At 72.9% G+C, this 55448-nt stretch carries 50 protein-coding genes and 2 pseudogenes (1 of these 52 only partly in view); 19 read left to right on the forward strand and 33 right to left on the reverse strand.

Features of this window, described 5'->3' with window-relative positions; all coding sequences use genetic code 11:
* Positions 1-266, reverse strand: the 5' end (the start) of a protein-coding gene (locus H299_RS0105435; RefSeq protein ID WP_027747578.1) for an FGGY family carbohydrate kinase. 1234 nt of this gene lie to the left of the window's left edge; only the first 266 of its 1500 coding nucleotides appear in the window; it begins with the start codon at positions 264-266; its stop codon lies beyond the left edge, outside the window.
* A 112-nt stretch (positions 267-378) separates the two neighbouring features.
* Here H299_RS0105435 and xylA point away from each other — a divergent pair, with 112 nt between their 5' ends.
* On the forward strand, positions 379-1551 hold the full coding sequence (gene xylA / locus H299_RS0105440) for a xylose isomerase (protein ID WP_027747579.1): 1173 nt from the start codon (positions 379-381) through the stop codon (positions 1549-1551).
* A gap of 259 nt (positions 1552-1810) precedes the next feature.
* Here the strand turns inward: xylA and H299_RS0105445 are convergent, their stop codons facing one another.
* The 5 genes from H299_RS0105445 to H299_RS0105465 all read right to left on the reverse strand — a co-directional run bounded on the left by H299_RS0105445 (position 1811) and on the right by H299_RS0105465 (position 6092).
* Complete coding sequence (locus H299_RS0105445; protein ID WP_078512472.1) at positions 1811-2629, reverse strand: amino acid ABC transporter ATP-binding protein; 819 nt, start codon at positions 2627-2629, stop codon at positions 1811-1813.
* Positions 2630-2637: 8 nt separating this feature from the next.
* Positions 2638-3429 carry an amino acid ABC transporter permease gene (locus H299_RS0105450; RefSeq protein ID WP_037757756.1) on the reverse strand — a complete coding sequence of 264 codons (792 nt, stop codon included), beginning with the start codon at positions 3427-3429 and terminating at the stop codon, positions 2638-2640.
* Complete coding sequence (locus H299_RS0105455; RefSeq protein ID WP_027747582.1) at positions 3426-4241, reverse strand: transporter substrate-binding domain-containing protein; 816 nt, start codon at positions 4239-4241, stop codon at positions 3426-3428. The genes H299_RS0105450 and H299_RS0105455 overlap by 4 nt, the downstream gene beginning before the upstream one ends.
* A gap of 151 nt (positions 4242-4392) precedes the next feature.
* Positions 4393-5364, reverse strand: coding sequence for a hydroxyacid dehydrogenase (locus H299_RS0105460; RefSeq protein WP_027747583.1), 972 nt, complete (start codon positions 5362-5364; stop codon positions 4393-4395).
* A gap of 239 nt (positions 5365-5603) precedes the next feature.
* A complete protein-coding gene (locus H299_RS0105465; RefSeq protein WP_078512474.1) occupies positions 5604-6092 on the reverse strand; it encodes an ATP-binding protein in 489 nt (162 codons plus the stop codon).
* Positions 6093-6229: 137 nt separating this feature from the next.
* Between H299_RS0105465 and H299_RS0105470 the strand changes: the two genes are divergently transcribed.
* From H299_RS0105470 to H299_RS0105480, 3 genes are all read left to right on the forward strand, one after another.
* On the forward strand, positions 6230-7099 hold the full coding sequence (locus H299_RS0105470) for a Scr1 family TA system antitoxin-like transcriptional regulator (RefSeq protein WP_027747585.1): 870 nt from the start codon (positions 6230-6232) through the stop codon (positions 7097-7099).
* 3 nt (positions 7100-7102) lie between these two features.
* On the forward strand, positions 7103-7339 hold the full coding sequence (locus tag H299_RS0105475) for a DUF397 domain-containing protein (RefSeq protein ID WP_027747586.1): 237 nt from the start codon (positions 7103-7105) through the stop codon (positions 7337-7339).
* A gap of 135 nt (positions 7340-7474) precedes the next feature.
* Positions 7475-8302: an SAM-dependent methyltransferase gene (locus tag H299_RS0105480; RefSeq protein WP_027747587.1), complete on the forward strand. Its 828-nt coding sequence runs from the start codon at positions 7475-7477 to the stop codon at positions 8300-8302.
* Here the strand turns inward: H299_RS0105480 and H299_RS32360 are convergent.
* Positions 8289-9825: pseudogene (locus H299_RS32360) on the reverse strand (beta-galactosidase small subunit-related protein); the annotation flags it as partial. The gene H299_RS0105480 and the pseudogene H299_RS32360 overlap by 14 nt on opposite strands.
* 11 nt (positions 9826-9836) lie before the next feature.
* Between H299_RS32360 and H299_RS0105495 the strand changes: the two are divergent.
* The 3 genes and pseudogenes from H299_RS0105495 to H299_RS0105505 form a co-directional block, all read left to right on the forward strand.
* Positions 9837-10100 (forward strand): annotated as a pseudogene (locus H299_RS0105495) (IS110 family transposase); the annotation flags it as partial.
* A gap of 90 nt (positions 10101-10190) precedes the next feature.
* On the forward strand, positions 10191-11096 hold the full coding sequence (locus H299_RS0105500; protein WP_486587158.1) for a hypothetical protein: 906 nt from the start codon (positions 10191-10193) through the stop codon (positions 11094-11096).
* A 195-nt stretch (positions 11097-11291) separates the two neighbouring features.
* A complete protein-coding gene (locus tag H299_RS0105505) occupies positions 11292-12098 on the forward strand; it encodes an SGNH/GDSL hydrolase family protein (protein WP_027747592.1) in 807 nt (268 codons plus the stop codon).
* An 86-nt stretch (positions 12099-12184) separates the two neighbouring features.
* On the opposite strand, the gene H299_RS0105510 is transcribed toward H299_RS0105505, so the two are convergent.
* Positions 12185-13480: an SWF or SNF family helicase gene (locus H299_RS0105510; RefSeq protein WP_027747593.1), complete on the reverse strand. Its 1296-nt coding sequence runs from the start codon at positions 13478-13480 to the stop codon at positions 12185-12187.
* A 68-nt stretch (positions 13481-13548) separates the two neighbouring features.
* Positions 13549-16584 carry a DEAD/DEAH box helicase gene (locus H299_RS0105515; protein WP_051262142.1) on the reverse strand — a complete coding sequence of 1012 codons (3036 nt, stop codon included), beginning with the start codon at positions 16582-16584 and terminating at the stop codon, positions 13549-13551.
* A 167-nt stretch (positions 16585-16751) separates the two neighbouring features.
* On the opposite strand from H299_RS0105515, the gene H299_RS0105520 reads away from it, so the two are divergent.
* The gene (locus H299_RS0105520; RefSeq protein ID WP_027747595.1) at positions 16752-16934 is read left to right on the forward strand and encodes a hypothetical protein; all 183 of its coding nucleotides are present in this window, start codon (positions 16752-16754) and stop codon (positions 16932-16934) included.
* Positions 16935-17504: 570 nt separating this feature from the next.
* Here H299_RS0105520 and H299_RS0105525 read toward each other — a convergent pair.
* Positions 17505-18113: a class I SAM-dependent methyltransferase gene (locus H299_RS0105525; RefSeq protein ID WP_027747596.1), complete on the reverse strand. Its 609-nt coding sequence runs from the start codon at positions 18111-18113 to the stop codon at positions 17505-17507.
* Positions 18114-18224: 111 nt separating this feature from the next.
* Between H299_RS0105525 and H299_RS0105530 the strand changes: the two genes are divergently transcribed.
* Both H299_RS0105530 and H299_RS32365 read left to right on the forward strand, forming a co-directional pair.
* The gene (locus tag H299_RS0105530; RefSeq protein ID WP_027747597.1) at positions 18225-18617 is read left to right on the forward strand and encodes a roadblock/LC7 domain-containing protein; all 393 of its coding nucleotides are present in this window, start codon (positions 18225-18227) and stop codon (positions 18615-18617) included.
* 100 nt (positions 18618-18717) lie between these two features.
* A complete protein-coding gene (locus H299_RS32365) occupies positions 18718-19572 on the forward strand; it encodes a DUF6397 family protein (protein WP_158692279.1) in 855 nt (284 codons plus the stop codon).
* On the opposite strand, the gene H299_RS0105540 is transcribed toward H299_RS32365, so the two are convergent.
* On the reverse strand, positions 19544-22045 hold the full coding sequence (locus H299_RS0105540; protein WP_027747598.1) for a DEAD/DEAH box helicase: 2502 nt from the start codon (positions 22043-22045) through the stop codon (positions 19544-19546). The genes H299_RS32365 and H299_RS0105540 overlap by 29 nt on opposite strands.
* Before the next feature lie 157 nt (positions 22046-22202).
* On the opposite strand from H299_RS0105540, the gene H299_RS0105545 reads away from it, so the two are divergent.
* Complete coding sequence (locus tag H299_RS0105545) at positions 22203-22994, forward strand: metal-dependent hydrolase (RefSeq protein WP_027747599.1); 792 nt, start codon at positions 22203-22205, stop codon at positions 22992-22994.
* Between the two features lie 210 nt (positions 22995-23204).
* Here the strand turns inward: H299_RS0105545 and H299_RS0105550 are convergent, their stop codons facing one another.
* Both H299_RS0105550 and H299_RS32370 read right to left on the reverse strand, forming a co-directional pair.
* Positions 23205-24986, reverse strand: coding sequence for an ABC transporter ATP-binding protein (locus H299_RS0105550; protein WP_027747600.1), 1782 nt, complete (start codon positions 24984-24986; stop codon positions 23205-23207).
* Positions 24983-26869 (reverse strand): ABC transporter ATP-binding protein, encoded by a 1887-nt coding sequence (locus H299_RS32370; RefSeq protein WP_037757965.1) that lies wholly within the window; start codon positions 26867-26869, stop codon positions 24983-24985. Before H299_RS32370 ends, H299_RS0105550 begins: the two co-directional genes overlap by 4 nt.
* Positions 26870-26986: 117 nt before the next feature.
* Between H299_RS32370 and H299_RS0105560 the strand changes: the two genes are divergently transcribed.
* On the forward strand, positions 26987-27775 hold the full coding sequence (locus H299_RS0105560) for a L,D-transpeptidase family protein (RefSeq protein WP_078512476.1): 789 nt from the start codon (positions 26987-26989) through the stop codon (positions 27773-27775).
* A 56-nt stretch (positions 27776-27831) separates the two neighbouring features.
* Here H299_RS0105560 and H299_RS32375 read toward each other — a convergent pair whose 3' ends face one another.
* The gene (locus tag H299_RS32375) at positions 27832-28371 is read right to left on the reverse strand and encodes a MarR family transcriptional regulator (protein ID WP_078512477.1); all 540 of its coding nucleotides are present in this window, start codon (positions 28369-28371) and stop codon (positions 27832-27834) included.
* A 273-nt stretch (positions 28372-28644) separates the two neighbouring features.
* Here H299_RS32375 and H299_RS32380 point away from each other — a divergent pair, with 273 nt between their 5' ends.
* Positions 28645-30405 (forward strand): ABC transporter ATP-binding protein, encoded by a 1761-nt coding sequence (locus tag H299_RS32380; protein WP_051262174.1) that lies wholly within the window; start codon positions 28645-28647, stop codon positions 30403-30405.
* Positions 30405-30824, forward strand: a complete 420-nt coding sequence (locus H299_RS0105575; RefSeq protein WP_027747602.1) for an ASCH domain-containing protein — start codon at positions 30405-30407, stop codon at positions 30822-30824. Before H299_RS32380 ends, H299_RS0105575 begins: the two co-directional genes overlap by 1 nt.
* Before the next feature lie 81 nt (positions 30825-30905).
* Here H299_RS0105575 and H299_RS0105580 read toward each other — a convergent pair whose 3' ends face one another.
* From H299_RS0105580 to H299_RS39505, 6 genes are all read right to left on the reverse strand, one after another.
* A complete protein-coding gene (locus tag H299_RS0105580) occupies positions 30906-31289 on the reverse strand; it encodes a VOC family protein (protein WP_027747603.1) in 384 nt (127 codons plus the stop codon).
* 122 nt (positions 31290-31411) lie between these two features.
* On the reverse strand, positions 31412-32518 hold the full coding sequence (locus H299_RS0105585) for a DUF2332 domain-containing protein (RefSeq protein WP_027747604.1): 1107 nt from the start codon (positions 32516-32518) through the stop codon (positions 31412-31414).
* A 157-nt stretch (positions 32519-32675) separates the two neighbouring features.
* Positions 32676-34025, reverse strand: a complete 1350-nt coding sequence (locus tag H299_RS0105590; protein ID WP_027747605.1) for an ammonium transporter — start codon at positions 34023-34025, stop codon at positions 32676-32678.
* A 44-nt stretch (positions 34026-34069) separates the two neighbouring features.
* A complete protein-coding gene (locus tag H299_RS0105595; RefSeq protein ID WP_027747606.1) occupies positions 34070-35035 on the reverse strand; it encodes an urease accessory protein UreD in 966 nt (321 codons plus the stop codon).
* 1 nt (position 35036) lies between these two features.
* On the reverse strand, positions 35037-35657 hold the full coding sequence (gene ureG / locus H299_RS0105600; RefSeq protein ID WP_027747607.1) for an urease accessory protein UreG: 621 nt from the start codon (positions 35655-35657) through the stop codon (positions 35037-35039).
* Between the two features lie 119 nt (positions 35658-35776).
* A complete protein-coding gene (locus tag H299_RS39505; RefSeq protein WP_158692281.1) occupies positions 35777-35923 on the reverse strand; it encodes a hypothetical protein in 147 nt (48 codons plus the stop codon).
* A gap of 63 nt (positions 35924-35986) precedes the next feature.
* Here H299_RS39505 and H299_RS0105615 point away from each other — a divergent pair, with 63 nt between their 5' ends.
* The gene (locus H299_RS0105615; RefSeq protein ID WP_027747608.1) at positions 35987-36361 is read left to right on the forward strand and encodes a FluC/FEX family fluoride channel; all 375 of its coding nucleotides are present in this window, start codon (positions 35987-35989) and stop codon (positions 36359-36361) included.
* 22 nt (positions 36362-36383) lie between these two features.
* Here H299_RS0105615 and H299_RS0105620 read toward each other — a convergent pair whose 3' ends face one another.
* From H299_RS0105620 to H299_RS0105630, 3 genes are all read right to left on the reverse strand, one after another.
* Positions 36384-36671, reverse strand: coding sequence for a YiaA/YiaB family inner membrane protein (locus tag H299_RS0105620; RefSeq protein WP_037757970.1), 288 nt, complete (start codon positions 36669-36671; stop codon positions 36384-36386).
* A gap of 93 nt (positions 36672-36764) precedes the next feature.
* Positions 36765-38051, reverse strand: a complete 1287-nt coding sequence (locus tag H299_RS0105625; RefSeq protein WP_027747610.1) for a DUF1343 domain-containing protein — start codon at positions 38049-38051, stop codon at positions 36765-36767.
* Between the two features lie 97 nt (positions 38052-38148).
* On the reverse strand, positions 38149-39234 hold the full coding sequence (locus H299_RS0105630; RefSeq protein WP_027747611.1) for a DUF5937 family protein: 1086 nt from the start codon (positions 39232-39234) through the stop codon (positions 38149-38151).
* Between the two features lie 99 nt (positions 39235-39333).
* Between H299_RS0105630 and H299_RS32385 the strand changes: the two genes are divergently transcribed.
* Positions 39334-40578: an MFS transporter gene (locus tag H299_RS32385; RefSeq protein ID WP_037757758.1), complete on the forward strand. Its 1245-nt coding sequence runs from the start codon at positions 39334-39336 to the stop codon at positions 40576-40578.
* Between the two features lie 55 nt (positions 40579-40633).
* On the opposite strand, the gene H299_RS32390 is transcribed toward H299_RS32385, so the two are convergent.
* The gene (locus tag H299_RS32390) at positions 40634-41785 is read right to left on the reverse strand and encodes a flavin-containing monooxygenase (protein ID WP_051262144.1); all 1152 of its coding nucleotides are present in this window, start codon (positions 41783-41785) and stop codon (positions 40634-40636) included.
* A 90-nt stretch (positions 41786-41875) separates the two neighbouring features.
* Between H299_RS32390 and H299_RS0105645 the strand changes: the two genes are divergently transcribed.
* A complete protein-coding gene (locus tag H299_RS0105645; RefSeq protein WP_027747612.1) occupies positions 41876-42298 on the forward strand; it encodes a YjbQ family protein in 423 nt (140 codons plus the stop codon).
* Positions 42299-42492: 194 nt separating this feature from the next.
* Here H299_RS0105645 and H299_RS0105650 read toward each other — a convergent pair whose 3' ends face one another.
* The 4 genes from H299_RS0105650 to H299_RS32395 all read right to left on the reverse strand — a co-directional run bounded on the left by H299_RS0105650 (position 42493) and on the right by H299_RS32395 (position 45477).
* On the reverse strand, positions 42493-43191 hold the full coding sequence (locus tag H299_RS0105650; RefSeq protein ID WP_027747613.1) for a type 1 glutamine amidotransferase domain-containing protein: 699 nt from the start codon (positions 43189-43191) through the stop codon (positions 42493-42495).
* A 107-nt stretch (positions 43192-43298) separates the two neighbouring features.
* Positions 43299-43886 carry a TetR/AcrR family transcriptional regulator gene (locus H299_RS0105655; RefSeq protein ID WP_027747614.1) on the reverse strand — a complete coding sequence of 196 codons (588 nt, stop codon included), beginning with the start codon at positions 43884-43886 and terminating at the stop codon, positions 43299-43301.
* Positions 43887-43955: 69 nt separating this feature from the next.
* Complete coding sequence (locus H299_RS0105660) at positions 43956-44792, reverse strand: alpha/beta hydrolase (protein WP_027747615.1); 837 nt, start codon at positions 44790-44792, stop codon at positions 43956-43958.
* A 136-nt stretch (positions 44793-44928) separates the two neighbouring features.
* Positions 44929-45477 (reverse strand): TetR/AcrR family transcriptional regulator, encoded by a 549-nt coding sequence (locus H299_RS32395; RefSeq protein WP_037757761.1) that lies wholly within the window; start codon positions 45475-45477, stop codon positions 44929-44931.
* A 106-nt stretch (positions 45478-45583) separates the two neighbouring features.
* Between H299_RS32395 and H299_RS0105670 the strand changes: the two genes are divergently transcribed.
* A complete protein-coding gene (locus H299_RS0105670) occupies positions 45584-46444 on the forward strand; it encodes an enoyl-CoA hydratase/isomerase family protein (protein WP_027747616.1) in 861 nt (286 codons plus the stop codon).
* A 332-nt stretch (positions 46445-46776) separates the two neighbouring features.
* Here H299_RS0105670 and H299_RS0105675 read toward each other — a convergent pair whose 3' ends face one another.
* Positions 46777-47523, reverse strand: coding sequence for a phosphotransferase (locus tag H299_RS0105675; RefSeq protein WP_027747617.1), 747 nt, complete (start codon positions 47521-47523; stop codon positions 46777-46779).
* Positions 47524-47875: 352 nt separating this feature from the next.
* On the opposite strand from H299_RS0105675, the gene H299_RS0105680 reads away from it, so the two are divergent.
* Positions 47876-48478, forward strand: coding sequence for a YciI family protein (locus tag H299_RS0105680; protein WP_027747618.1), 603 nt, complete (start codon positions 47876-47878; stop codon positions 48476-48478).
* Positions 48479-48521: 43 nt separating this feature from the next.
* Here the strand turns inward: H299_RS0105680 and H299_RS38065 are convergent, their stop codons facing one another.
* The 4 genes from H299_RS38065 to modA form a co-directional block, all read right to left on the reverse strand.
* The gene (locus tag H299_RS38065; protein ID WP_486587159.1) at positions 48522-49040 is read right to left on the reverse strand and encodes a DoxX family protein; all 519 of its coding nucleotides are present in this window, start codon (positions 49038-49040) and stop codon (positions 48522-48524) included.
* A gap of 917 nt (positions 49041-49957) precedes the next feature.
* Positions 49958-52516, reverse strand: a complete 2559-nt coding sequence (locus tag H299_RS0105690; protein ID WP_027747619.1) for a polysaccharide lyase family 8 super-sandwich domain-containing protein — start codon at positions 52514-52516, stop codon at positions 49958-49960.
* A gap of 97 nt (positions 52517-52613) precedes the next feature.
* On the reverse strand, positions 52614-54632 hold the full coding sequence (locus tag H299_RS0105695) for an ABC transporter permease (RefSeq protein ID WP_027747620.1): 2019 nt from the start codon (positions 54630-54632) through the stop codon (positions 52614-52616).
* Complete coding sequence (modA, locus tag H299_RS0105700) at positions 54629-55423, reverse strand: molybdate ABC transporter substrate-binding protein (protein WP_027747621.1); 795 nt, start codon at positions 55421-55423, stop codon at positions 54629-54631. Before modA ends, H299_RS0105695 begins: the two co-directional genes overlap by 4 nt.
* Between the last annotated feature and the right edge of the window lie 25 nt (positions 55424-55448).

Here is a 55448-nt window from a genome sequence, read left to right on the forward strand (position 1 = left end):
GCCCCCAGGGTGACCAGTCCGTGCTGCTGCCCGGCCACCGAGACCGCGGCGGCCCGGCGCACCGGTTCACCGCAGCGGCCGAGCGCGGTGAGCAGGGCGGCCCACCACTGCTCCGGGTCGGACTCGCGCCCCGCTCCGGCGCTCACCGTGTGCGCCTCCTGCCCCCGCGCGACGATAAGGCCCGTGGCGCTGTCCACCACCAGGGCCTTGACGGACTGGGTCGAGCTGTCGATCCCTACGACGAGCGGTCCCTCGGGTGCGGCCACTGGTCCTCACGCCCTCTTCCTTCCGGCGGATGCTGCCCGCATACTAATTTGTCAACGGTGATGACGAACGCAGGCGGCGCCACGCGGCAAACCGGACAGGAAGGCGCGGAGGATGAACTATCGGCCGACACCCCAGGACAGGTTCAGTTTCGGTCTGTGGACCGTCGGCTGGGAAGGCCGCGACCCCTTCGGCGAAGCGAGCCGTGCCCCGCTCGACCCCGTCGAGTCCGTCGCCCGCCTCGCGGAGCTGGGCGCCTGGGGCGTGACCTTCCACGACGACGACCTGATCCCCTTCGCCAGCGGCGACGCGGAGCGCGAAGGCCACGTCACCCGCTTCCGCAAGGCCCTGGACGAGGCGGGCCTGGTGGTGCCGATGGCCACCACCAACCTCTTCACGCACCCGGTGTTCAAGGACGGCGGCTTCACGGCGAACGACCGCGACGTACGCCGGTTCGCCCTGCGCAAGACCATGCGCAACCTCGACCTGGCCGCCGCACTCGGCGCCCGCACCTACGTCGCCTGGGGCGGGCGCGAGGGCGCCGAGTCGGGCGCCGCCAAGGACGTGCCCGCCGCGCTGGACCGGATGAAGGAGGCGTTCGACCTGCTCGCCGCCTACGTCACCGAGCAGGGCTACGACCTGCGTTTCGCCCTCGAGCCGAAGCCGAACGAGCCGCGCGGTGACCTCCTGCTGCCCACCGTCGGGCACGCCCTCGCCTTCATCGGCGAGCTGGAGCGCTCGGAGCTGTTCGGCGTCAACCCCGAGGTCGGCCACGAGCAGATGGCCGGGCTCAACGTCGCGCACGGAGTGGCACAGGCCCTGTGGGCGGACAAGCTCTTCCACATCGACCTGAACGGCCAGACCGGCGTCAAGTACGACCAGGACCTGCGCTTCGGCGCCGGAGACCTGCGGGCCGCCTTCTGGCTGGTGGACCTGCTGGAGCGCTCCGGCTACCAGGGGCCGCGCCACTTCGACTTCAAGCCGCCGCGCACCGAGGGCCCGGACGGCGTGTGGGCGTCCGCGGCCGGGTGCATGCGCAACTACCTGATCCTCAAGGAGCGCGCCGCGGCCTTCCGGTCCGACCCGGAGGTGGTGGAGGCGCTGCGCGCCGCCCGGCTGGACGACCTCGCCCGCCCCACGCTGGAGGAGGGGGAGACGCCCGCCGGACTGCTCGCGGACCGCAGCGCGTACGAGGACTTCGACCCGGACGCGGCGGCCGTGCGGGGGATGGCCTTCGAGCGCCTGGACCAGCTGGCGATGGACCACCTGCTGGCCGCACGCGGCTGAGAGCCGTCCCGTCGCAGCGGAGCGCGCCCGCACACCGGCTCGTGGGCGGATGGCCCGGGAGCGGGGCGTCCTGGCGCACCGCGCTCGCGCCCCCTCGGCCCTGCGGGCCGGTGGGGACCTCTCGCTCACTCCGTCCGGCCCCGCGGTACCGGCGGTCCCCGCACACCGCTCGCAGGGGGCTCTCCGGGCGTCCGCCCGGACCCGCGCGCGGCGGTGGGGCGGCGGGAGACCGCTCCCACCGCCCCACCGGCCGTGCTGGTCACTCCGGCAGCTGCGCCGCCGCCGGGTCGAGCACCCGGGCCAGGAAGGAGCGGGTGCGCGGGTGCTGCGGGTCGCCGACCACGCGCTCCGGCACCCCCTGCTCCACGATCGCGCCCTCGTCCATGAACACCACCCGATCGGCGACCTCACGGGCGAAACTCATCTCATGGGTGACGACCAGCATCGTCATCCCCTCCTTGGCCAGCTTCCGCATCACCGCGAGCACGTCGCCGACCAGCTCGGGGTCGAGCGCGGAGGTCGGCTCGTCGAAGAGCATCAGCTCCGGCTCCATGGAGAGCGCCCGTGCGATGGCCACCCGCTGCTGCTGGCCGCCGGAGAGCTTCAGCGGATAGGCGCTCTCCTTGTCGGTCAGACCCACCCGCTCCAGGTTGTGCCGGGCGGTGCGCTCGGCCAGCTCCCGGTCGCGGCCCAGCACCCGCCGCTGCGCGATGGTGAGGTTCTCCAGCACGGTCAGGTGCGGGAAGAGGTTGAACGCCTGGAAGACCATGCCGATCCGGCGCCGCACCTCGTCGATGTCCACGTCCGGGTCGGTCACCTCCGTCCCGGCCACGGTCACCGTGCCCGACGTCGGCTCCTCCAGCAGGTTCACGCAGCGCAGCAGGGTCGACTTGCCCGACCCGGACGGGCCGATCACGCAGACGACCTCGCCGCGCGCCACACTCAGGTCGATGCCCTTGAGGACCTCGAGTTCGCCGAAGGACTTGTGCAGCCGCTCCAGCCGGATCGCGTCGCCGGACGGGCCGGGCTCGCCGGATTCGGACGGTTGGCCGTCCGTCTTCTCCACGGAAGGTGCCATCGCCTCTGTCACCTGGCCTTCGCCGTACGGGCCTCCAGCCGGCGGACCAGATGGCCCAGCGGGAGGGTGATCACCAGGTACAGCAGCCCGGCGATCAGGATGGGGGTCAGTGTGGGGTCCTGGTTCATCGCGTCCCGGCCGAACTTGGCCAGTTCGTACTGGCCCAGCGACAGGCCCAGCAGGTACACCAGCGAGGAGTCCTTGGTCAGCAGGATCAGCTCGTTGGTCAGCGGCGGCAGCACGATGCGGAACGCCTGCGGGATGACGATGGAGATCATCGCGCGCGGCTGGGACATCCCGAGCGAACGGGCCGCCTCCATCTGCCCCCTGGGCACTGCCTGGATACCGGCGCGGATGGTCTCCGCGATGTAGGCGGCGCCGACCAGGCCGAGCGCGAGCATCACCGTGACGTACTGGTTGATGGCCACCTGGAAGGCCAGCGGGACGCCGAAGCCCAGCGCGATGAAGACGAGCAGGGCGGGTACGCCGCGGAAGAACTCGATGTAGGCGATCGCCAGCCAGCGGTACGGCGGCACCTGCGAGAGCCGCATCAGCGCCAGCAGCAGCCCCAGGGTGAGGCCGAACGCGAAGCCGAGCACGGTGTAGATGAGGGTGTTGACCAGCGCGGTGGAGACGATGTCGGGGAACTGGTCCTTGGCGACCTCGACGTCGAAGAAGGCCCGCTGGATCTCGCCCCAGTCCGCGGCCAGCGCGACCACGAGGACCACCAGGGCGAGCACGCCGTACTGCGCCGTGCGGATCAGCCGAATCCGCTGGCGCCTCGGGAGGCGGCGCTTCACTTGGCGGACTCCTCGGGTGCCTTGCCGAACCACTTCTTGTAGATCTTGTCGTAGCTGCCGTCCGACTTGGCCTTCTTGAGTACGGTGTTGATCTTCTTGCGCAGCGCGTCGTTGCCGGTGCGGACGCCGATGCCGTACTGCTCGCCGGTGTCGAACTCGGCGGTCACCTCGGTGTCGGGGTTCTTCTTGACGTAGTCGTAGAGCACGCCGTTGTCGTTGATACCCGCGTCCACCTGGCCGGTCTTGACGGCGGTCAGCAGCAGCGCGAGGTCCTCGAACTGAACGATCTCGACCCCGTCGCCCTGCTTCTTGGCGTACTCGGCGCCCGTGGTGGCCTGCTGGACGCCCAGCTTCTTGCCCTTGAGGTCGGCCAGGGACTTGAATCCCTTGCCCTTCTTGACCATCAGTGCCTGGGTCGCCTCGAAGTAGGGGGCGGTGAAGTCGAGGCTCTTGTCGCGGGTCTCGGTGATTGTCATGCCCGCGGCGGCCACGTCGCACTTGCTGGCGTTGAGGTCCTCGCCGGTCTGGATGCCCTCGAAGGGGGTGTCCACGATCTCCTGCTTGACCTTCAGCTCCTTGGCGACGAGGTCGACCACGTCGACGTCGAAGCCGACCACCTTGCCGCCCTTCTTCATCTGGAACGGAGAGTAGGGCAGGTGGGTGCAGGTGGTGAGCTTGCCGTCCTTGACCAGTTCGATCGTGGAACCGTCGCCCGTGGCCTCGGTGCTGGAGCAGGCGGTGACGGCGAGCAGTCCGACGGACGCGACGGCCGCGAGAAGAGGGAGGGACCTACGTGACGGCTGGGATGACACAGTGCCTCCAGAGGGGTGGCCTCGGCTGGCGGGGCGACAAGATCGGTAAGTTTCGCTGAATCCTGCCACCGGCCGCGCGCCTTGTCGCTGCCGCGCATGTTGCGACCGGATAACACCACGCGGCGTGCGCCGCCGGTGCCCCGCGGCCCGCTCAGGCACTGCGCCCCAGATCCGCGCGGGTCACCGGGTGGCGCAGCGGAGCCCCGGCGCACAGGGCCTCCGCCTCGTCCGCCACGCAGGCGCCGAGGCGCTCCAGCTCGTTGCCGAGCGCGCCCGCGACGTGCGGGGTCAGCAGTACGTTGGGCAGTCCGTACAGCGGTGAGGCGGGCGGCAGCGGCTCGGGATCGGTGACGTCCAGCACCGCCGAGATGCGGCCCGTCACCAGTTCGGCGGTGAGCGCTTCGGTGTCCACCAGCGCGCCGCGGGCGGTGTTGATCAAGGTCGCGCCCGCCGGCATCAGGGCCAGCCGCCGGGCGTCCAGCAGGTGCCGGGTCGCGGGCAGGTCGGGTGCGTGCACGGTCAGCACGTCGCTGGTGGCCACCAGCTCGTCCAGCGGCAGCGGCCGGACGCCGAGCGCGGCGGCCTCCGCCGCGGGCAGATGCGGGTCGTACACGGCCGTGTCGAGGTCGAAGGGGGCCAGCAGGGTGAGCAGGCGCCGCCCGATCCGGGACGCACCGATGATCCCGACCCGGCGCCCGTAGTTTCCCGACGAGGCGGTCTCCGCCGCCCCCGGCAGCCGGTGCGCGGCGGCGTACCGCTCCCGCATCCGGAAGACGTCCTTGCCCGCCAGCAGCACCGCGCCCAGCGTGAACTCCGCGACGGGCACCGCGTTGGCCGCGGCGGCGGAGGAGACCAGCAGGCCGCGGTCCCAGCAGGCGTCGGTGACGTGCCCCTTCACGCTTCCCGCCGCGTGCAGTACGGCGCGCAGCCGCGGCATGCCGCCCAGTACCGCCTCGGTCAGCGGCGCGCAGCCCCAGCCGGTGATGAGGACCTGCACCTCGGCGAGGGCGGCCCCGCCCGCCGCGCCCGGCACCGGGGCCGCCGCGTACGGCGCCCGCAGGCAGGCGTCCAGCCGGGCCCGCACCGGGGCGGGGAAGAGGCGGGGGAGGTGGACGGGGTCCATGGCGAAGAGCGCGAGCGGCGGCTGCGAGGTGTCGAGCGGGCCGACGGGGTCCGGCGCGGGGCCGGGCGGAGAGTCCGGCAGCGGGTTCGGCGTGGACACTTCAGGCATTTCCGACATCAGAACCCCCGGGGCGATAGGGCGAGGACGGGCCGGTGCAACCGCTTGCTACGGCCGCAGCGTAGCAGCGGGCCGCCGTCCCGCTCGGGGTGCTGCGCGCGGCTGCCCGGGGGTCGCGCGGCTCAGTGCAGGGTGCGCACGCAGGGCAGTTCCGCCCAGACCGCGTGCCCCTGCGCCCGTTCGTCGGGGCGGACGCCCCACTCGTCGGCGAGCACGCTGACCAGCAGCAGGCCGCGACCGTTCTCGCCGTCGGCGTCCACCGTCTCCACCGTGCGCGTGTACGGGCGCAGCGGACGGCCGCCGCCCTCGTCGGTGACCTCCAGGCGCAGCCGCACGCCGATGACCCACAGCTCGCAGCTGACCTTCTCGCTGTCCGTGTGCCGGACGGCGTTGGTGAACAGCTCGGAGACCAGCAGCTGTGCGTCGCCGCAGGAGTCCTCGCCCACGCCCCACTCCCGCAGGCGCTCCAGGACGCGCCGACGCGCCTCCGCGACGGAGGTGTCGAGCGCGGGCAGGTGAAACGCGTCCCTGAGAGGCCGCGTGACAGTACTGCCTACGCGGTACTCGCTGGGGGGAGCCTCCTGGGGGAGAGTCTCGCGGGGAGAAGCCACCGGTCCACTATGGGCCCGTCGATGGCGGATGGCAAGGAACAGGCTGCAAATTGCAGAACTGCTCGGAGCTGCCTGTCGCGTCGCCCTCCGTTCGTGTCAAACTGCCTACTCATGAAGGCAGTTGGAGGCGGTCGATAGTGGCGGACTTGCGTTCGGGCGGCGGTGCCCCCACTGTCCTGCGGGTGGTTCTGGGCAGACGATTGCAGCAATTGAGGGAGAAGTCGGGCCTCTCGTACGAAGACGCCGGCCGCGCCCTCGATGTGACGCACGCCACTGTCCGCAGGATGGAGAAGGCCGAAGTCGGACTCCGGATTCCGTATGTCGAGAAGCTGCTGCGGACCTATGGCGTCACCGAGCCGGAGGAGATCGAGGGATTCGTCTCCCTGGCGCGCGAGGCGAACCAGCCCGGCTGGTGGCACCGCTACCGCGACGTGCTGCCCGAGTGGTTCAGCGCCTTCGTGAGCCTGGAGAGCGAGTCCGAGCTCATCCGCGCCTACGAACCGCACTACGTGCCCGGGCTGCTCCAGACGCCCGCGTACGCCCGTGCCGTGCTGCGCGCCGGGATGCCGCACGCGGCCGAGGAGGAGATCGAGCGGCAGATCGCGCTGCGGATGGAGCGGCAGGCGGTGCTGGGGCGCTCGCAGCCCCCGCTGCTGTGGGTCGTCATCGACGAGACCGTGCTCCGCCGGCCCATCGGGGGCCGGGAGGTGATGGCCGAGCAGATGGACCATCTGATCAAGGCCAGCGAGCTGCCGTACGTCAACCTCCAGGTCATGCCGTTCAGCGCCGGTTCGCACCCGGCGATGTACGGCCCCTTCCATCTCTTCCGCTTCCCGGTGGAGGAGCTTCCCGATGTCGCCTGTACGGAGAGCCTGGTCGGCGCCGCGTACTACGACCAGCGCGACGACGTATCGGCGTTCCTGGAGGCCCTGGACCGGATGTGCGGCCAGGCCGCACCGCTGAACCGGACCGCGGCGCTCCTCAACGCACTGCGCAAGGAGATCTGAGCCATGGATCGCATCTACAGCGGCATGCCCGCGGGGGAACTGGGCCGCGAGGGCTGGCGCAAGCCGTGGAGCGGCGGCAACGGCGGCAGCTGCGTGGAGGCGCTGAGGCTCCAGGACGGGCGGGTGGCGCTGCGGCAGTCGGAGGACCCCGAGGGCCCCGCCCTCATCTACCCCCACCACGAGATCGAGAACTTCATCCGGGGCGCGAAGGCCGGCGAGGCGGACTTCCTGCTCGCCTGACCCGGCCCCTCGGCCCCGGTGTGGCGCGTCACCGCACGGCGCGTCACCGCACGACCTGGTGCCACCGGCCCCGGCCGCAGTCACCCGGCACCACAGAACCGGTATCACGACCGGATACCACGAACGGAGAACGACGTGTCCGAGGCGGGCTTCACCCCCGAGCAGATCGACACCAGCAAGGCACACCCGGCGCGTATGTATGACTACTACCTGGGGGGCCGGGACAACTACGAGGTGGACCGCGAAGCCGCCGAGCGCGTGCTGGAACTCTCCCCCGAGATCCAGGTCGTCGCCCGCGGCAACCGCGCGATGATGCACCGCGCCGTGCGCACCGTGGTGCGGCGGGGCATCCGGCAGATCATCGACATCGGCACCGGCATCCCCACCTCGCCCAACACCCACGAGGTCGCCCGCGAGATCTCCGACCGGGTGCGGGTGGCCTACGTGGACAACGACCCGATCGTCGCCACCTACGCCGGTGCCAAGCTGACCAACGAGGGCGACGCGGGCTTCGTACTCGCCGATGTCCGCGAGCCCAAGGCCATCATCGAGCATCCGACCATGCAGGAGCTGATCGACTTCGACCAGCCCGTCGCGCTCATGCTCATGGCCGTCCTGCACTTCGTACGGGACGAGGAGGACCCGGCCGGCATCGTCGCCACCCTCACCGAGCGCCTCCCGGCGGGCAGTTGCCTCATCCTCAGCCACGTCACCGGCGACTTCAAGCCCGAGGGCGGCGACCTCGGCGCGGCCAGCGATGTGTACAAGAAGGCCACCGCCACGCTGACGCTGCGCGGCTACGACGAGATCCTGCCGCTCTTCGAGGGCTTCGACCTGCTGGAGCCGGGCCTGGTCCAGGTGCCGTTGTGGCGCCCGGACGGCCCGGTCCCGCAGGGCGCGGAACTGCGCCAGTACGTCGGCTACGGCGGCGTCGGGGTCAAGGGCGGCGTCACGGGGGAGTGAGGGCTTCTCCGTCCGGGGCGGCCCCCAGGGCGGAGAGGGTGAGGGAGAAGCGGGCCGGGCCGGCCGCCAGCCGGTGCTGCGGCAGGACCCCCGGCCCGCAGGACGCGGAACCGATGCCGTGCTGCGCGTGGTCCAGATTGACGTGCACGCTGCCGTCAGGCACCAGATCGGGGGTGTGCGTGGCGGCGTCGAGCGCTTCACTGGTCCAGCGCCGGGCGGTGAGCCAGAAGGGCGCCGTCCCGGCATCGATCCGCAGCCCGGCACCGGTGCCGTCGTGCAGTGCGGCCCACCGCACGCCGGCACGGGCGCCGTTCTCCTGCGGACGCACGTAGGGCGTCTGCATCGCGTCGACCCCGCTCTCCCAGCGCCCGACGAGGGAGGCGGTGCGGCTGTCCGGGTAAGCCTCGCCCGGGCCGCCGCCGAACCAGCGCACGCGGTCGTAGGCCTCGGGCAGCGCGAGCCGTACGCCCAGCCGGGGCAGCGGGCAGTCCCACTCGCCCTCCGGGAGCACCTCGACGGTCAGCCGCAGTGCTCCTCCTCCTCCCCCCCCCGGCGGCGGCCGTCCAGCGGTAGACCGTACGCAGGGCCAGGTCGCTCGCGGCGGGGGCGATCCGGGCGCGCACGGTCAGCGCGCCGCCGCCGGTCTCCACGGCGTCCACCCGGTGCCGCATCCGGTGCAGGCCCAGCGCGCGCCAGGCGGCTGCCGGACCGCTGCCCGGCACCCAGGGAGCTCCCTCGTCGTTGTCGGTGGGAGCCCGCCACACGTCCAGGCGCAGGCCCCGCCCGGGCACCTCGCCCAGCCGGGTCAGCGCACCGGTCGCGGCCTCGAAGACGGCGGCACCCAGGGTGATGCGCGACCCGGCGCGGCGCGGCGCCGCCCCCCGGGGCTCCGGACCGGACTCCGGGGCGGAGGCCGACGGCGCCGCGGCGGACGGTGCCGCCAGCTGTGCCCACGCCACCGGGTGCCCGCGCGGCGCCCACGCCGTGTCCGCGGCCAGCACCGCCCGCAGGGTCCACAGCGTCTCCCCGGGGCGCTCCGCCGCGGCCGGCGGAGGCGCCGGCAGCGCCAGTTCGGCCGAGCCGCCCGGTGGCACCGGGGGCAGCGGCAGCGTGCCGGTGGCCAGCACCTCGCCCGCCACCTCGTAGGACCACTCGAGCGCCAGCTGCCCGAGGTCGGCGAAGTCGTAGAGGTTGGCCACCTCCAGGGTGCCCGCGCCGGCGTCCCCGGTGATGCGGACGGGCTCGATCACCTTCTTGTACTCGACCAGGCCGGGGGAAGGGGTGCGGTCGGGGAAGATCAGCCCGTCGCAGACGAAGTTGCCGTCGTGCACCTCCTCGCCGAAGTCGCCGCCGTAGGCGAAGTAGGGCTGCCCCTGCGCGGTGTGCCGGAGCAGGCCGTGGTCGTTCCACTCCCACACGAAACCGCCCTGGCACCGCTCGTACGCCTCGAACAGCCGCTGGTACTCGGCCAGTCCGCCCGGCCCGTTGCCCATGGCGTGCGCGTACTCGCACAGGACGAACGGCTTTCCGGGACCGGTACGGCGGCCGGCGGACGGGCAACCTGCACCGGCCCAAGCGCTACAGCCGCCGCCTGCGCCGGGTCTTCTACATGTCCGCACAGACCAGCATCATCCGCGAAGGGCCCAACCGCGACTTCTACCTCAAGAAGCGCGGCGAGGGCTGCAAACACGTCCAGGCCGTCATCGCCCTGGCCCGCCGACGAACCAACACCCTGTGGGCACTCCTGCGCGACAACCGGGTCTTCACCCCCGCCCCACCGGTCACGCAGACGGCTTGACTTCGTCATTGAGACTCCTCGGTTCGGGGCGAGCTGCGGCAGGCGGATACCCCATCGCTGTCGGTGAATGCGGCATGACAGAGTGGTCACATGTCGACGCCACCGCCGCCTGCCCAGTCGCCGGGCCAGCCGCAGGACCAGCCGTCCGGTCAGCCTCAGTTCCTCCCCTACCCGCCATCCGGCGGTGGCGGAACCCCCGGAGCCCCGGGAACCCCCTGGGCCTCGGGTTCCGCCGGGTATCCGGGCGGCCCCGTCGGCCCCGGCGGCGGCCCAGGGGGTCCGGGCGGCCCCGGCGGGTTCGGGCCGCCCGGCGCGGGCGGCTTCGGTCCGCCCGGTTCCGGTGGCTGGCCGCCCGCTCCGCCACCCGGCGGCGGTGGCAGCCGCCGCACGGTGATCGCCATCGTGGCCGCCGCGGTGGTGGCGGTCGCGCTGATAGCCGGGGCGGTGCTCGTGCTCGGTGGCGGGGACGACGAGGACCCCTCCGCGGGCGGCTCGCCCAGCCCCTCCGCGAGCGCCACCAGCCCCGAGCCCGCCGAGACCGACGACCAGGAGCCCGAGGACTACCCCAGTGAGGAGCCGGAGGACTACCCGACGGACGACTACCCCACGGAGGAGGAGAGTCCCGACTTCGAGTCGATCATGCCCACCCCCTCCGACGGGCCCCGCCCCGCCTACCAGATGGAGGTGGGCGACTGCTTCGACATCCCCTCGGACAAGCAGGGCCAGGGCGAGCCCGCCGAGTGCTCGGCCGCCCACGACGCCGAGGTCGTGCACCAGGAGAAGCTGACGGAGGAGTACGACACCGACACCGAGGTCCGCAAGGCCGCAGACAGCCTGTGCAAGACCCCGATGAGGGACGCGGGCAGCGGCAACGCCGAGGTCGGCGGCACGCTCGTGCAGTACCCCAAGGCGTCCGGCGTCCGGCTCGGCATGCGTACGGTCACCTGCAGCCTCACCGCGGGCGAGGGCAAGAAGCTCTACAAGAGCCTCACCTGACCATCCGTCAGCGCGACCACCCGGCGCTCGTCCGGTCCGTCGCCTGCGGGAAACCCTGTCCCCAGGGCCGACTGACGGTGAATCAGCGATGACGCCGAACGAAATGCTCCGCATGGGACTTCACTCACCGGCGCGGTGCTGCTACTACTCAGTAAGGCAAGTAGTTCTCCATGCACCCCCACCATGAGAGGCTCCATGAAGCTGCGCAGATGGGCGGGTACGGCCACCGCCGTGTCCCTCTTCCTCGGACTGACCACCCTCACCTCCCCGGCCGCCTCCGCCGCACCCGCGGAGGCGGCTGCCTCCTACGTGGCGCTGGGCGACTCCTACTCCTCGGGAGTCGGCGCCGGCAACTACGACTCCGGCAGCGGTGACTGCAAGCGCAGCGCCAACGCGTACCCGAAGCTGTGGAGCGCCGCGAACTCCCCGGCCTCCTTCGACTTCACCGCCTGCTCCGGCGCCCGCACCGGCGACGTCCTCGCCAAGCAGCTCGGCCCGCTCGACGCCGGTACGACGCTGGTGAGCATCAGCATCGGCGGCAACGACGCGGGCTTCGCCGACGCCATGCAGGTCTGCGTACTCCAGGGCGAGAGCGCGTGCCTGACGCGGATTCAGCAGGCGCGCACCTACATCGCCAACACCCTTCCCGGCAAGCTGGACACGGTCTACAACGCCATCAGCGACCGGGCGCCCGCCGCCCAGGTCGTCGTCCTCGGCTACCCCCGCATGTACGAGGCGAACGGCAGCTGCGTCTTCGGGCTGAGCGAGAAGTCGCGGGCGGCCATCAACTCCGCCGCCAACGACCTGAGCGACGTCACCGCCAAGCGCGCGGCCGACCACGGCTTCGACTACGGCGACGTACGGCCCGCCTTCACCGGCCACGAGATCTGCTCCGACAAGGAGTGGCTGCACAGCGTCACCTGGCCGATCGGTGACTCCTACCACCCCACGGCGGCCGGCCAGTCCGGCGGCTACTACCCCGTGCTGGAGAACGCGGCCTGAGCCACGCGGGGCCGGACGCGTCCGGCCCCGCCCGCCGCCTCGCGGCAGTCGTACGGGGCGGCTTCGCGGCTGTGCGCCCGGCGTGCTCAGCCCTCGCTGAGCACCGCCGCGAGCGCCGCCCCCGGGTCCGCCTCCGCGGGACCCGCGGGCCACCACCTGCCGCGCTCCTTGCGATAGGGCCACCAGCGCCCGTCCCGGCCGTACCGCAGCTGCGCCCCGGAGCCCGCCACCGTCCAGCGGTTGCGGTCCGCGCGCAGCACCGGGCGGCCCTCCCCGGGCCCCTCCTCCTGCGGCCAGAGCGCCGCCAGCTGATCAGCGGCGCGCGCCAGCTCCGCGGGCCCCGGGGACCACGCCTCCTCGAGCATGGCCAGCGCCGCCGCGCCGCCGAACTCCCAGGCGCGTACCGCCGGTTCCAGTTCGGCCGGGGTGCGCCCGCCGTCCGTGCCGGAGGCTGCCGCCAGCCGTGCCCGCATGAGTGCGCCGGGCCGTGCGGCGGCCAGCCGTACGGCGTCCTCCGGCACGCTCAGCGGCGCCGGGGGCGGGCTGTCGCCGTGGCCGGGGGCGAGCGCGTCGGCGAGGTCGCGCTGTGCCCGCAGCGCGGTGGCGGCGACCAGGAACTCCAGTGCCCCGACGTCGAGTCCGTCCGGCGGAGCGGTGCCGCCGTCCAGGATCGGGCCGTCACCAGCCATCGCCACCGGCGCCGGCGCGGCCGGAAGCGGCGGCAGCACCACGCCCAGCGCGTAGGCCTCGCCCGCGTCGGTCCCCGGCGGCCCCGCCGGGCCGGCCGTGCCCGGTGGCTGCCCGCCGTCGCCGCGCGGCGACTCGCGGGCACCGCGCGCGGCACTGCGTACCTGCAACTCGTCCAGCACCGCCCGCTCGCCGCGTCCGCGCAGGAGCAGCAGGACGAACGGGTCCTGGTCCAGCAGCCGCGCCATCTGGTAGCAGAGGGCGGCGGTGTGCAGGCAGTGGTCCCACGCCTCGCAGCCGCACTCGGGGTCCAGGTCGCCGATGCCCGGCAGGAGTTCGACCCCGGCGCCCGCCGCGTCCTCGACCAGCCGGGGCGGCATGTCGCGGTCGAGCAGGGCGGCCAGATGGCCGGCCTCGCCGGAGACCACGTCCAGCAGGCGGTCCCAGCTCTCCGCGTCGAGGCGCTGGAGCAGCACGTCTGCGCGGTACGGGGTGCCGTCGCGGTCGCGCACCAGCGCCGTGATCCGGCCGGGGCGCACCGACACGGCGCCGACGGCACCCTGACGCGCGTACTTCCGCCCCTGCTTGAGCTGCTGGTTGTCCAGCGCGGTCTCCTCCAGCGCCTTCAGCCAGATGCGGCCCCACCAGGTCTCGGCGAAGCCGCGGCCGTGGGCGGGCGGGAGGGCGGCGAAGATGCGCTCGCCGTCGGTGTGATCGGTGTGTTCGGTGTGCTCGCCGTGTTCGGTGTCGAAGTGCTCGGTGCTCAACGGTCGTTCCCCCGCAGTTCGACGAGTTCGGCCAGTTCGGCGTCGGTGAGTTCGGTGAACGCGGCCTCGCCCGTGCCCAGTACGGCGTCGGACAGCGCCTGCTTGCGCTCCAGCATCGCCGCGATGCGGTCCTCGATGGTGCCCTCCGCGATGAGCCGGTGCACCTGCACCGGACGCGTCTGCCCGATGCGGTACGCGCGGTCGGTGGCCTGCGCCTCGACGGCCGGGTTCCACCAGCGGTCGAAGTGGACGACGTGCTCGGCGCGGGTCAGGTTCAGGCCGGTGCCCGCCGCCTTCAGTGACAGCAGGAAGACCGGGATCGCGCCGTCCTGGAAGGAGTTGACCATCTCCTCGCGCACGGGGACGGGCGTACCGCCGTGCAGGCACCGGACGGGGACGCCGCGGGCACCCAGATGGGCCTCCAGCAGCCGCGCCATCCGCACGTACTGGGTGAAGACCAACACCTTGGAACCCTCGGCCAGGATGGTGTCCAGGAGTTCGTCCAACAGCTCCAGCTTGCCCGAACGGCCGCGCAGCTGCGGGGACTCCTCCTTGAGGTACTGCGCGGGGTGGTTGCAGATCTGCTTGAGCGCCGTCATCAGCTTGATGACCAGGCCGCGCCGGGCGAGGCCCTCGGCGCCGGAGATCTCGGCGAGCACCTCGCGCACCACCGCCTCGTAGAGCCCCGTCTGCTCCACAGTCAGGGACACGGCGCGGTCGGTCTCGGTCTTCGGCGGCAGTTCGGGGGCGATGCCGGGGTCGGACTTGCGCCGCCGCAGCAGGAAGGGGCGCACCAGGCGGGCGAGCCGTTCGGTGGCGGCGGGGTCGGTGCCGCCCTCGACCGGTTCGGCGTACTGGCGGCGGAAGGTGCCCAGCCGGCCCAGCAGACCGGGCGTCGTCCAGTCGAGGATGGCCCACAGTTCGGAGAGGTTGTTCTCGACAGGGGTGCCGGTCAGCGCGATGCGGGCGCGGGCGGGCACCGTGCGCAGCTGCTTCGCGGTCGAGGAGAAGGGGTTCTTGACGTGCTGCGCCTCGTCCGCAACGACCATGCCCCAGGCGGGCTCGGGGAGCGCGGCGAGGCGTTCCGCGTCGAGGCGCATGGTGCCGTAGGTCGTGAGCACGAACTCGCCGCCGGCCAGGTCCCGCAGGCTGCGCGAGCCGCCGTGATAGCGGCGTACGGGGGTGCCGGGGGCGAACCTCTCGATCTCCCGCTGCCAGTTGCCCATCAGCGACGCGGGGCAGACGACCAGGGTGGGCCCGGCGGTCACGGGAACCTGCTGGCGGTGCAGATGGAGCGCGATGAGGGTGATGGTCTTGCCCAGGCCCATGTCGTCGGCGAGGCAGCCGCCCAGGCCCAGCGAGGTCATCCGGTCCAGCCAGCGCAGACCGCGCAGCTGGTAGTCGCGCAGCGTCGCGGTGAGCGCGGCGGGCTGCGCCACGGGGGCCGCCTCGTCACGGTGGACGCGCTCGGGGTCCGAGAGCCGCTCGCGCAGGGTCTCCAGCCAGCCGTCGGCCCGTACCTCGATCCGCTCGCCGCGGTCCTCGGCGCTGCCGGTGAGCACGGCGCGCAGTGCCTCGACGGGGGTGAGCTTGTGGTCCTGCCGCTCGCGCGCCCGGCGTACCGCCTCCGGGTCCACCAGTACCCACTGGTCGCGCAGGCGCACCACCGGGCGGCCCGCCTCGGCGAGCTGGTCCAGTTCCGCGCGGGTCAGCTCCTGGTCGCCGAGGGCGAACCGCCAGCTGAAACTGAGCAGCGCGTCGGCGGAGAGGGCGGCGGGCGGCCCGGCGGGCGCCCGCGAGCGGTGCCCGGCCGCGTCCGCGGCGGCGGCCCCGGCTTCCGGCGTCTCCCCGTCGGCGCCCACGACCGCGCGCGCGGTCAGCCGCCGGGCCAGTTCCTGGGGCCAGTGCACCTGGATACCGGCGGCTTCCAGGGCGCGCACGGCGGTGTCGCCCAGCAGGTCGGTGATCTCCTCGTCCGCCAGCTCGACGGAGTCGGGGACGGCAGCTGAGAGCAGGGGCGTCAGCGGTTCCCAGGCCGCGGCGGCGCGGCGCAGGGTCAGCAGTGTGTCCGTACGGGCGCGCGGGCCGAAGCCGGCGGCCACGGGGGAGCCGCCCGCCCAGACCTCGGCCGCGTCCGCGACCAGGGCGGGGTCGGTGACGCTGTGCAGCTGGAGCACGGCGCGGAAGCGGAAGCGCGCCTCCGCACCGGCGGGGGCTGCGGGGGCTGCGGGCCTTGCGGAGCCGCTCCGGCCGGTGAGTCCGGGGACCTCGACGCGCAGCGACAGGCGTACGCCCGCGTCGTGTCCGGCGGCGACGTCGGCCGCCCAGTGCCGCAGCTCCGGGAGGTGCCTCGGCGGTCCGGCCGCGTACGCCGGGCCGCCGGCGGCGAGCGCGGCGGCGGGGCTGCGCGGCAGCGTGTCGGCGACGGCGTCCAGGAAGGCGCGCAGCAGCCACTCCGGCTCCGGCAGGAGGAGCCCGGTCGGCTGCGGTGCGCATGCGGGCTCGAGTGCGGGATCGGGTGCCGGGTCCGGGTCGGCGAGGGGCACGGCGTGGGCGTACGGGGGCATCGCCGCGGCGAGGTCGCGTACGCGGGCGTGGTCCTCGGGGTCGAGGGGGGCGAACCGCCAGGCGTCGTGCCCGGCGGGACTCAGGCCCGGCAGCAGCCTGCCGCGGGCCGCGAACTCGAGGGCCAGCAGGCAGGCCGAGCCCCAGAAGGCGGCGGCGCCGTGTTCCCCGGCGGCTGAGCGGCGGGCGCGCACCCGGGTCAGCAGGGGGAGGGCCTCGTGCACGGGGACGACGAAGGCGGGCACGGTACGGGTGGTGACGTCGGTGGTGGTGCCGGAGCCGGGGCTGTCGTCGGCGCCGGGAGTGGCGACGGTGAGATCCTCGGCGGGGGCGCCGGGAGCCGGCGGGTTCCCGTCCGCACGCCAGAAGGCGACGCTGCCCAGCCGCGGCGGATCGGCGGGCAGGAAGACGGCCGCACACTGCGCGAGATCGGTGATCGGAACGGGATAAGTGGTGGTCCGGGTCACGTCGCTGATTCGTTCCTCAAATTTGACTAGTGGAGCGGAGCGGCCGAGGGTACCGCATCGCGGGACCAGGGGTGAAACACCTGGACGGGTCCCGGAAGGAACCACTTCGCAGCGGAAGGCGTTCAATAGAGACAGGTGGCCGGTGCCGCCGCGAAGGAGGCATGGAGATGACCAATCGAGGCAAGGTCGCCCTGGGGGGCGTGGCCGCGGGCCTGTTCCTGTGGTGGCTGACATCGTTCTGGATCGCACTGCTCGTCATCGTCGGGGTCCCCGCGATCGCCTACTTCGCACTCGACCCCTCGCAGCGCCGCAAGCTGCGCCGGGTCAGCCGCAAGGAGCTGGGCCGCTGAGCGCTGTCCTCACGCGTCGCGCCCGCCTCAGGGAGTGATGCGAGGCTCTCGGCTGCTTTGGCGGGAGCGCGTCTGCGGCGTGGTCTCGCCCTGGCGAAGGTTACGGGGGTGATCCCTCGTTCCGGGGCCCTGCGGCGACCGAGGCCCGGAAAGTCCCGGTCCAGGTCCCGTGCGTCGGCGGCAGCGCAGCGGCAGGTCCCGGCTGTCCGGTCACGGCAGTCCCTATTCGTCCAGCGCGTCGCTCTCATCCTCGAGGGCAAACTCCTGGTGGGTCCTCGGCGTCACGTGTACCGCCACCCCGAAACTCCGTAGCACCGTCGTCGGCCCGCCGCCATGACCGGTCGAGTACGCGCAGTCTCCGCACCAGCTCCGCGAGTTCGGGACTGCCCAACGCCCGCCATTGCGCCATGGCTCTCCCGTGCCCTCCATCGCGACGACCCGTGCGGGTACGCGCCTGCCTCCCGCACCCCCGCAGCGCCCATGGGGCCCACCCGGGCTGCTCGGCCACTCTGGTCACCCCCACCGGCGAGCGCAAGGGGGGCACAGCCCGAGGCTCCGGCCCCAGGGGGCTCACTCCCGCGTGGCCAGCGCGAGGAAGCGCTCCGCCTCGTCCGCGTAGGACACCAGCTGCCATCCCGAAGCCGCCAGCAGTGGGCGCAGGTTGGGCTCCGCCCGCAGGTCGTCCGGAGTCAGGCTGCGCCCCTTGCGGGCGGCGAGCGCGGCCCGGCCGACCGGGTGGAAGAGAGCCAGCACGCCGCCCGGCCGTACGACGCGGGCGAGTTCGCGCAGGCCCGCGTCCGGCCGGGGCAGGTGGCCCAGGAGCCCGGCGGCGAACACCGCGTCTGCGCTCCCTGCGCGCAGCGGCAGCCGGGCCGCGTCGGCGAGCAGGAGTGCCCCGTCGCTCCGCCGCCCCCGTGCCGCGGCCTGTGCCAGCATCGCCGGTGTCATATCCGCTCCCAGCACGGTCCCGTGCGGGCCGACCGCCGCACGCAGCGGAGCGAGTGCTCTGCCGGTGCCGCAGCCCACGTCGAGCACGGTGTCCCCGGGGTGCAGGCCGAGTTCGGCCACTGCCGCCCGGTAGGCTGGGCCGTCCTCGGCGAAACGCGCGTCCCAGCCGGCCGCTCGCTGGGTGAAGAACTTCCGGATTCCGGCCGCTCCACCGGCCGTTTCGTAGCTCATGGGAGTCTCCATCCGGTCAGAGTTCCGGTGCGCGGGTCCGGAGAGGTTGCCCACCGTGCCGTCGTGGGTAAGGGTGGCACGGCGGTTGCCAAGGAGAAGGGGGACACGGGGATGGCACTGAACGCGGGCCTCGACTGGCTGCTGGACGACCTGACGCAACGGATATCTTTCATCAGGCATGCGCTCGTCCTCTCCAACGACGGGCTGGTGACGGCGAAGAACGAGGGGTTGGAGCGGGCGGACGCGGAGCACCTCGCCGCCGTCTCCTCCGGTCTGCACAGTCTCGCGAAGGGCTCGGGAGAGCACTTCAGGGCGGGGCGGGTACGGCAGACGATGATCGAGTTCGACGAGGGCGTGCTCTTCGTGACGGCCGCGGGGGACGGGAGCTGCCTCTGCGTGCTGTCCGGGGCGGACGCCGACATCGGGCAGGTCGCGTACGAGATGACGCTGCTGGTCAACCGGGTCGGCGAGCACCTCGGCGTCGGCACCAGAGACGCCCACTGACAGGGGTTACCCAGAGTTCTCCACAGGCCCTGCGGGGGGCTTGCCGACGCGCTAACGTCATCACTGACAGTAAGCGCGCGGCAGCGGGGAGATGGTCGGCATGGGGAGCACGGTCGCGGTGGGCAGGGCTGCCAGGGAGCTGGGGCTGCGGCCCGGCGAGTTCGACCTCGCGGTGCAGCTGGACGAAGTGCCTACGGTCGCGGGCCCGTCCGTGGCCCGGCGCCGGGTGCCGGCCGCCGAGCTGGAGCGGCTGACGGCGGCCGGGGACTTCCCGGCGGGCCTGCGGGAGCGGCTGCGTACCGTCGGCACCATGGACGGCGCGCGGTTGCTGGCAGTCAGTCCGGCCCGCTTCACCCGGCTGGCCAGAGGGGGCTGCTTCGCGCCGGTGTGCCTCCGGGTGACGCGCTACCGCACGGTGGTCTGGCGCTATCTGGTCAGCGAGCTGCGGGTGTTCGCCGTGCAGCACCCCGAATTGCTCAGGGGGCACGCGCCGGCCAGGCTGCGGAGCGAACTGGCGGCGGGTGCGGACCACCGGGGGCGGCGCTGGCGCGGCCGCAGGGTCGGGCAGTTGGTGCGGCAGTCCCGCGATCCCTGGGAGCGCGCCGCGGCGCGGGCCGCCGTGCTCGACGCTGAGTCGCTCGCCCGTGCCGTGCCGCTGGAGTGGGAGCGGGCGTTGCTGCTGCGGCTGCGTCCTCCGCTGGCGCTGGTGCGCCGGGAGGCGCACGTCCTGCGGGCGGCCGTCGAGGAGGTGAGCCAGGCGGCAGGCGCGGAAGAGACCAGGTGGTACACCTTGCTGCTCGCCGCCGACCTGGAAGGCGCGCGTGGCGCGGTCAGCGGCGCGGGGCGCCGCACCGCCCGGCACCCCCGCGTCCGGCTCCGTCAGCCGCCGGGCCTCCTCAGCGCCCGTGCCCCGCGCCAAGGCGTGCTCACATCCGGCCCACCTCGAGGATCTTGACGACGGCCCGGCCCTCCTCGTCGGAGGCGGTCAGGTCGATGGCGGCGGAGATCCCCCAGTCGTGGTCGCCGTTCGGATCGGCGAACGTCTGCCGGACGCGCCACAGCCGCTCGGCCGGTTCCTCCTCGATGCGCAGCAGCTTGGGGCCGCGGGCGTCGGGGCCGGTGCCCAGGTCGTCGTACTCCTCCCAGTAACCGTCCATCGCCTCGCCCCAGGCGTCGGCGTCCCAGCCGGAGTCCCCGTCCAGTTCGCCCAGTTCCCTGACCTTGTCCAGGGCGGCCAGCTCCACCCGGCGGAAGAGCGCGTTGCGGACCAGGACACGGAAGGCGCGCGCGTTGGCGGTCACGGGCTTGACCTGGTCGGCGCGGTCCTGAGCCTCCTCGGCCGTCTCGTCCTCGGGGTTGGCCAGCTGCTCCCACTCGTCCAGCAGGCTGGAGTCGACCTGGCGGACCATCTCGCCCAGCCACTCGATGATGTCCTGGAAGTCCTCGGACTTGAGATCGTCCGGGACGGTGTGCTGCAACGCCTTGTAGGCGCTGGCCAGATAGCGCAGCACGATGCCCTCGGTGCGGGCGAGTTCGTAGTGGCTGACGAACTCCGTGAAGGTCATCGCCCGCTCGTACATGTCACGGATCACGGATTTGGGGGAGAGCGGATGATCACCGACCCAGGGGTGCGAGCGGCGGTAGAGGCCGAAGGCGTGGAAGAGCAGCTCCTCCAGCGGCTGCGGGTAGCCGATCTCCGTCAGCCGCTCCATCCGCTCCTCGTACTCGATGCCGTCGGCCTTCATCTGACCGACGGCCTCGCCCCTGGCCTTGTTCGTCTGGGCCGCAAGGATCTGCCGCGGATCGTCCAGTGTCGACTCGACGACGGACACCATGTCCAGCGCGTAGGACGGCGACTCCGGCTCCAGCAGCTCGAACGCGGCGAGCGCGAAGGTGGACAGCGGCTGATTGAGCGCGAAGTCCTGCTGGAGGTCGACGGTCAGCCGGATGCGGCGCCCGTCGGGCCCCGCATCCTTCTCGTCCAGCTGCTCCACGACCCCGCCGTCCAGCAGCGAGCGGTAGATGGCGATGGCCCGGCGGATGTGCCGCAGCTGGGCCCGCCGGTCCTCGTGGTTGTCCTCGAGCAGCTTCCGCATCGCGGTGAAGGGGTCGCCGGGCCGCGCGATGACGGACAGCAGCATCGCGTGCGTGACGCGGAAGCGCGAGGTGAGCGGCTCGGGATCGGAGGCGATGAGCTTCTCGAAGGTCTGCTCGCTCCAGTTGACGAAGCCCTCAGGCGCCTTCTTGCGCACGACCTTGCGTCGCTTCTTCGGGTCGTCTCCGGCCTTGGCGAGCGCCTTCTCGTTCTCGACCACATGCTCGGGCGCCTGGGCGACGACGAACCCGGCGGTGTCGTAGCCCGCGCGCCCGGCGCGGCCCGCGATCTGGTGGAACTCCCGCGCGCGCAGCGTCCGGACGCGGGTGCCGTCGTACTTGCTGAGCGCGGTGAACAGCACGGTGCGGATGGGGACGTTGACGCCGACGCCGAGCGTGTCCGTACCGCAGATGACCTTGAGCAGCCCCGCCTGCGCCAGCCGTTCCACCAGGCGCCGGTACTTCGGCAGCATCCCGGCGTGGTGCACCCCGATGCCGTGCCGGACGTAGCGCGAGAGGTTGCGGCCGAATCCGGTGGTGAAGCGGAACGCGCCGATGAGCTCGGCGATCTGGTCCTTCTCGGCCCGTGTGCACATGTTGATGCTCATCAGCGCCTGCGCCCGCTCCACGGCCTGGGCCTGGGTGAAGTGGACGATGTAGACGGGGGCCTGATGGGTTTCCAGCAGCTCGGTCAGCGTCTCGGTCAGTCCTGTGGTGCGGTACTCGTAGGACAGCGGCACGGGCCGGGTCGCGGAGCGTACGACGGCGGTGTCCCGTCCCGTCCGGCGCGTCAGGTCCTCCTTGAACCGGCTCACGTCGCCGAGCGTCGCCGACATCAGGATGAACTGCGTGTGCGGCAGCTCCAGCAGCGGGATCTGCCACGCCCAGCCGCGGTCCGGCTCCGCGTAGAAGTGGAACTCGTCCATCACGACCTGGCCGATGTCGGCGTCCGGGCCGTCGCGCAGCGCGATGGAGGCCAGGACCTCCGCGGTGCAGCAGATCACCGGCGCATCGGCGTTGACGGACGCGTCCCCGGTGAGCATGCCGACGTTCTCGGTGCCGAAGAGCTTGCACAGGTCGAAGAACTTCTCCGAGACCAGGGCCTTGATCGGCGCGGTGTAGAAGGTGACCTGGTCCCGGGCGAGCGCGGCGTAGTGCGCTCCGGCGGCGACGAGGCTCTTCCCCGAGCCCGTCGGCGTCGACAGGATCACGTTCGCGCCGGAAACCACCTCGATCAGCGCCTCCTCCTGAGCCGGATACAGCGAGATCCCCTGCTCCTGAGCCCAGGAGGAGAAGGTCTCGAAAAGGGCGTCGGGGTCGGCCTCGGGCGGCATCTGATCGATAAGGGTGGCTGTCACACCCCCATCTTGCCCTTCCGGGGTCCGATTCCGAGAACCGGTGCGTTCTTGGTGATCACCGGACGCTACGCTGAGTCGCCTGCCGGACGGCACGGCGCCGGGTGGGACAGCTCAACACAGGGGTGGGATAGGCATGATGGGACCGGCGCACTCGCTCTCCGGGGCGGCGGCCTGGCTGGCGGCGGGTGCAGCAGCCGCCGCACTGGATCACCCGATGCCCTGGCCGGTGCTCGTGATCGGCACGCTGATCTGCGCGGGTGCGGCGCTGGCACCGGATCTGGACCACAAGTCCGCGACCATCTCGCGCGCCTTCGGGCCGTTCTCCCGGGCCCTGTGCGGAGTGATCGACAAGCTGTCGGAGACGGTCTACAACGGGACGAGGGCACGGGGGGAGCGGCGCCGCTCCGGCGGTCACCGCACCCTCACCCACACCTGGGTCTGGGCCGTGCTCATCGGCGCCGGGTTCTCGGCCGTGGCCGTCACCGGGGGCCGCTGGGCGGTGCTGGCGATCCTCTTCATCCACGTCGTGCTCGCCGTGGAGGGCCTGCTGTGGCGGATGGCGCGGGTATCCAGCGACGTGCTGGTCTGGCTGCTCGGAGCCGCCTCGGCCTGGATTCTGGCCGACGTGCTCGCCCAGCCGGGCAACGGCGCGGACTGGCTCTTCCACGCGGACGGCCAGGAGTACCTGTGGCTGGGCCTGCCGATAGTGCTGGGCGCACTGGTGCACAGCTTCGGCGACGCCCTCACCGTATCCGGCTGTCCGATCCTGTGGCCGCTGCGCATCGGGGGCAAGCGCTGGTACCCGCTGGGCACGCCGCGTTTCATGCGCTTCCGCGCGGGGGCCTGGGTCGAGGTGAAGATACTCATGCCGCTGTTCATGCTGCTGGGCGGTGCGGGCGGCCTGGTGGCTCTCGGCGTCATCTGAGCGCGGGGCGCTCACTCGCCCGCTGGGCATTCTGCCCGCCGCGTGTCCCGCACACCGCGGGCCTGCTGCAGCACCCCCGTCGGCCGGTGGTGTGCGGGGCGGGCCCCGGAGCCGTCTGCCCCAGGACCCGTGCGGGCCGGCCGTGCCGGACCCGCCGCGCCGATCTCACATAGGGCCGATGCTCACATCGGGTCGATCACGCTGTGCCGCTCAGCCGTGCCAGGACCGCCACAGCGCCGCGTAGGCGCCGTCCGCCTCAACCAGCGTGTCGTGGCTGCCCAGTTCGCTGATCCGGCCCTTCTCGACCACGGCGATGACATCCGCGTCGTGCGCGGTGTGCAGGCGGTGCGCTATGGCCACCACCGTCCGCCCCTCCAGGACCTGGGCCAGCGAGCGCTCCAGATGCCGGGCCGCGCGCGGGTCCAGCAGCGAGGTCGCCTCGTCCAGTACCAGCGTGTGCGGGTCGGCGAGGACCAGCCGGGCCAGTGCGATCTGCTGCGCCTGGGCGGGGGTGACGGGGATGCCGCCGGAGCCGACCTCGCTGTCCAGACCGTCCGCCAGCCCGCGTGCCCAGCCGTCCGCACCCACCGAGGCGAGCGCTCCCCACAGTTCGGCGTCCCCCGCGTCGGCGCGGGCCAGCAGCAGGTTCTCCCGGAGCGAGCCGACGAAGACGTGATGCTCCTGGTTGACCAGGGCCACGTGCCTGCGCACCCGTTCCGCGGGCATCCGCGAAAGCTCCGCCCCGCCCAGCGTCACCTCACCCTCGCGCGGCCCGTAGATCCCGGCCAGCAGCCGCCCCAGCGTCGACTTGCCCGCGCCGGAGGGGCCGACGAGCGCCAGCCTCGTGCCTGGCGGGACGTCCAGCGTCACCCCGTGGAGTACGTCGGCGCCCTCCTGGTAGCCGAAGCGCACCTCGTCCGCCTCCATGCGGCGCCCCTGTGGCGAGAGGGTCTCGTCCCCCTCGTCCGGCTCGATGTCGCGCACGCCCACCAGACGGGCCAGCGACACCTGGGCGACCTGGAGTTCGTCGTACCAGCGCAGGATGAGTCCCACCGGCTCGAACAGCATCTGGGCGAAGAGTGCGCCCGTGGTCAGCTGGCCGACCGTGAGCCAGCCCTCCAGCACGAACACACCGCCCAGCATCAGCACCGAGCCCAGGATCAGCACGTTGCTGACGTTCAGGGTCGGGAACATGATCGTGCGCAGCCACAGCGTGTACCGTTCCCAGGCCGCCCACTCGCGTATGCGCCGCTCGGAGAGGTCCACCCGGCGGTCCCCCAGCCGGTGCGCCTCCACCGTGCGGCCCGCGTCCACCGTCTCGGCGAGCGCCCCGGCCACGGCGGCGTAGCCCGCGGCCTCCGCGCGGTAGGCCGACGGGGCGCGGCGGTAGTACCAGCGGCAGCCGGCGATCAGCACCGGCAGCGCGATGAGCACCGCCAGCGCCAGCGGCGGCGCCGTCACGGTCAGCGCGCCGATCAGCAGCGCGGCCCACACCACGCCGATCGCCAGCTGCGGGACCGCCTCGCGCATGGCGTTGGCCAGGCGGTCGATGTCGGTGGTGATCCGGGCGAGCAGGTCGCCGGTACCGGCCCGCTCCAGCACGCCCGGCGGAAGCCTCACCGAGCGGACGAGGAAGTCCTCGCGCAGGTCCGCGAGCATCTCCTCGCCGAGCATCGCGCCGCGCAGCCGGACCATCCGGATGAACACCGTCTGGATGAGCAGCGCGATGGCGAAGAGGGCGATCGTGCGCCCCAGCGGGATGTCGTCGGTTCCGGCGGAGAGGTCCTCGACGACGGTGCCCAGCAGGTAGGGGCCCACCATGGAGGCGGTCACCGCGATCGCGTTGACCGTCACCAGGATGCCGAACGCGCGCCGGTGGCGGCGGAACAGCTCGCGTACGTACCCGCGTACGGTCGCCGGGGTGCCTACAGGCAGCGTGGTCACCGATTCGGAGGCGGCCGGGTCGTAGGCGGGGCGTGCGACGCCGATCATGCGGTGGCGTTCCCTTCAGCGAGTTCTGCGTCGGATTCCCGGGTGACGACGGCGCGGTAGTCCGCGTCCGTGTGCAGCAGCTTCTGGTGATCGCCGGTCGCGGTGACCCTGCCGTCGCGCACCATGACCACCTGGTCGGCGCGGTCCAGCACCAGCGGGCTGGAGGAGAGCACCACGGTCGTACGCCCCGCCCGTATCCGGTGCAGGGCGGCGGCTATTCGCGCCTCGGTGTGCGAGTCGACCGCGCTCGTCGGCTCGTCCAGTACGAGCACCGAGGGGTCGGTGACCAGCGAGCGGGCCAGCGCGAGCCGCTGCCGCTGGCCGCCGGAGAGCGACCGGCCCCGCTCGGTGATCCGGGCCCGCAGCGGATCGCCGTCCGCACCGGGTGAACTCTGCGCGAGGGCGGCCAGCACATCGCCGCACTGCGCCGCGTCCAGCGCGTCGCGCACCGCGACCTCGCCGGAGGCAGGTACGTCCATCAGCTCCTGGAGCGTCCCGGAGAGGAGCACCGGGTCCTTGTCCTGGACGAGGACGGCGGTACGCGCGGCGTCCAGTGGCACGTCGTCCAGCGGGACCCCGCCCAGCAGCACGGACGAGGTGTCCCGCGCCGCCGCCGCGTCGCCCTCCGAGGCTGCGGCATGGCCGCCGAGGCGGTCGGCGAGGGCGCCCGCCGCGTCCGGGTCCCCGCACACCACCGCGGTCAACTGGCCGGCGGGGGCGAGCAGTCCGGTGGCCGGGTCGTACAGGTCGCCGGCGGGCGGCGGGGTGATCCGCGCGGCGCTCGCGGCGTTTGCGCCCTGCTGCGTACCGGCGGCCCGCGCCGCCTCCGTCCCGGGCGCCGCCTCCTTGCCGCGGTCCGATGCGGCGGGCGCCGTACGCTCCTCCGCCGCGTGCCGCAGCGACAGCACCCGTGCGGCCCTGGTGGCCGAGGGGCGGGAGAAGGAGTAGGCCATCGCGAACTCCTGGAACATCCGCAGCGGCAGGAGCAGGAAGGTCACCGCGCCGTACACCGTGACCAGCTCGCCCACCGAGAGGCGCCCGTCCGTCGTCATCCGGGTGCCCTGCCACACCACGGCGATCAGCAGCAGCCCCGGCAGCAGCACCTGGACAGCCTCGATCAGCGCCCACATGCGCGCGGTGCGCACGGCCGAACGCCGTACCTCCTGGGACGCCTTGCGGTACCTGTCCAGGAAGAGCTGCTCGCCGCCGATGCCGCGCAGCACGCGCAGGCCGGCGACGGTGTCCGCCGCCAACTCGGTTGCCCTGCCCGCCTTCTCGCGCTGTACGTCGGCCCGCCGGGTGGCGCGCGGGAGCAGGGGCAGCACCACCGAGCACAGCACCAGCAGGCCGGCCGCCACCAAGCCGCCGAGCTGCGGTTCGTAGAGGATCAGGCCCCCGCACAGGGAGAGCGAGACCAGCAGGGCGGCGCTGAAGCGCGAGGCCGACTCGACGCACCAGCCCACCTTCTCGATGTCACCGGTGGAGACCGCGACCACCTCTCCCGCCGCCACACGGTGGGTGAGGGTCGCGCCCAGTGTCGCCGTCCGGCGCGCCAGCAGCTGCTGGAGGCGGGCCGCGGCGGTGATCCAGTTGGTGATGGCGGTGCGGTGCAGCATCGTGTCGCCGACGGTCGCACCCGCACCGAGCAGCGCCATCAGGGCACCGGCCAGCGCGAGCCGCTCACCGGAGCGGTCGACCACGGCCTGCACGGCGAGCCCGACGGCGAGCGGCAGCGCCGCGACGGACGCTAAGTGCAGAGCGCCCCAGGCCAGTGACTTGGCCTGCCCGCCCAACTGCCGTCGCCCTAGCCAGAGAAGAAGATGCGGACCGGACCGCACATCAGGTGTTCCGGGGTCTGGATACGGAAGATGACGAATCTGCATGACGTCCCAGGGCGGTTCGACGGGGAGCGGGCCGGGCAAGCCTCGCCACATGAAGGGTCGGAAATCAACGGGTTTTTCCGTACGGATCTACTCCCGAAAAGTGCGACCATGAGAATCATGCACGGTACGGGAGCGGTATGGACCAGGAGCCGGTCGGTGGCCGCTGTGGCGCCCGCCACAGTCGTCGCACTCGCGCTGTTGCTCACCGGCTGTGCTGGTGATGATACGCCGGGGAACGGGGGTTCGGACGCCGCCGCGTCGCCGTCCGGCGCGCCCTCCGCCTCCGATGAGCAGCGGAGCGGGCGGGAGCTGCGGCGGATTCCCGGCGTCGGAGACCGCCTCCAGAAGAAGATCCCGGAGCGTACCCGCCAGGTCGTAGCCGTCTACGGAGAGGGCCGCGACTCGGGCGAGGCCAGAGTCGAGCTGTACACCCGGAAGACGTCGGGCGGCGAGGCGGCGAACTGGTCCCGGCAGAAGTGGTGGAACGCACACAACGGCAAGCGCGGCTGGACCACGGACCACCGCGAGGGGGACAAGCGCAGCCCGGTCGGCGTGTTCACCCTCTCCGACGCGGGCGGCGTACTGCCCGACCCGGGGGCCCGGCTGCCGTACACCCACTCCGCGGCCTTCACCCCGCCCGGCTACTGGCCGAAGAAGACCCGGCACGACTTCGACCGGGTCATCGCCATCGACTACAACAGGGTGCAGGGGACCAGCCCCCTGGACCCGACGCGCCCCCAGGGGCAGACCAAGGGCGGCAGCATCTGGCTGCACATGGATCACGGCAGCGGCACGTCCGGCTGTGTCAGCCTCTCCCGGCCGGGCATGGAGTACCTGCTGCGCACGCTGGACCCGGCCGCGCACCCGGTCGTGGTGATGGGGGACCGCGCGACGCTGCGGAAGTGACCCGCGGCGGCTGAGCACCCCGGACGCCCGGCGCCCGGAGCGGGGCCGGGCCGTGGTCAGCGGCTCCCGCGCTCCTCCTCGTGCCGGTGCCGCTTCTCGCGGTCGTGGTCGTGGCCGTGCCCAGGGCCCCGCCCGTGCCCGTGCCCGCCCGGGTGGCCGCGTCCGCCCTCCGCCTCCAGTTGGGCCAGCAACTCGCCCAGCGCGGTGCGCTGCCCGGCCGAGAGCGGGGCGAGGACGTCCTCCGCCGCCGAACGCCGGGCCCGGCGCAGCTCCTTGAGTGCGGCCACGCCCTCCTCGGTCACGGTGATCCGCACCACCCGGCGGTTGGCGGTGTCCGGCACCCGGCGTACGAGCCCGCGCTCCTCGAGGGCGTCCACCAGGCTGGTGACCGCGCGTGGTACGACCTCCAGCTGCGCGGCGACGTCCGCCATGCGGGGCGGGGCGGGGCTGCGGGCCACGGTGCGCAGCAGCCGTGACTGGGCGGGGGTGATGCCGACGGGCGACAGGTTCCGCTTGTGCGCGTGGTGGAGCCGGCGGGTCAGGCGCAGCAGCTGGTCGGCGAGGTCGCCGGCGGTCGCGTCGGGGGATCGGGGCATGGCCGCAGACTATCAGGATCAAACTCACTGTGAGTATAGGTAACAATGAACTATGCTCTTCCGTGCCCGCGCGACCTCGCGGGCGTCCGTCCGTCCGCTTCGCACATCCGGCACCCACCAAGGAGCACATTGCCTCGCGACCTCGCAGCCCCCAGCGGCCCGCCCCCGAGCGCGGAGACCGCCGCGAAACCCGGCCCGCGGTCCGGCCCGCGCCCGCGCCCGCAGAACGGCGCCGAGTCCGACCCGCAGACGCCCCCGGCCCCCGTCCGCCGGATTCTGCGCCTCTTCCGCCCCTACCGCGCCCGCCTCGCCGTCGTCGGCCTGCTGGTCGCCGCCTCCTCGCTGGTCTCGGTCGCCTCCCCCTTCCTCCTGCGGGAGGTGCTGGACACCGCCATCCCGCAGCAGCGCACCGGCCTGCTGTCGCTGCTGGCGCTCGGCATGATCCTCATCGCCGTCGTCACCAGCGTCTTCGGCGTACTCCAGACCCTCATCAGCACCACCGTCGGCCAGCGCGTCATGCACGATCTGCGCGCCGCCGTCTACGCCAAGCTCCAGAGCATGCCGCTGGCGTTCTTCACCCGTACGCGCACCGGCGAGGTCCAGTCCCGCATCGCCAACGACATCGGCAGCATGCAGGCCACCGTCACCTCCACCGCGACCTCGCTGGTTTCCAACTTCACCAGCGTCGTCGCGACCCTCGTCGCCATGCTGGCCCTGGAGTGGCGGCTGACCCTGGTCTCGCTGTGCCTGCTGCCGTTCTTCGTCTGGATCAGCCGCCGGGTCGGCCGGGAGCGCAAGCGGATCACCACCCAGCGGCAGAAGCAGATGGCCTCGATGTCTGCGGTGGTGACCGAGTCGCTCTCCGTCAGCGGCATCCTGCTGGGCCGCACGATGGGCCGCTCCGACTCGCTGACCCGCGACTTCGCCCAGGAGTCCGAACGCCTGGTCGACCTCGAGATCCGCGCCAGCATGGCCGGGCGCTGGCGGATGTCCACCATCGGCATCATCATGGCCGCGATCCCGGCCCTGCTGTACTGGTCGGCCGGCATGCTGCTCCACTTCGGCGGCACGGCCGTCTCCCTCGGCACGCTGGTGGCCTTCGTCACCCTCCAGCAGGGGCTGCTGCGCCCGGCCGTCTCGCTGCTGTCCACCGGTGTCGACATGCAGACCTCGCTGGCGCTCTTCCAGCGCATCTTCGAGTACCTCGACCTGGAGCCCGGCATCACCGAGCCCGAGCGGCCCGTACGGCTCGCCGAGGCACGCGGTGAAGTCCGCTTCGAGAACGTCACCTTCGCCTACGACCCGGATGCCCCCGCCCCCACGCTGGACGCGATCGAGCTGACGGTCCCCGCCGGGACCAGCCTGGCCGTCGTCGGCGCGACCGGCTCCGGCAAGAGCACGCTGAGCTACCTGGTGCCCCGCCTCTACGACGTCACCTCGGGCCGCGTCACGCTGGACGGCACCGACGTGCGCGACCTCGACTTCGACTCGCTCGCCCGCGCGATCGGCGTCGTCTCCCAGGAGACCTACCTCTTCCACGCGTCCGTGGCCGAGAACCTCCGCTTCGCGAAACCGGACGCCACGGACGCCGAGCTGCGCGCCGCCGCCGAGGCCGCCCAGATCCACGACCACATCGCGGGCCTGCCGGACGGCTACGACACGCTCGTCGGTGAGCGCGGCTACCGCTTCTCGGGCGGCGAGAAGCAGCGCCTCGCCCTGGCCCGCACGATCCTGCGCGACCCGCCCGTCCTCATCCTCGACGAGGCGACCAGCGCGCTGGACACCCGCACCGAGCGGGCCGTCCAGGAGGCGATCGACGCGCTCGCCTCCGGCCGTACCACCCTGACGATCGCGCACCGCCTCTCCACCATCCGCGACGCGGACCAGATCGTGGTCCTGGCGGACGGCCGGATCGCCGAGCGCGGCACCCACGGCGAGCTGCTGGCCCTCGACGGCCGCTACGCCGCCCTCGTCCGCCGCGACGCCCGTACGGGTGCCGGGGCGGGTGCCGCCCAGGGGGCTAGCCTGGGCTGATGTCCCACGAACCGCTGCCCAGAGCCGAGTTCGGCTTTCCGGGCCCGCTGCGCGACCTGCTGGTGGCCGCGATCCTCTCCGGCGCCAAGACGGCCACCACGGGACTGCGCCTCGACTACGAGACCGCGGGCGAGCCGCTGCCCGCCGCGGGCGAGCGGCAGGTCGTGATCGACTCCGCCGAACGGCCGGTCGCCGTCATCGAGGTGACGGACGTACGGGTGCTGCGCCTGGCGGAGGTCGATCTCGCGCACGCCGTGGACGAGGGCGAGGGCCACACCACGGTCGCGCAGTGGCGGGCCGGCCACGAGCGCTATTGGCACGGCGCGGAGATGCGCAGGGCCCTCGGCGACCCGCACTTCACCGTCGACGACGACACCCTCGTGGTCGCCGAGCGCTTCCGGCTGCTGGAGCGGCTGTAGCCACGCGGGAAGCCCGCGCCCGCACTGCAACCCGCCCCCGCGCCGCGCCCGCAGGCACCGCCGGGTACGGCGGGGAAGCCCTCAGCGGGCCGCCGCGGGCATGTGCGGCTTGGGCGGCGTGAACACGCAGAACTCGTTGCCCTCCGGGTCGGCCAGCACGTCCCAGTCGACCCGCTCGCGGTGCCGCCGCACCAAGGTGGCGCCCAGCTCCAGGATCTCGTCCGTGTGGCCGTACACGTCCAGGTGCATCCGGTTCTTCACCGTCTTCGGCTCCGGCACCGGGGTGATCCAGATGACCGGACCGTGCCCGGTCGGGTCGTAGATGGGTACTGGCCACTCCGGCGGGCGCTGGCGGTGTCCGGTGGGGGGCTCCCGGCGCAGGTAGCCGAGTGCGGCGCACCACCAGTCGGCGAGCGCCTGGTGGTCGAGCGCGTCCAGGGCCAGGTCCTTGAAGCGTGCGGGCATGATCGGAGCCTAATGCGAGGTCACCTCCCCGGCCGGTCTTGACGTGCCGGGACCGCGCGGGCGTGGCGCGCCGCCCGCCATGCCCGCCATGCCCGCTACGCCCGCTACGCCCGCTACGCCCGCTACGCCCCGCGAGCGTCCCGGTCCTGCCCCCACGCGGGGATGCCGTGCGACGGGGCCTCGGCGAGGATCTCCTCCGGCTCGGTGCCGACACGCACCGACAGCCGGAACGGGTGGGTGCCGTCCGCCGCCCGGCGTGGCTCGAAGGCGACGTAGGCGAACCCCGGGCGTGTGCCGTCACCGCCGCCGTCGGCCGCCGCCAGCCGCGCCAGCTGCTCCTCGGCGCGTGCCCACTCCGGGGCCGGCACGTACTGCCGCATCACCGAGTGCCACACCACCGTCAGCGTGCCCGGCCGCGGCTCGATCCGTGCCAGGAAGTCGGCGACACCCGCCCGTTCGAGGCGGGCCGGTGTCGTCGCGGCCAGCCGCAGTGCCCCGTCCAGCCGGGCCGCCCGTGCGGTCTGGTCCGGCCAGAGATACGCCCGCAGCGCCAGCGAGCCGTCCGGGGAGAGCGGGTCGACCGGGGAGAGGTCGCAGCCGTGCCGCTCGGTCACCCGCAGCCGGGGCCGCGCGTGCGCGGCGTGCCGCAGCCAGGCGGGCAGCGGGGCGCGCCAGGCGTCGCGCAGGTGCACCGGTGATTGGGCCGGGCCCCAGGCGAAGCCGGGTGCCGTGACGCGGAACATATCCGCGCGCAGGTTCAGGCCCGCGCTGGCGCCCAGCTCGAAGAGCCGTACGGGGAGCGGCCGTTGGCCCGCCGCGTACAGGGCTCCCGCCAGCAGCGGCCCGGCGCGGCCGACCTCGTTGGTCTGCGGCGCGCGGGTCATCCAGTCGCGTACCCAGGTCATCCCGTCGCCGACGGCCGCCAGGAAGGCGCGCTCCAGGTCCGCCGCGCGCTCCGGCCGGTACGCGCCGCCCGCGCTGGGGTAGTGCTCCGCCAGCGCCGGGGCGCGGCCGGTCAGCACCCGCGCGTGTACGCCGCCGAGCAGCCGCAGGGCGACGGCGTCCGGCCCCGGCGCGTCCTCGTACCCGGCCACGGCCTCGGCGCAGACGCCGCCGGCCCGTACGTCCGCGGCGACCCGCGGCAGCAGCGCGGCGTACAGAGGCGAACCGTGTTCCGCGCAGGCCGCCGCCTGCCACTCGATCATCTGCGCGGCGCGCTCACGTGACATGCCTGGCTCCTTCCGGCCGACCGGGAGGCGGCGGGCTCGACGTCTGGCACTCAGTGTCTATTTATGAACCCTTACATGGCACTGAGTGTCAGATCATCTTGCCTCACGTGCCCCGGCCGAGCAAGGGCCGCGGCTCACCTCGCCGGGCGGCCCCGCCCTACCTGGACTCCTCCCGGGCACGCAGCAGCCTGGTGATCTGCTGGACGAGTGCGTCGTCGCTCCGCACCGGCCCGCCGGAGACGAGCGCGCCGAGACGCGCGGCGGTCCGGAAGTCGTACGCGCGCTCCTGCTCCGCCTCGGGGACGCTGTGGTACTCCTCCCTGGCGCGGAAGCCGACGGTCATCTCGACGGCCTTCGCGATGAGCCAGGTGAGGACGAACGAGAACGCGATCACGGCGGCGATCGCGACGAGCTGCCTGCCCAGCAGACCCCAGCCGCCGCCGTAGAAGAGGCCCTCCTTGCCGCTGATCCGGGCGGTGGCGAAGAGGCCGACCATGATCAGCCCGGTCAGTCCGCCGACGCCGTGCACCCCCACCACATCGAGGGTGTCGTCCACGCCGAAGCGGTACTTCAGCGTGACCGCGAAGGCGCAGACCGCTCCCGTGACCAGACCGGTGACGACGGCACCGAGGGTGTCGATCTCCCCGCAGGCGGGCGTGATGGCGACCATGCCCGCGACGGCGGACGAGACCACGCCCATCGTGGAGACCTTGCCGGTGCGCCACTTCTCGACCAGCGGCCAGGTGACCATGGCGCCCGCGGCGCCGAGCTGGGTGTTGAGGAACGCGCCGGACGCGGTGCCCTGGTCGCTCAGCGCGGAACCGGAGTTGAAGCCGAACCAGCCGAACCACAGCAGGCCGACACCGATCACGACGAGCGGGATGTTGTTGGGACGGTCCTCGCGCCGCGCGAAGTCGCGCGGTGCCCGCAGCACGATCGCGACGGCGAGGCCGGCCGCGCCGGAGTTCAGCTCCACCGGCAGGCCGCCCGCGAAGTCGAGCGCGCCCAGGTGGTCCACGATCCAGCCCTCCTTGTCGAACACCCAGTGCGCGACCGGGATGTAGACGATCAGCAGCCACAGGACGACGAAGACCAGCCAGCCCTTCATCGTGGCACGGTCGGCGATCGAGCCGCTGATCAGCGCGACGGTGATGACGGCGAAGCCCATCTGGAAGGTGCTGTAGAGGTAGGTGGGGATGTGGCCGGTCAGCGTGTTCAGTTCGATCCCCCGCATGAACACGTGGTCGAGGCCGCCGATGAGCCCGGCGCCGCCGACGTCCGGGCCGAACGCCAGGGTGTAACCGACGGCCCACCAGGCGAGCGTGCCGAAGGCGAGCGCCGCGAAGCTCATCTTGATCATCATCAGGACGTGCTGGGTGCGCACCATGCCGCCGTAGAAGAACGCCAGTCCCGGCGTCATCAGCAGCACCATGGCGGTGGAGGCGAGCAGCCAGGCGGTGTCACCGGAGTCGTATGCGGGCGGCATCGGCGGGGGAGCGGTGTTCATCGGCGGATTCCTCGGGTGGGTGGGGCGCGGTGGGTTCGCCCGCGCTACGGCTTGCGCAGGTCGGGGGCGGGGTGTCCGGTCAGGAGCCGGTGCAGGCGATGCCGGGCCGCGGCGTGGGCGGCGGCGACCCGGACGGGGCTGTCGTCCAGGAACCGGGCCCAGGCGCCGCACTCCCGTGGCAGCACGCTCACCCCGTACAGGACGCCGAGGCCCTCCAGCGCCTCGTACAGGGCGTCGGCGACCTCGGTGGCGGGGGCGCGGTCGGTGACGACGAAGAGTGAGGCGACGTGGTCGTACCCGGCGAACACGCCCGGGCCGGTGACCTCGTCGCCCGGCCCTCCCGCGCCCGGCCGCAGGCGCAGGGTGTCGACGCCGAGGAGGGTCCCGTCGGGCCGGGCCAGCCGCAGGTCCGTGGCCAGCACCCGGTAGCCGTGGCGCTCGCCGCGGGCCAGCCGCCCGGCAGCCAGCGTGTCACCGACGACCACGGTGGCGCCGGAGGCGACCGTAACCTCCGTGCGCTGGTAGAAGCGCGCGCCCCGGAACGGGATCAGCGGGTCCGGCAGGTACTCGGCGTAGGCACCGGGCGCCGCCGTCAGACGTACGTGCTGGCTCGCGTAGTCGTGCTCCATCCGGAAGACCTTGGTGGCCGCCTGGGTGGTCAGGTGCACCTCGGTACCCGGGCCGCAGCGGAAGTCCATCCGGTAGCGGTCGGCCTGGGCGATGCCGCCGCCGGTGGACATCAGATAGACGTAGCTCATGCCGGGCATGGCCGGATCGATCCACAGCGGACGCATGATCTGCAGCGGGGACTTCTGGTAGCGCTCGACGAGTTCGGTGCGCCCGCCGCGCAGCGCGAAGGCCAGATCGAGGATGCCCACCTTGGCGGGGGAGCCGGCGGCGAGCGTGTCGGGCACCGAGGCCAGGGCCGACACGTCGGGCGGGACGCGGCCCGCGCCGTAGTAGCCGGGGGAGAGCCGCTCGGGTCCGGGCCGGGTCGCCGTGGGCCGCACCTCAGATCAGCACCGTGCGGCGCGATGCGAGATAGTCGGCGATGTCCGGGAGGCCGGCGCCGGTGAGGCAGTCGGTGAGGACGACGGGACCGCCGTCGCGGACCCGGTGGGCGTCGGACTCCATGACGCCGATGTCGGTGCGCACGTACTGCGCGATGTCGATCTTGTTGATGACCAGCAGGTCGGAGTCGGTGATGCCTGGCCCCCGTTTGCGCGGCATCTTCTCGCCCTCGGCGGTGTCCAGGACGAAGAGGAAGAGGTCGACCAGGGCCGGGCTGAAGGTGAGGGTGAGGTTGTCGCCACCGGACTCGTACAGCAGCGTGTCCGTGTCGGGGAAGCGCTCCAGCAGTTCCGCACCGGCGGCCAGGTTCATCGTCGGGTCGTCGCGTACGGCCGTGTGCGGACAGGCGCCCGTCTCGACGCCGACGACCCGCTCCGGTTCCAGGATGCCCGCCAGCGTGCGGCGGATGTGCTGGGCGTCCTCCTGCGTGTAGATGTCGTTGGTGACGACGCACGGCCGGTGGCCGCGCTCGATCAGCAGCGGCACCAGTGCCTCGATCAGCGCCGTCTTGCCCGAGCCGACCGGCCCGCCGACGCCGACGCGCAGTACCTTGTCGTCCATGGTGCTCCCGGGCTCGAGGGCTCCTGTCCCGTCCGCCGCCGCCCTGTCCACCGCCCCGTCCGTCTCCGTCGCCGCGGCCGGGGTGCGCGCTGTGTCGCCGGTGTCCTGGTACATGGGCGTTAGACCAGGAAGAACAGGTGGTTGAGCGGCAGCTCCCGGGCGGGATCGATGGTGGCGACCCTGCCGTAGCTGTCGGAGGCAGGCGAGCCCGGATACGCGGTCGGCTGCCTGTTGCTGACGGTGGCGGCGGCGCTGGCCGCGGTCACGCTGGGTGCCCTGGCCGCGCACGCGGCCCTGGGGCAGGACGACGGCGCGCAGAGCGGTACGCGATGACCGACTGGCTGCTCGTACTGGCCGGAGCCCTCGCCGGGGCGCCGCTTCGCTACCTGCTCGGGCTGGACGCGAAGTACCGTCTGCGCGGCACGTTCCCGTGGGGCACCTTCGCGGCCAACGCCGCCGCCGCGCTGGTGCTCGGCTTCGTCGCGCAGTGTGCCGCGGACGGTGAGCTGGGTTCCCGGGTCCAACTGCTGCTCGCCACGGGCTTCTGTGGCGCGCTGTCGACCTGGTCGACGTTCTCCTACGAACTGCTGACGCTGACTTCAGCCCGCCGCCTGGGTACGGCGGCGGGCTACCTGCTCCTCAGCGTCGGTGCGGGGGTCGGGCTCTCCTTCACCGGCGCCGCCGTGGCGGACGCGGTGTTCTGAACCGCGGACGCCGCGGGGCGGGTCAGCTCATCCGCTCGAAGGGGTCGTGCTCAGAAATGATCTTGTCGATGCGCGCCTGGTCCACCCGGTGCGTCACCTCCTGGCTCTCCTGCCGGTCACGCACGCACTTGGCCAGCGTGAATGAGGAGCTGACCAGGAAGAGCACGCCGAGCGCGAGGAACCCGCGCTCCCACGGCCCGACCGGCAGCCACACGACGCCGATGCCGACGGCGAGCAGGGAGACTCCGAACGCGAGGGCGGCCTGGGCGAAGAACGCCGTGGTGGTGGGCCGCTGAACTGGTGTGGTCATGAAGCTCATCCTGCTCGGCGCGCGGCCGCCTGCCATGAGTACGCCTACTCAGCCGCGGCCAGGTGTTCGTACCCGTCAGACGGTGCCCGCGCCTCAGCGGTAGAGCAGGTACGGGCGCCGCACCCGCTCGAAGTCCCGCACCTCGTCCGCCCAGGCGGCCGTCACCCGGTCCGGCTCGGCGCCCGCGTCGATCATGTCGCGCAGCCGGGTGGAGCCGGAGAGCTTGTCGATCCAGTACGGCCGCTTGGGGTCCCAGGAGTCCTCGCGCCAGGCGAAGCCCTCGTACCGGCTGGCCTCCACCAGCATCGCCACGGCCGTGGGCACGGGCCGGAAGCGGTCCGGGTCCGTGACGACGACCTGCACGCCCGCGCAGGTCTTCGCCACGTGCTTGCCGAAAGTCGGCACGAAGTAGCCCTCGCGGAAGCGGACCCCGGGCAGTTCACGGGCGTTCAGCCGGTCGCTGTACCGGTAGTCGAGGAACGGCGCGCCGATGAACTCGAAGGGGCGGGTGGTCCCGCGTCCCTCGGAGAGGTTGGTGCCCTCGAAGTAGCCGGTGCCCGGATAGACGGCGGCGGTCTCCGGGGTCGGCATGTTCGGCGAGGGCGGTACCCACGGCAGCCCGTTGCCCGCGGCCAGCGAACGCGGCTCCCAGCCGCGCATCCGGACGACCTCCAGCTCCACCCGGCCGCCGTCACCCTCCTGCGGCAGCAGCTCGCCGTTGAAGTAGCGGGCCAGCTCACCGACCGTCATGCCGTGCTGCTGGATGATCGGTTTGAGCCCCACCCCGGAGGTGAACGCGTCGGTCATCAGCGGCCCGTCGGCCCGCCTGCCGACCGGGTTGGGCCGGTCGAGCACGACGAAGCGCGCACCGATGTCGCGGGCCGCGCGCATCGCGTGGTACATCGTCCAGATGTAGGTGTAGAAGCGGACGCCCACGTCCTGGATGTCGAAGACGAGGGTGTCCGCGCCCGCCTTGGTGAACAGCTCCCGCATCTTCGCGGCGTCAGCGCCGTAGGCGTCGTACACGGTCAGACCGGTGCGCGGGTCCTCGAACTCCGGCTCCGACTCGCCCGCCTGTGCGCTGCCGCGGAATCCGTGCTCGGGCCCGAACACCCCCACGATGTCCAGCTCCGCGCGGGCGGCCATGGAGTCGACGATGTGGCTGGTGTCCCGCAGCACCCCCGTCGGGTTGCTCACCACGCCGACCCGGCGGCCCCGCAGCATCGACCACCCCCGGGCCGCGGCCAGGTCGGCGCCGGGCGTCACCTCGCGGCGGCGGCCGTCAGCGGGGGCCGCGGCGGCCGGGCCTGCGGCGGCCGTCAGCGGGGCGGTCAGGGCGGCGGCGGTGCCACCGGCGAGGAGAAAGCGGCGGGAGGGCATGCGGGGAAGCTATCCAGGACCCACACCGGCGACAAGGGGGGCGCGCGAAGCACCACAGGTGTAGAGCAATGACGCGCCCGTCGTGCACCGGTCCCGCTCAGCGCAGTACGGCTGCCAGCAGGTCGCCGCCCAGTGCCGTCAGGCCGGGCAGGTTGAGGTTGTAGCGGACGTATCGCCCGCTCCGGCGGGACGTGAGCAGGCCCGCGCGGCGCAGGACGGCGAGGTGGCGGGAGACCTCCGGGGGCGAGAGCTCCCAGGCGTGGGCCAGCTCCCGGGTGGTGTGCGGGCCGCGGGCCAGGGTGCGCAGCAGCCGCAGCCGTACCGGATGCGAGAGGGCCTCGAGCCGTAGCGTGACCGTCTCCAGCGACACCAGCCCCGAGGGACCCGGCTCGGCCACGGGGTACTGCACCACGGGCTGCCAGCCGGGCGAGTGGACCGCCACCAGGTGGGGACGGCCGAAGACCGTGGGGATGAAGGTGACCCCGGTGCCGTGGGCGGCGGTCGCCTTGTCCTGGAGCTTGTCCACGACGATGCAGTCGCCGTCCGGCGCGAGGGTGACCGAGTCGGAGACCGAGGCGAGCGCCGCCCCGATGCCCTGGCGTTTGAGCAGCTCGTTCTTCAGGCGCAGGTCGGTGGCGAGCCGCACGGTGACGTCCGCCCAGGCGGCGTCGAAGAAGGCCTCGGCGCACTGTTCGAGGGTGTGGCGCACCCGCGCCCGCACGGCGTCCGGGTCCGCGAGCAGCCGCTCCGCGAATGCCTCGTGCAGCGGCCCGCGGGCCTGCGCCAGGTCCAGGGCCCGCTCGCGCGCGCCCGCCTCGGTCAGCGGCGACGACGTGGCGAAGCGGGTCCGGCGGCTGCCGCACGTGGTGACGAGCGCGGCGGTCACATACGCCTCGTCCTCGATACGGTCCACGTCGTCCAACTCCTCGGCGAGGGTGGGCCGGGGACGGGCGGGGACCAGGAAGTCGGCTTGTGAGGAACGCCAGAGGAACTCCGCCTCCCGCAACTGCTCGGCCAGCTCGGGCCGCATCCCGGCCCACACGTCCGCGGCCCACCCGGCGAGCTGCGGGTGATGCCCCGGTTCTGCCAGCACGTGCAGCATCGCGGTCAGCTCGGCCAGCGGGGAGGCGGCGAAGCGCAGTCGCTCGGGCGGCAGGCCACTGATGTCGATCCTCAAGGTCACCCCCTCATCATCCCCGGCCGGACGGCCGGTGACGGCGCCGGTTGACGGGGTCCGTCAACCGGCGCGGCCGGCCCGGCCGCCGACCGCACCGTTGGCGCCATGGCAACCACCACCAAGATCCGGCCCCGCGCCCTCGTCCGTGCCTCCGGAGGCCCCCGGTATGCCGCGGCCCTGGCCGTGGACGCACTCGGCACCGGCCTGCTGCGCCCCTTCCTGCTGCTCTACGGGGTGACCGTGCTCAGGCTGTCCGGGCCGGCCACCGGCATCGCCATGACGGTCGGCATCGTCGTGGGCCTGGCCTGCATGCCGGCGGTGGGACACTGGCTGGACCGGGGCGCGCGCAGCACGGTCGTGGCGGCGTCGATGCTGGTGCGGATGCTGGGTGTGGCGCTGCTGCTGGCCACCCCGGCGGGGCACGTCTGGCTGTTCGCGACGGCGGCGCTCCTCCTCGGCATCGGCAACCAGGCATGGCCGGCCGCCCACGCGGCCCTCGTGGCCACGGTCGCCCACGGCCGGGAACGCGACGCCGCGCTCGCGGCAGGCCGCGCCCTGCGCAACGCGGGCATGGGCGCGGGCGCGCTCCTCGCCACCGTGTGCCTGGCGGGCGGCACCACCGCGCTCCAGGCGCTGGCGGCCGTCACCGGGCTCGCCTACCTCACCGCGGCGGTACTGGTGTGGTCGGTCCGCCTGCACGCGCATTCGGCCGCGGCCCCGGCCGAGGAGGGGGCGGACGGCGGACCCGCGCCCCGGATACGCGCGCTGCTGGCCGCCAACGTGATCTACGCCTTCTGCCTCAACGTCCCCGAAATCGCGCTCCCGCTGATCCTGGTGACGCAGCTGCACGCGTCCCCGGTGTGGTCAGCGGCCATCTTCGTGGCCAACACGGTGCTGGTGGTCACCCTTCAGGTCCCGGTCACCGTGTGGCTGGCCCGCTACTCCCGGCGGACCGTACTGGCTCTCGCGGGCGTCGTGCTCGCCGCGTCCTACCTGGGCTTCCTCGCGGCCACCTCGCTGGGACACGGCCGGGGTGTCCCGGCCATCGCCGCGGTCTCCGTAGTCTGCACGGTCGGCGAGATCATCTACGCGGGCAGCGCCACCGCGCTGGTCACCGTGCTCGCCCCGGCCCAACTGCTGGGACGCACTCTCGCCCGCTTCGAACTCTCCACGGGCCTCGGCCTCGCCGTCTCCCCGGCGGTCATCACCGCGCTCGCACCCCGCGGTCCGGCCGCCTTGTGGGGCGGCCTCGCTGCTGCGACGCTTCTCTCCGCCGGCGCCGTCGCCACCGAGAAGGACCGGGAGACACCGCCCGTCGGCCGCCGCCACCGGGCGCGAGCAGGAGCGTGAGCGAGGCAGACGTCCTGTCGGGACGCTGCCCGCCGTCACCAGGGAGGCCCCCCGCTCAGGCGGCCAGACCCGCCGGGACCAGGGCCGCGTCGGCGGCGCGGGCGTCCGTACGGGCGGGCACCGCCGGGCCGACCCCCTCGGTCAGCAGCGCCCGGACCTTCCGTACGGCCTCCCGCCCCGCGCGGTTGGCACCGATCGTGCTCGCCGACGGGCCGTAACCGACCAGCTGGATACGCGGGTCGCGGACCGAAGCGGTGCCGTCCAGCCGGATGCCGCCGCCCGGCTCGCGCAGCCGCAGCGGCGCCAGGTGCGCGGTGACCGGCCGGAAGCCGGTGGCCCACAACAGCGTGTCGGCCGCGGCGGACCGGCCGTCCGCCCAGGTGACGCCGTCCGGGGTGATCCGCGCGAACGGGGGCCGCCGCTCCAGCAGGCCGTCGGCGCGTGCCCGGCGCACCGCCTCCGTCATGGGGAGGCCCGTCACCGAGACCACGCTGCGCGGGGGCAGCCCGTCCCGCACCCGCTCCGTCACCCTCGCCACGGCCGCCCGGCCCTGCTCCTGGTCGAAGGGCTCCGTATGGAAGACCGGCGGCCTGCGGGTCACCCAGGTGGTCTCGGCCGCCACCTCGTCGATCTCCAGCAGGTGCTGGACGGCCGAGGTGCCGCCCCCGATGACGATCACGCGCTTGCCGGTGAACGGCGGCGTGCGGGGACCGGCGTACTGGGCAGTGTGCAGTTGGGTGCCGCGGAACGTCTCCTGGCCCGGGTAGCGGGGCCAGAAGGGGCGCTCCCAGGTGCCCGTCGCACTGATCACCGCGCGGGCGGACCAAGTCCCGGCGGAGGTCTCCACCAGCAGCCGCCTCGATCCGGCGGCCGGGTGCTCGCGTACGGCGTTCACCCGCACCGGCCGCCGCACCGGCAGGTCGAAGGCGCGCTCGTAGGAGGCGAAGTAGTCGCCGATGACCTCGGCGGAAGGGCGCTCGGGGTCGGCGCCGGTCAGCTCCCTGCCGGGCAGCGCGTGCATCCCGTGTACCTTGCCGTAGGTCAGCGTCGGCCACCGGAACTGCCAGGCGCCGCCGGGTTGCGCGGAGCCGTCCAGCACCATGAAGCCGCGGCCGGGCTCGAACCCGGCACGGCGCAGGTGGTACGCACTGGACAGCCCGGCCTGCCCCGCCCCGATGACGACGACCTCGGTCTCCGTGTAGTCCATGCCCCTGCCAACAGCGGGCACCGCCCGGAGCTTCCCGCGCCGCCGCACACCCTCCGGCCCGCCCGCGCCCGCGGGCGGCAGGATGGGTGCATGAGCGACGCACTGCGTACCCGCATCCTGGAACTCGCCACCGGCGCGGAGGAGACCGTCACGGACCTGACCCACCACTGCGCGGAGTTCCTCGACGAGGTGGCCGCCGGCCGCGACGGACTGCTGAACGTCTTCGTCCCGCACGCCACGGCCGGCGTAGCCGTCCTGGAGACCGGCGCGGGCAGCGACCGCGACCTGCTCGCCGCCCTGCACGACCTGCTGCCCGCCGACGACCGCTGGAACCACCGGCACGGCAGCCCCGGCCACGGCCGCGACCACGTCCTGCCCGCCCTCGTCCCGCCCCACGCGACGCTCCCGGTCCTGGCCGGAGCGCTGGCCCTGGGCACCTGGCAGTCGGTCTGCCTGGTGGACACCAACGTGGACAACCCGGACCGGCGGGTGCGGCTGAGCTTCCTGGGCTGAGCGGGCTCACTCTCCGTGGGGGTGCCGCCGTTCTGGAAACGACCGGACGGGGTCTGCGGCGGTAGGTGGTGCGCGTCGGTGAGCCGGCCGGTGGCGGGAGCGTGCGGGAGGGCCCGGCCGGGCGGGGCGGTGGGGCGCCCCGGCCCGGCCGGGCCACTGATCTGTGCGTCCGGCCGCGCGGGTTGTGGTGCGGGCTATGCGCGGGACTCGTCGACTTCGGCGAGGAGGGTGAGGAGGGCGTCGGCCGCGGGGCCGGAGGAAGCCGGGCTCTGGCCGGTGACGAGCAGGCCGTCGGTGAGGACGTAGGGCTGCCATGCGTCGGTCTTGGAGTACTCGGCGCCCAGGCGCCTCAGTTCGTCCTCGACGAGGAAGGGGACGACGTCGGTCAGGCCGGCGTCGGCTTCCTCCTCGTTGGTGAAGCCGGTGACGCTCCGGCCGCGTACGAGGGGAGTGCCGTCGGGGTTGGTGGCGTGGCGCAGGGTGCCGGGTGCGTGGCAGACCAGGGCGAGGGGCTTGCCCGCGCGCAGGATGGTCTCGATGAGCCGGACGGAGTCGGGGTCTTCGGCCAGGTCCCACAGGGGGCCGTGGCCGCCGGGGTAGAAGACGGTGTCGAAGTCGTCGGCGGAGACGGCGTCGAGACGGACGGTGTCGGCGAGGGCCGCCATGGCCTCAGGGTCGGCCTCGAAGCGGCGGGTCTCGTCGGTCTGGAAGGCGGGTTCGTTGCTCTTCGGGTCCAGGGGCGCCCTGCCGCCCTTGGGGGAGGCGAGGACGACCTCGGCGCCTGCCTCCTTGAAGCGGTAGTAGGGGGCGGCGAGTTCCTCCAGCCAGAAGCCCGTCTTGCGGCCGGTGGTGCCGAGTTCGTCGTGCGAGGTGAGAACGATCAAGATCTTCACGGTGTTCGCTCTTCCTTCTAGTAGACCGGTCGTCTTAGCTGGGGCGCGTAAAACGACCGGGGTGTGGGTGGTGGGTGGCCCCTGCGGGCCGCCTCGTGCTTCGGGTGCTACAGGTGCAGGAGTTGGCGGGTGACCGTCGTTGTGGTGTCCAGCGGGCCTATGTCGCGGTGGATCTTGGTCATGACGCTCGCTCCGAGCCACATGTCGTACAGGATCTGCGCGGTGTCGCGAGGGGTGCCGTCGATGGTGAGTGATCCGTCCTCCAGGCCGGCCGTGATCGTCCGTTCCAGGCGGTCGATGATGCCGGTGGTGCCGTCCTTCAGGGCGAGCCGCATGGTCTCCGACAGGTCGGAGACCTCCGCGCCGAGCTTGACGGCCAGGCACTTGCCCTGGCATTCGTCGATGCTCTGTGTCTCGCGCCAGTTCTGCCAGTAGTTCATCAGCCGTTCTGCCGCGGTCAGGCCCGGCTCGGCGAGGAGGCGGTCCATGTCCGCCAGGTAGTCGGTGAAGTAGGCCCGCATCATGGCCTCGCCGAAGGCGTCCTTGGAGCCGAAGAAGTGGTAGAACGACCCCTTCGGCACACCGGCCGCAGAGAGGACTTCGTTGATGCCCACTGCGGAGAATCCCTTGCGGGACATGATCCGCTGGGCGGCGTCGAGAATGCTGCGGCGGGTGTCGTCCTTGATGGCTGGCATGTCCCCCATCCTACGCACATTAGACCAGTCGTCTAGTGCTTCCGTGCGTCGGCCTCGCAGCCCGGCTCGTCAGCGGCCGAGGAAGTCCAGGAGGATCTCGTTGACCTCGGTCGTGTGGGTGGTGAGCAGCCCGTGTGGCGCGCCGTCGATCTCGACGTACCTGGCGGAGGGCAGGGCCTTGGCGAAACGGCGCCCGGTGGCGTCGACGGGCAGGGTCCGGTCGCTCGTGCCGTGCACGATCAGGGCGGGTACGTCGATCCGCGGGATGTCGGCCCGGAAGTCGGTGGGCCAGGTCAGCGGGGCGGCGGCCGAGGCGAGCGGGCCTGCGCCGGCCGCGACGTTCCAGGCGTTGCGCACCGCTTCCTCGCTCACCCGGGTGCCCAGGTTCTCGTCGAGGTTGAAGAAGTCGGCGTAGAAGCCGGTGAAGAAGGCGTACCGGTCCTTCTTCACCGCCTCGGAGACCCCTTCGAAGAAGGAGGGCGGGGCGGCGCCGTCCGGATTGTCGTCGGTGATGGCCAGATACGGCTCCAGTGCCGCGAGGAACACGGCCTTGGCGACCCGGCCGGAGCCGTAGGTGGACAGGTAGCGGGCGACCTCGCCGGTGCCCATCGAGAAGCCGACCAGGACCGCGTCGCGCAGGTCGAGGGTTTCCATGACGGTGTGGAGGTCGGCGGCGAACGTGTCGTAGTCGTAGCCGGTGGAGGGCTGGCTGGACTTGCCGAAGCCGCGCCGGTCGTAGGTGATGACCCGGTGGCCTGCGGCCAGCAGGGCGGGGATCTGCCCTTCCCAGGAGTTGCCGTCCAGCGGGTAGCCGTGGATGAGGACGACGGGCTGTCCCGTGCCCTTGTCCTCGTAGTGCAGTTCGATGTCGGCGCTGTTCTCCGTGTCGACCTTGATGCGTCCCATGGTGCCTTCCTCTTCCGGGAGTTCGGTGCTTGTCGTGCTCCGATGCCAGAACTATACGACCGGTCTACTCGTACCGCAACCCCCGCCGCCGTCCAGGTGTGTCGCGGGTCTGGCCCTGCGGCGTCCGGGGGAGGCGCTACGCGGGCCAGGCCCGTGCCGCGTGGCGGGCCGCGTCCAGGAGCTGTGTCCGGTCGGCGCCGTCGCGGGCCAGTGCGGCCATGCCGGCCAGTACGGTGTCGACGAACGCGGCGACGCCGTCGGCCTGGACGGTCGACGCGAGTTCTCCGTCCGCGGCCGCCCGGCGCAGACGTGCTCGGATCATGTCGCGTGTCTTGTCGCGCCGCGCGGTGAGCCGCGGTTCCCCCATGACGAGGCAGCCGGGGGGCTGTCCGGGTGCGGTGAAGTGCTCGGCCGAGGACCTCAGCAGGCGCTCGACCGCCTCCCGTGCCGTGGGTGCCGACAGGTCGCGCTCCAGTGCCTCGTCCAGGTGCTCGGTGTAGAGCGCGCACGCCTTCTCGAACAGCGACTTCTTGTCGCCGAAGGCCGCGTACAGGCTTGGCGGGGCGATCCCCGCCTCCCCGCACACCTGCGCGACGCTCACCCCGTCGTATCCGCGCTCCCAGAACGCGCGCATCGCCGTCCGGAGTACTGCGTCCTTGTCGAACGTCCTCGGTCTGCCTGTCATGCGCAAACTGTAACGCACGCTAAAGAACCTGCTACGGTTCTTCTGTAACGCGCACTAAACAACGTTGGGCGGGCGACGACTCTCGCCTGCCAGAAGGAGCACAGTGATGAGTTACAGCGGCTACAAGTCCCTGGTGGTCCGTGTGGAGGACGGGGTCGCCTGGGTGACTCTCGACAATCCGCCGGTGAACACCGTCGACGCCACGCTGGCCGGTGACCTCAAGGCCTTCGCCGACCTGGTGGCCTCCGACGAGGAGATCGCCGTGATCGTCCTCCAGTCGGCCAACCCCGAGTTCTTCTCCGCCCACGCGGACTTCGAGTGGTCCTTCGATCCGAGCACTCTCCTGGCCCTGGCCGACCCCGAGGGCGACCCGGCCCTCAATCCGCTTCAGCAGCTCAACGAGCGGCTGCGCACGCTGCCGCAGGTGACGATCGCGAAGTTGCGGGGTTACGCACGCGCGGGCGGCGCCGAGCTGGCGATGGCCGCCGACATGCGGTTCGCCGCTGCGGACCACACCTGGCTCTCCCAGCCGGAGTCACTGATGGGCATCTTCCCCGGCGGAGGCGGCACCCAGTACCTCAACCGGCTGGTCGGCCGGGCCCGTGCCCTGGAGATCGTGCTGGGAGCCGAACTGTTCGACACCGCTGTCGCCGAGCGCTACGGATGGATCAACCGCGCGGTGCCGGACGAACACCTCGACGCGTTCGTCGACGCCCTCGCCCGCCGCATCGCCGGTCTGCCCCCGGGAGTGGCCGCCGCCGCGAAAGAGGCGTTGGACGCCGCCGAGTCGAGCGGCCCCGTTCCGCACCTGGCCGAAGAGGCGTCCGCCCACGCGAAGGTCTACCCCTCCCCGGACGACGTCGTCCACCGGCTCCGCGTGCTGATGGACCGCGGCGGGCAGACGCGCGACGGCGAACTGCGCCTGGAGAGCCTGCTCGAATCCATCCCCTGGGCCCACCGCTCGTGACACTCCGACGGTCATGTCCACCGGGGGGCGCTGCTTCGAGGCATCCGCAGCGAAGCCGGGCGGGCGTCCGCCTCGGCGGCCCCGTCGAGGCGGCAAATCCCCACGAGGCGTGGCCATGGGTGGAGACGCAGGCCGCGAAGGTGGTGGCCGACCTCGCTCTGCTCGTTCCGGGGTCGGCTGCCCCGGCGGAGGCCGGCGGACACGAATGCGGACACCCCGGACCGCCGGGCGCGGCTGAGCTTCCTGGGCTGAGGCGGGTGATCAGCCCGGGAGGAGGGGGCAGCCTGCTCGACGCGGCAGAGCGCAGGCGCGGCGGCCGGGCACGCGCGGTCTCACATCCGGGATCGGAGCACGTCGACCTCGCAGCCCGGCGCGAACGGGTCGAAGCCGTGCTCGATCAGCCAGCGAACCGCCAGCAGGCTGCGCACCGACCACCACGCGTGGATCACGTCGAGGTCGAGGTCGGGGCCGTAGCCGGCGAGGACGTCGCCGAGGTGCTCCTCGTGTCCGAGCGTGAAGGTGGCGAGGTCGTACAGGGCGTCACCCTGGCCCGCCTCGGACCAGTCGATGATGCCGGTGACCTCGTCGCCGTCCACGAAGACGTGCGCGACCTGCAGGTCGCCGTGCGTGAACGCCGGAGTCCACGGCCGCAGCGCGGCCTCGGCGACCTGGCGGTTGCGGGTGACCAGGTCAGCGGGCAGGAGGCCCTTGGCCACGAGCGAGGCACACTCGTCGTCGAGTTCCGCCGCCAGTGCGACGCTGCTCCGCCCGGCCCGGCCGGGCCGGGGCGGCAGGGGCGCGTCGTGCAGCCTCCGGATGGCGGCGCCCGCCGCTGCCCACGCCGCCGGCGACCCTGTGGACGGCCCGCCGAGCCGCCCGAGCACGGTCCCCGTGAGCGCGGCGATGGCGAGCACGGGCGGCTTGCGCCACAGGACTTCCGGGGTCGGCACGGGCGCCAGCGCCATCGCCTCGACCTCGATGTCGATGCGCGCCTGATCGGCGTCCACCTTCAAGAACACGTCGCCGACGCGCAGGGTCGCGCGCTCGGAATGGGCGACGACGACTGAGACCTCATCCATGGGCAACCAGTATCCCGGGGATGATCACCGGTGTCGCCAGGTTTATCGCCTACGGGCACGCGGCTGACCGCGTGCCCGTAGGCGGCGGTGCGGAACCGGCGGAAGGGTTGCGGCGGGACGGCCCGTTCACAGACTGCACCGGAACCTGAAGGGCGCGACCGTCACCGAGGCCGGCGACCGGCTGGTCGCCGGCAGCGGTCGCGCCGATGACACCTTCGGCATCGCGCCGCCCGCCGCGCGTCCGGGCACCTCCACGCCCGCGCCGCATACGCGGCCGACCGCGTGCGGAGGAGCCGTTGTACGATGCGCTGCCGCAGGTCGCGGTGCTGGTGGGCCACCTACGGAGGTGCGTGTGGAGTACTTCGTCTACTGTCGCGATCAGCCGGGATCGATGCCGCTGCGGGAGGAACTGACCGAGGAACATTGGGCGTTCATGGACCGCTACGCCGAGGGGATGATCGCGCGCGGCCCCACGCTCACCCCGGACGGCACGGTGGCGACCGGCAGCATGCACATCGTCGACCTGCCTGACGCGAACGCCGCGCAGGCGTTCGCGTTCGACGAGCCCAACTACCGGGCCGGCGTCTACCGCGAGGTGCTGGTGCGGCGCTGGGGGAACGTGCTGGGCCGCACGATGTGGGAGTTCCCCGGAGGCGTGGTCGGTGGCCCGCGCTTCCTGGTCCTCGCGCACAGCAAGCCGGGCCTGCCCGCCCCCGGGAGCGACCTGGAGGCGGCGCAGCACGACTACCTCGAGCGCCGGTTCGGCGAACACCTCGTCGCGTACGGCCCGTTGCACTCCAGCGACGGTGCCGACTGGTGCGGCACCGCCCTGCTGGTCGAGCTGCCGGATCGCGGAGCAGCCGAGGCCATGATGGCGGACGAGCCGTACGCCCGGGAGGGGCTCTACGAGAGCGTCGAGGTCCACCACTGGGAGTTCGGCGGCCGACGGGAGTGACGTGCCCCCGGAGGCTCCGGGGGCGTGCCGGGCGGCAGGCTCGTCACCGGCCGCGGCGGCCCGACGAGGCCGCCGGTCTCGCGGGCCCTCTCGAGACGCTCGGTGCGACGGGGTGTGCGGACGGGGAGGGGGGCGGGGCGAATTGCGGGGACGGGGGTGCCGGGACAGCCGTGGGGTCCGGGCGCGAGGGGCCGGGGCGGTCGTCCACGGCGACCGCCAGGCACGCGGCGATCAGCACCACGTTCTTGATGACGTACTGCCCCTCCAGGGTGGGTGTGGCCAGATGCCCGTTCCACATCGCGTCCGGCAGGATGAACAAGGCGGAGAAGACCCCGGCCATATGCACGAAGAATGCCGCCAGGGCCAGCCGCAGCAGGATGCCGGTGACCAGGCCCAGGCCGATCGCGGTCTCGAAGACGGCCAGCATCGGACGGGTCGCGTCCGCCGGCACCAGTCCGAAGGCCAGTACGTCCATGGTGTCGATGGCCACCTGCTCCGCCGGGCTGGCGTTGGGTGCGAACTTCATCGCCCCGAACCAGATGAAGGTGAGCCCGACGGACACCCGGAGCACCGTCGTGCTGTGCGGTCGGTAGCGGCCGAGGACGGATCTGAGTAACACCTCGCCCGGAAGAGCCCTGTCGCGCCGGTGGTGCGGCTTCGCGGGGCGGTCGGTCCCGTACCGGGAGGTGCCGCCGTCTCGGTTTACGGCATGACGTGTCATGGAGTGTCCTTCCTGATCACGTGGCTCCGGCCGAGGTCCCCCCTCGTGCGCACCGCTCGGCGGACGCGTACCTCCCCCGCCGGCGCCCGGAGCGCGTGGTGCCGTGACGCGGGCACCGCGGGGGCGGCGTGGTCGGGTGTGCCGAACTGGAGCCTTGCGGACGACAGCCGTCAGGGGCTGCCCGATGCGAACGTGTACGACCGCTGCTTCGCCGGAAGGATGTGGGGCCGTGCGGGGCTGGATGCGGGACAGGTCTCAACGGTGGGTGAGGACGTTCCGGGCGTTCAGGTTCCCTGGTGTGGGGCGCGGCGGGCACTGACGGGTGTTCTCGTCAACGAGCGTGTGTCTGCGGGGGGTTGGGGGGCGGGAAGCCCACGGCCTGCGTTCGCGTCTGACAACACGCTAGAGGCTCTGACGTGCCCGCGTAAAGGTCTGGACCAATACTTGTTCGAGTCGCCTGCGCGATCCGTGCCGTGTCCGTGCCGCGTCAGTGCCGTGCCGCTGCCTTCCCGCGCCGCGTAGGAGGGCAGCCGCACGGCCCGCCGCCTAGGTTCTGTCGTCGAAATGGCGGTGTCCGACCGGAGGCCGGGCTGTGCGGCGTGTGGTCCGTGCGCTCACAAGGCTACGGACTCGTCCTCGTACCGGGTCGTACGTGGGCGATTCCGGCAACGCGGCGAGCATGGGGCCTCCCCAGGCCCGAAGGGCCAAGGGGACGCGTGCCAGACGCCGCACAGCAGGCGACATGGTGACGACAGAGCCTAGCGCAGTGTCGCCGTGAAGCTCCGGCCGTAGGCCTGGTGGCAGTTGACGTCGATACGGGTGCCGCCGTGGGCCCGGCGCACCCTGACCCCCTCGTCCGCCGTGACCTTCCGCATCCGGCGCCCGCGCAGGACGACCGTGACGTTCTCCCGCTGCGTCGTCGGGTCGGCGACCGCGACCGAGACCGTGCCGTCGCGCGACTCGCGCAGGATCACCGACGCCGGCCCGTCCAGGATCAGCCGCCCGGCCCGGTGCCTGCCCGGGGTGAAGGAGTTGGCGGCAAGGACGCCCAACTCCCGGTGCCGGACGGCCTGTACGCGCACGGTGTTGACCAGTACGGACACCGGCCCGCGCCGGTAGGCCCGCAACTGGCCCTCGGAGGCGTTCGGTACGAGCGCGTGGGCCATCGACGCCGGGCGTGCTCCGGCGGACTGCTCGACGGCGACGGAGAAGACCTGGCGGCTCACCGGCTCGGCGGGGTTGGACTGGCGGATCACTCGCCTGCTGCGGGTGACCGTCTCCAGCGAGACCGTCGGCACCTCGCCGTCCAGGAAGACGTAGCCGACCGAGGTACCCCGGCCGGTGTCGGCGTAGCGCAGCCAGTCCAGCCGTACGGGGTCGGGGCCCGGCCCGGACCAGCGCGAGCCGTCGCGGAGCCGCCCCGTCACCGCGAGGGTGTCGGACGGGTCGGCGATCCTGCTGTCCACGGTCGTCGTCACCGGACGGCCCGCCGGGTCGCCGACGCCCGCGGCCAGGACGAGGATCTCGTCGTCGAGCATGAACCACGACTTGGTGGCACGGGCGTTGCGGTAGGCGACGAAGTCGTCGGGGAGGGTACCCGCCCGCTTCGCGGCGTAGGCGGCGTCGTCCGACAGGATCATCCCGGCCGCGCCGTAGGTGCCCAGGGCGGCGCCGCCGCTGTACGCGTTGGTGCCGCACGGGAAGTAGACGTAGGTGTTCTGCGACTCGGACGAGGAGGTGAACCCGCGCTCGGGGTTGTCGTACCACAGCTTGCCGTACAGCTCGGGGACGGTGCGCCGGGTCTCCACCGGCGCGGTGACCCCGGCCAGCCGGTACGGCGGGACGGCCGTGTAGTAGTCGACGCCGAAGTGCCGGCGCTGGTCCTGCCCGGGCAGGTACAGGTAGTGGGCGCCGTCGCCCTGGAACCAGGGGATGAGGTTCTCGCCGCTCATGTACTCGTACTTGCTGATCCGGCTGGAGCTGCGCGCCAGGGCGAAGGTGTAGCCGGGGCGGCGGTGCACCGTCCGCTCCATCGCGTGGAACGCCTGGTGGGACTCGGCCGCGTTCAGGTCCCGGGCCGGGATCGAGACGTCGGCCACGATGTCCGCGTGGCGGGCGATGCTCACCGGCGAGACGAACTCGGCCGGATCGGGGGCGGCCTTCGAGCGCTCCCTGACGAACTTCACGTACCCCTTGAGCGCGGTGGAGTCCGCGCCGCGCGTCAGCCCCGAGAGGTCGACCACGGCCTCCGCGACCTCGGCCACGTCCCCGTAGCCGGTACTGGTGCGCGACCGCCCCCGGCCCTTGACGATCTCCATCATCCAGCCCTCGAAGATGACCGGCGCGAACGCGTCCCGCACCCAGCCGTGCACCACGCCCGCGAGATCGCCGCCGGGCACGTACCGGGTGCCCTCCAGGATCTTGAGCGTCTGGACGACGCGGGTGAGCAGGTTCTTGCCGTAGGCGCCGGTGTAGGCCACCGAGGCGTGCTGGATGAAGGAGCCGTCGGCGTAGAAGCCGTCGGTCACGCCGTGCCGCAGGTGGTACGGGTCGACGGTCGCGAAGACGGTCAGCTGGTCGGCGAGGGCCTTGCTGACGCGGGCGTCGTCCTGGAGCAGCGCCCCCTGCAGGACCCGGTTCGTGGTGATGTCGGCGAGGTTGGCGCCGGTGTGGAAGCGGGAGTCGAGGTCGACGTCGCCGTCCTTGCCGTTGCGCAGGTAGGCGTCCATGGAGGCGACGTAGGCGGCAGTCAGCTCGGGGCGGTACGCCGTGAGCGCGTCACCCAGCAGCACGAAGGTCTTCGTCACCTGGGCGGGGATGCCGATCTCCCAGTTGAACCAGTTGCCGTAGTAGCCGCGTGCCTGGTCGCCGAAGTACTCGTCGTGCAGCCGGACCAGGGTGTCGGCCACCCGGTGCTGGGTCGGCACGCTGCCGCGCAGCGTGGACTCCCCGGGGCCCGGCGCAACGGTCGCCAGCGCGATCTCGCAGAGGTAGCGGTAGCTGGTGAACAGGTTCGTGTCGCTGGTGCCGAGCGGGAGGCCCGCGAAGACCTCACCCTGCCCGGCGCCGTCGAGCGCGGCGAGCCGCGCCCGTGCCGTCGACTCGATGGCCGCGAGCCGGTCCGCGACCTCGGGACGGGCGTTGGAGTCGGCGGTGCCGGCGAAGACGGCGAGCGTGTTGCGGATCAGGGCGGCGTGGTCGGCGGCGGAGCGCGGCGGGGCAGGGCGGGCCTCGGCCCGTGCACGCAGCGGACCCGCGGCGGTCAGCAGCGCGGTGGCGGGGAGCACGGACAGCACGGCGCGGCGCGAGAGCGGCACGGGAAGCTCCAAAGCTCGGCAGGAAAGCGCTTGCTGCGCATCAAAGCAACGACCTGTTCCGCTGTCAACGCATCGCGTCGAGCCGTGCGCGGACGCCTTACAGGGGTACGAGTGCCGCCTCGGTGGCCTTCACCACGGCCCACACCGGCGTGCCGTCGCCCAGGCCGAGTTCGGCCGCGGCCTGCGGGGTGATCTCGGCGACCAGGTCGGGCGCCTCCGCCGAGGTGATCAGGACCCGCAGCCGGCTGCCGCTGGCGGTGATCTCCCGTACCGTGCCGGGCCAGGCGTTGCGCGGGCTGCCCGCGGGCCGCTCCCGGTGCACGGAGACCGCCTCCGGCGCGATCAGCCCGAGCGCTGCCCCGCCGGCGGGCAGCGGGTCGGCGGAGACGAGCACGCCCCCACCGGGCAGCGCGAGGCCCCGTGCGGTGGTAGTGCCGGGCCAGGCGTTGCGGCCCAGCATCCGGGCGACCCAGGGGGAGCGGGGGTGCCGGGTGACCTCGGCGGGCGGGGCGTCCTGCACCGCACGGCCGTCCTCCAGGACGAGAATCCGGTCGGCCAGCGAGACGGCCTCCACGGGGTCGTGGGTGACGAGCAGGCAGACGCCGCCGAAGCCGTCGAGATGCGTGCGCAGGGTGTGGCGCACCCGGGCGCGGGTGGTCTGGTCGAGTGCGGCGAGCGGCTCGTCCAGCAGTAGGAGGCGCGGGCGCGCGGCCAGCGCCCGTGCCAGCGCGATGCGCTGCGCCTGGCCGCCGGAGACCTCGGCCGGCCTGCGGTGCGCGAGATGCCCGACGCCCAGCCGGTCGAGCCAGCGCTGCGCGTCGCGCCGGGCCTCGGCGCGCGGGACCCCCTGCGCACGCGGCCCGTAGGCGGTGTTGGCGAGGGCGCTCAGGTGCGGGAAGAGCGCGCCGTCCTGCGGCACCCAGGCGACGCCGCGGCGGTGCGGGGGCAGGTGCGAGACGTCGGCTGCGCCGAGGCGGAGCGCGGCGTACGAGCGCGGGGTCAGGCCCATGAGGGCGCGCAGCAAGGTGGTCTTCCCGGCGCCGTTGGGGCCGACGACGGCGACGGTGGTGCCCGGCGGCGCGTCCAGGGCGAGCTGGTTGAAGCCGGTGAGTTCGGCGTGCAGGGACCAGCGCTCCCGCGGCGGCGCGGGCTCGCCGGGGTGCGCGGCGTGTGGTGCGGCGTCGTCCTTGGGCACGTCTCCGCGGGGCGTGCCGTCCGGGTCGTGCGCGCCGCGCCGGTCCCCGTCGTCGGCCGGCGCGGCGCCGGGCGCGTGCGGGCGGTCGCGGACCGGCCCGCCCGTCCAGCGCCCGCGCAGCGCGACCAGTACGGCCATGGCGGTCGCCAGCAGCAGCAGCGAGACGGAGGTGGCGGCCTGTGGCGACTCCTGGAGCAGCAGGTAGACTTGGAGCGGCAGGGTCTGGGTGGTGCCCGGCAGGTTTCCCGCGAAGGTGATGGTCGCGCCGAACTCGCCAAGCGCCCGCGCCCAGGTGAGCGCCGCCCCCGCGGCGAGTCCCGGGGCCACCATGGGCAAGGTCACGGTGAAGAACACCCGCAGGGGCGAGGCGCCGAGCGAGGCAGCGGTCTCCTCGTAACGCGGTTGAAGCCCGTTGAGCGCGCCCTCGAGGCTGACGACCAGGAAGGGCATCGCGACGAAGGTCGCGGCGAGGACGGCGCCGGAGGTGTGGAAGGGCAGGGTGACGCCGAAGGTGTCCTCCAGCCACGGGCCGAGGAGCCCGCGGCGGCCGAAGGCCAGCAGCAGCGCCACACCGCCGACGGTCGGCGGCAGCACCATCGGCAACAGGACCAGCGAGCGTACGAGCGCCTTGCCGGGGAAGTCGACGCGGGCCAGCAGCCAGGCCAGCGGCACCCCCAGCAGGAGCGAGAGCCCGAGCGCCCAGCCGGAGACCAGCAGCGACAGGCGCAGCGCCTGGGTGGTCTCCGGGCTGGCCAGATGTCCGCCCAGCCCGCTCCAGGAGGTACGCGCGAGGATGCCGGCCAGGGGCAGCGCCAGGAACGTAACGGCGAGCAGCGCGGGGACCGCCAGCGCGAGCGGGGCGCGGCGGCCCGGCGTACGGGGGCCACGGGCGCGGCGGCCGAGGGTGCGCTCGGTGGTCACGGCTGCTGGAAGCCGCCGTCCGCGAGGATCTTGCGAGCCTCGGGGCCGGACAGCCACTTCACGAACGCGCGGGCGGCCTCCGGGTGTGCGGAGGCCGCCAAGGTCGCCGCCGGGTAGCGGGCGAGGGCGTTCTGCGCGGTGGGAATCGCGACCGCGTCGATCTTGCCGGGAGCGGTGGCGGCGTCCGTGCGGTAGACGAGTCCGGCGTCGGCCTCGCCCAGTTCGACCTTGCTCAGGACGGCGCGCGCGTTCGGTTCCTGGGACACCGGCTTCACCTCGATCCCCCGGGCGTCCAGGATCTTTTGGCCGTACCGGCCGACCGGCACCTCGGGCGCGGCGAGGACGACCTTCACGTCCGGGTCGGCGAGGTCCTCCAGGCCGCGGATCTTCTCGGGGTTGCCCTCGTCCGTCGCGATGACCAGCCGGTTGGTGGCGATGACGGTGGCGGTGCCGGTGTCGCCGCCGAGGCCGTCCATGGTCTCGGTGTCCGCCGTGACGAGTGCGTCGGCGGGGGCGCCCTGGGTGACCTGGGCGGCCAGCTCCTGGGAGCCGGCGAAGGAGAAGGTCACCTTCGTACCCGGGTGCGCCCTCTCGTACGCGCGGCCCGCGGTCTTGAAGACGTCGGTGAGCGAGGACGCCGCCAGCACGGTCAGGTCGGCCGCCGGCGGGCCTCCGGCGGAGTCCTCCGCCTCCGCGTCCGTACCGCCGCACGCCGCCAGCGGGACGAGCAGCGCTGCCGTCACTGCGGCGGTCGCGCCGCGACGCACGGCGCGGATTCGAGTGCGGGGCATGGGCGGGCTCCTCGGGGACGCGGAC

This window comes from Streptomyces sp. CNH287 (genome assembly GCF_000424825.1).

What these genes read in the sequence shown, in the direction of transcription:
- xylA (WP_027747579.1), top strand. Translation starts at nt 379, where the DNA reads ATGAACTATCGGCCGACACCCCAGGACAGGTTCAGTTTCGGTCTGTGG.
- H299_RS0105445 (WP_078512472.1), bottom strand. Translation starts at nt 2,629, where the DNA reads ATGGCACCTTCCGTGGAGAAGACGGACGGCCAACCGTCCGAATCCGGC.
- H299_RS0105460 (WP_027747583.1), bottom strand. Translation starts at nt 5,364, where the DNA reads ATGGACCCCGTCCACCTCCCCCGCCTCTTCCCCGCCCCGGTGCGGGCC.
- H299_RS0105475 (WP_027747586.1), top strand. Translation starts at nt 7,103, where the DNA reads ATGGATCGCATCTACAGCGGCATGCCCGCGGGGGAACTGGGCCGCGAG.
- H299_RS0105500 (WP_486587158.1), top strand. Translation starts at nt 10,191, where the DNA reads ATGTCGACGCCACCGCCGCCTGCCCAGTCGCCGGGCCAGCCGCAGGAC.
- H299_RS0105505 (WP_027747592.1), top strand. Translation starts at nt 11,292, where the DNA reads ATGAAGCTGCGCAGATGGGCGGGTACGGCCACCGCCGTGTCCCTCTTC.
- H299_RS0105520 (WP_027747595.1), top strand. Translation starts at nt 16,752, where the DNA reads ATGACCAATCGAGGCAAGGTCGCCCTGGGGGGCGTGGCCGCGGGCCTG.
- H299_RS0105525 (WP_027747596.1), bottom strand. Translation starts at nt 18,113, where the DNA reads ATGAGCTACGAAACGGCCGGTGGAGCGGCCGGAATCCGGAAGTTCTTC.
- H299_RS0105530 (WP_027747597.1), top strand. Translation starts at nt 18,225, where the DNA reads ATGGCACTGAACGCGGGCCTCGACTGGCTGCTGGACGACCTGACGCAA.
- H299_RS32365 (WP_158692279.1), top strand. Translation starts at nt 18,718, where the DNA reads ATGGGGAGCACGGTCGCGGTGGGCAGGGCTGCCAGGGAGCTGGGGCTG.
- H299_RS0105540 (WP_027747598.1), bottom strand. Translation starts at nt 22,045, where the DNA reads ATGCCGCCCGAGGCCGACCCCGACGCCCTTTTCGAGACCTTCTCCTCC.
- H299_RS0105545 (WP_027747599.1), top strand. Translation starts at nt 22,203, where the DNA reads ATGATGGGACCGGCGCACTCGCTCTCCGGGGCGGCGGCCTGGCTGGCG.
- H299_RS0105550 (WP_027747600.1), bottom strand. Translation starts at nt 24,986, where the DNA reads ATGATCGGCGTCGCACGCCCCGCCTACGACCCGGCCGCCTCCGAATCG.
- H299_RS32370 (WP_037757965.1), bottom strand. Translation starts at nt 26,869, where the DNA reads ATGCAGATTCGTCATCTTCCGTATCCAGACCCCGGAACACCTGATGTG.
- H299_RS0105560 (WP_078512476.1), top strand. Translation starts at nt 26,987, where the DNA reads ATGCACGGTACGGGAGCGGTATGGACCAGGAGCCGGTCGGTGGCCGCT.
- H299_RS32375 (WP_078512477.1), bottom strand. Translation starts at nt 28,371, where the DNA reads ATGCCCCGATCCCCCGACGCGACCGCCGGCGACCTCGCCGACCAGCTG.
- H299_RS0105575 (WP_027747602.1), top strand. Translation starts at nt 30,405, where the DNA reads ATGTCCCACGAACCGCTGCCCAGAGCCGAGTTCGGCTTTCCGGGCCCG.
- H299_RS0105580 (WP_027747603.1), bottom strand. Translation starts at nt 31,289, where the DNA reads ATGCCCGCACGCTTCAAGGACCTGGCCCTGGACGCGCTCGACCACCAG.
- H299_RS0105585 (WP_027747604.1), bottom strand. Translation starts at nt 32,518, where the DNA reads ATGTCACGTGAGCGCGCCGCGCAGATGATCGAGTGGCAGGCGGCGGCC.
- H299_RS0105590 (WP_027747605.1), bottom strand. Translation starts at nt 34,025, where the DNA reads ATGAACACCGCTCCCCCGCCGATGCCGCCCGCATACGACTCCGGTGAC.
- ureG (WP_027747607.1), bottom strand. Translation starts at nt 35,657, where the DNA reads ATGGACGACAAGGTACTGCGCGTCGGCGTCGGCGGGCCGGTCGGCTCG.
- H299_RS0105615 (WP_027747608.1), top strand. Translation starts at nt 35,987, where the DNA reads ATGACCGACTGGCTGCTCGTACTGGCCGGAGCCCTCGCCGGGGCGCCG.
- H299_RS0105620 (WP_037757970.1), bottom strand. Translation starts at nt 36,671, where the DNA reads ATGACCACACCAGTTCAGCGGCCCACCACCACGGCGTTCTTCGCCCAG.
- H299_RS0105625 (WP_027747610.1), bottom strand. Translation starts at nt 38,051, where the DNA reads ATGCCCTCCCGCCGCTTTCTCCTCGCCGGTGGCACCGCCGCCGCCCTG.
- H299_RS32385 (WP_037757758.1), top strand. Translation starts at nt 39,334, where the DNA reads ATGGCAACCACCACCAAGATCCGGCCCCGCGCCCTCGTCCGTGCCTCC.
- H299_RS32390 (WP_051262144.1), bottom strand. Translation starts at nt 41,785, where the DNA reads ATGGACTACACGGAGACCGAGGTCGTCGTCATCGGGGCGGGGCAGGCC.
- H299_RS0105645 (WP_027747612.1), top strand. Translation starts at nt 41,876, where the DNA reads ATGAGCGACGCACTGCGTACCCGCATCCTGGAACTCGCCACCGGCGCG.
- H299_RS0105655 (WP_027747614.1), bottom strand. Translation starts at nt 43,886, where the DNA reads ATGCCAGCCATCAAGGACGACACCCGCCGCAGCATTCTCGACGCCGCC.
- H299_RS0105660 (WP_027747615.1), bottom strand. Translation starts at nt 44,792, where the DNA reads ATGGGACGCATCAAGGTCGACACGGAGAACAGCGCCGACATCGAACTG.
- H299_RS32395 (WP_037757761.1), bottom strand. Translation starts at nt 45,477, where the DNA reads ATGACAGGCAGACCGAGGACGTTCGACAAGGACGCAGTACTCCGGACG.
- H299_RS0105670 (WP_027747616.1), top strand. Translation starts at nt 45,584, where the DNA reads ATGAGTTACAGCGGCTACAAGTCCCTGGTGGTCCGTGTGGAGGACGGG.
- H299_RS0105675 (WP_027747617.1), bottom strand. Translation starts at nt 47,523, where the DNA reads ATGGATGAGGTCTCAGTCGTCGTCGCCCATTCCGAGCGCGCGACCCTG.
- modA (WP_027747621.1), bottom strand. Translation starts at nt 55,423, where the DNA reads ATGCCCCGCACTCGAATCCGCGCCGTGCGTCGCGGCGCGACCGCCGCA.